Annotated in this window: 59 protein-coding genes and 1 tRNA gene (1 of these 60 cut by a window edge); 18 read left to right on the top strand and 42 right to left on the bottom strand. The window is 65.9% G+C overall.

Annotated features, from left to right (window positions below; translation table 11 throughout):
- Positions 1-51: 51 nt before the first annotated feature.
- The 3 genes from BLQ03_RS19005 to BLQ03_RS11305 all read right to left on the bottom strand — a co-directional run bounded on the left by BLQ03_RS19005 (position 52) and on the right by BLQ03_RS11305 (position 1,700).
- On the bottom strand, positions 52-177 hold the full coding sequence (locus BLQ03_RS19005) for a hypothetical protein (RefSeq protein WP_281201001.1): 126 nt from the start codon (positions 175-177) through the stop codon (positions 52-54).
- A 279-nt stretch (positions 178-456) separates the two neighbouring features.
- Positions 457-1,074: a hypothetical protein gene (locus tag BLQ03_RS11310; protein ID WP_090756096.1), complete on the bottom strand. Its 618-nt coding sequence runs from the start codon at positions 1,072-1,074 to the stop codon at positions 457-459.
- Complete coding sequence (locus BLQ03_RS11305; RefSeq protein WP_217629708.1) at positions 1,071-1,700, bottom strand: DNA-processing protein DprA; 630 nt, start codon at positions 1,698-1,700, stop codon at positions 1,071-1,073. The genes BLQ03_RS11310 and BLQ03_RS11305 overlap by 4 nt, the downstream gene beginning before the upstream one ends.
- Positions 1,701-2,335: 635 nt before the next feature.
- On the opposite strand from BLQ03_RS11305, the gene BLQ03_RS11300 reads away from it, so the two are divergent.
- Positions 2,336-2,977 carry a CAP domain-containing protein gene (locus tag BLQ03_RS11300; protein WP_342672015.1) on the top strand — a complete coding sequence of 214 codons (642 nt, stop codon included), beginning with the start codon at positions 2,336-2,338 and terminating at the stop codon, positions 2,975-2,977.
- A gap of 413 nt (positions 2,978-3,390) precedes the next feature.
- On the opposite strand, the gene BLQ03_RS18345 is transcribed toward BLQ03_RS11300, so the two are convergent.
- The 4 genes from BLQ03_RS18345 to BLQ03_RS11285 form a co-directional block, all read right to left on the bottom strand.
- Positions 3,391-3,546 (bottom strand): hypothetical protein, encoded by a 156-nt coding sequence (locus BLQ03_RS18345; protein WP_175558848.1) that lies wholly within the window; start codon positions 3,544-3,546, stop codon positions 3,391-3,393.
- Positions 3,533-4,360 carry a hypothetical protein gene (locus BLQ03_RS11295; RefSeq protein ID WP_090756090.1) on the bottom strand — a complete coding sequence of 276 codons (828 nt, stop codon included), beginning with the start codon at positions 4,358-4,360 and terminating at the stop codon, positions 3,533-3,535. Before BLQ03_RS11295 ends, BLQ03_RS18345 begins: the two co-directional genes overlap by 14 nt.
- Positions 4,361-4,433: 73 nt before the next feature.
- On the bottom strand, positions 4,434-4,997 hold the full coding sequence (locus BLQ03_RS11290; RefSeq protein WP_090756087.1) for a hypothetical protein: 564 nt from the start codon (positions 4,995-4,997) through the stop codon (positions 4,434-4,436).
- A 1-nt stretch (position 4,998) separates the two neighbouring features.
- The gene (locus BLQ03_RS11285) at positions 4,999-5,601 is read right to left on the bottom strand and encodes a peptidoglycan recognition protein family protein (RefSeq protein WP_139166718.1); all 603 of its coding nucleotides are present in this window, start codon (positions 5,599-5,601) and stop codon (positions 4,999-5,001) included.
- A gap of 622 nt (positions 5,602-6,223) precedes the next feature.
- Here BLQ03_RS11285 and BLQ03_RS19000 point away from each other — a divergent pair.
- Positions 6,224-6,352, top strand: a complete 129-nt coding sequence (locus BLQ03_RS19000) for a hypothetical protein (protein WP_090756084.1) — start codon at positions 6,224-6,226, stop codon at positions 6,350-6,352.
- A 74-nt stretch (positions 6,353-6,426) separates the two neighbouring features.
- On the opposite strand, the gene BLQ03_RS11275 is transcribed toward BLQ03_RS19000, so the two are convergent.
- The 8 genes from BLQ03_RS11275 to BLQ03_RS11240 form a co-directional block, all read right to left on the bottom strand.
- On the bottom strand, positions 6,427-6,915 hold the full coding sequence (locus tag BLQ03_RS11275; protein ID WP_090756081.1) for a hypothetical protein: 489 nt from the start codon (positions 6,913-6,915) through the stop codon (positions 6,427-6,429).
- Positions 6,912-7,211: a hypothetical protein gene (locus tag BLQ03_RS11270; RefSeq protein ID WP_090756078.1), complete on the bottom strand. Its 300-nt coding sequence runs from the start codon at positions 7,209-7,211 to the stop codon at positions 6,912-6,914. The genes BLQ03_RS11275 and BLQ03_RS11270 overlap by 4 nt, the downstream gene beginning before the upstream one ends.
- A 107-nt stretch (positions 7,212-7,318) precedes the next feature.
- Entirely contained in the window at positions 7,319-7,558 is a 240-nt protein-coding gene (locus BLQ03_RS11265; RefSeq protein ID WP_090756076.1) for a hypothetical protein, read from the bottom strand.
- 1 nt (position 7,559) lies between these two features.
- Positions 7,560-8,240 (bottom strand): hypothetical protein, encoded by a 681-nt coding sequence (locus BLQ03_RS11260; protein WP_090756074.1) that lies wholly within the window; start codon positions 8,238-8,240, stop codon positions 7,560-7,562.
- 3 nt (positions 8,241-8,243) lie between these two features.
- Positions 8,244-8,531, bottom strand: coding sequence for a hypothetical protein (locus BLQ03_RS11255; RefSeq protein ID WP_090756071.1), 288 nt, complete (start codon positions 8,529-8,531; stop codon positions 8,244-8,246).
- Positions 8,531-13,096 (bottom strand): hypothetical protein, encoded by a 4,566-nt coding sequence (locus tag BLQ03_RS11250; protein WP_139166716.1) that lies wholly within the window; start codon positions 13,094-13,096, stop codon positions 8,531-8,533. The genes BLQ03_RS11255 and BLQ03_RS11250 overlap by 1 nt, the downstream gene beginning before the upstream one ends.
- A 94-nt stretch (positions 13,097-13,190) precedes the next feature.
- Positions 13,191-13,595: a DUF6950 family protein gene (locus BLQ03_RS11245; RefSeq protein WP_090756066.1), complete on the bottom strand. Its 405-nt coding sequence runs from the start codon at positions 13,593-13,595 to the stop codon at positions 13,191-13,193.
- Positions 13,592-14,254: a hypothetical protein gene (locus tag BLQ03_RS11240; protein WP_090756063.1), complete on the bottom strand. Its 663-nt coding sequence runs from the start codon at positions 14,252-14,254 to the stop codon at positions 13,592-13,594. The genes BLQ03_RS11245 and BLQ03_RS11240 overlap by 4 nt, the downstream gene beginning before the upstream one ends.
- Before the next feature lie 87 nt (positions 14,255-14,341).
- Here BLQ03_RS11240 and BLQ03_RS11235 point away from each other — a divergent pair, with 87 nt between their 5' ends.
- The gene (locus BLQ03_RS11235) at positions 14,342-14,581 is read left to right on the top strand and encodes a hypothetical protein (protein WP_139166713.1); all 240 of its coding nucleotides are present in this window, start codon (positions 14,342-14,344) and stop codon (positions 14,579-14,581) included.
- A gap of 21 nt (positions 14,582-14,602) precedes the next feature.
- Here the strand turns inward: BLQ03_RS11235 and BLQ03_RS11230 are convergent, their stop codons facing one another.
- Positions 14,603-15,223: a hypothetical protein gene (locus BLQ03_RS11230; protein ID WP_090756057.1), complete on the bottom strand. Its 621-nt coding sequence runs from the start codon at positions 15,221-15,223 to the stop codon at positions 14,603-14,605.
- A 3-nt stretch (positions 15,224-15,226) separates the two neighbouring features.
- Positions 15,227-17,578 carry a lysozyme family protein gene (locus tag BLQ03_RS11225; protein ID WP_090756054.1) on the bottom strand — a complete coding sequence of 784 codons (2,352 nt, stop codon included), beginning with the start codon at positions 17,576-17,578 and terminating at the stop codon, positions 15,227-15,229.
- Positions 17,579-17,651: 73 nt separating this feature from the next.
- Here BLQ03_RS11225 and BLQ03_RS11220 point away from each other — a divergent pair, with 73 nt between their 5' ends.
- Positions 17,652-17,897, top strand: a complete 246-nt coding sequence (locus BLQ03_RS11220; protein WP_139166711.1) for a hypothetical protein — start codon at positions 17,652-17,654, stop codon at positions 17,895-17,897.
- Here BLQ03_RS11220 and BLQ03_RS17955 read toward each other — a convergent pair.
- From BLQ03_RS17955 to BLQ03_RS11150, 16 genes are all read right to left on the bottom strand, one after another.
- Positions 17,894-18,052: a DUF7697 family protein gene (locus BLQ03_RS17955; protein WP_175558841.1), complete on the bottom strand. Its 159-nt coding sequence runs from the start codon at positions 18,050-18,052 to the stop codon at positions 17,894-17,896. The two genes, BLQ03_RS11220 and BLQ03_RS17955, sit on opposite strands and share 4 nt — an antisense overlap.
- Positions 18,053-18,114: 62 nt before the next feature.
- Positions 18,115-18,552 carry a hypothetical protein gene (locus tag BLQ03_RS11215; protein WP_090756048.1) on the bottom strand — a complete coding sequence of 146 codons (438 nt, stop codon included), beginning with the start codon at positions 18,550-18,552 and terminating at the stop codon, positions 18,115-18,117.
- Positions 18,552-19,493, bottom strand: a complete 942-nt coding sequence (locus BLQ03_RS11210; protein WP_090756045.1) for a phage tail tube protein — start codon at positions 19,491-19,493, stop codon at positions 18,552-18,554. Before BLQ03_RS11210 ends, BLQ03_RS11215 begins: the two co-directional genes overlap by 1 nt.
- Before the next feature lie 16 nt (positions 19,494-19,509).
- Entirely contained in the window at positions 19,510-19,941 is a 432-nt protein-coding gene (locus BLQ03_RS11205) for an acyl-CoA transferase (RefSeq protein ID WP_090756042.1), read from the bottom strand.
- A 3-nt stretch (positions 19,942-19,944) separates the two neighbouring features.
- Entirely contained in the window at positions 19,945-20,601 is a 657-nt protein-coding gene (locus tag BLQ03_RS11200) for a DUF6441 family protein (protein ID WP_090756040.1), read from the bottom strand.
- Entirely contained in the window at positions 20,598-20,924 is a 327-nt protein-coding gene (locus tag BLQ03_RS11195) for a head-tail joining protein (RefSeq protein ID WP_090756037.1), read from the bottom strand. The genes BLQ03_RS11200 and BLQ03_RS11195 overlap by 4 nt, the downstream gene beginning before the upstream one ends.
- Positions 20,924-21,259: a DUF2190 family protein gene (locus BLQ03_RS11190; protein ID WP_090756035.1), complete on the bottom strand. Its 336-nt coding sequence runs from the start codon at positions 21,257-21,259 to the stop codon at positions 20,924-20,926. The genes BLQ03_RS11195 and BLQ03_RS11190 overlap by 1 nt, the downstream gene beginning before the upstream one ends.
- Positions 21,260-21,319: 60 nt before the next feature.
- Positions 21,320-23,404, bottom strand: a complete 2,085-nt coding sequence (locus BLQ03_RS11185) for a prohead protease/major capsid protein fusion protein (protein WP_090756032.1) — start codon at positions 23,402-23,404, stop codon at positions 21,320-21,322.
- A gap of 20 nt (positions 23,405-23,424) precedes the next feature.
- Positions 23,425-23,892, bottom strand: a complete 468-nt coding sequence (locus tag BLQ03_RS17950) for a MerR family transcriptional regulator (RefSeq protein ID WP_217629707.1) — start codon at positions 23,890-23,892, stop codon at positions 23,425-23,427.
- Positions 23,889-25,316 carry a phage portal protein gene (locus BLQ03_RS11180; protein ID WP_245688845.1) on the bottom strand — a complete coding sequence of 476 codons (1,428 nt, stop codon included), beginning with the start codon at positions 25,314-25,316 and terminating at the stop codon, positions 23,889-23,891. Before BLQ03_RS11180 ends, BLQ03_RS17950 begins: the two co-directional genes overlap by 4 nt.
- Positions 25,317-25,396: 80 nt before the next feature.
- Entirely contained in the window at positions 25,397-25,627 is a 231-nt protein-coding gene (locus BLQ03_RS11175; RefSeq protein ID WP_090756026.1) for a phage head-tail joining protein, read from the bottom strand.
- Entirely contained in the window at positions 25,627-27,669 is a 2,043-nt protein-coding gene (locus tag BLQ03_RS11170) for a phage terminase large subunit family protein (protein ID WP_090756023.1), read from the bottom strand. The genes BLQ03_RS11175 and BLQ03_RS11170 overlap by 1 nt, the downstream gene beginning before the upstream one ends.
- Positions 27,669-28,289: a hypothetical protein gene (locus BLQ03_RS11165; protein WP_090756020.1), complete on the bottom strand. Its 621-nt coding sequence runs from the start codon at positions 28,287-28,289 to the stop codon at positions 27,669-27,671. Before BLQ03_RS11165 ends, BLQ03_RS11170 begins: the two co-directional genes overlap by 1 nt.
- Positions 28,290-28,776: 487 nt before the next feature.
- Positions 28,777-29,517 carry a hypothetical protein gene (locus BLQ03_RS11160; RefSeq protein ID WP_090756017.1) on the bottom strand — a complete coding sequence of 247 codons (741 nt, stop codon included), beginning with the start codon at positions 29,515-29,517 and terminating at the stop codon, positions 28,777-28,779.
- Between the two features lie 386 nt (positions 29,518-29,903).
- The gene (locus tag BLQ03_RS11155; RefSeq protein WP_090756014.1) at positions 29,904-31,799 is read right to left on the bottom strand and encodes a DNA primase family protein; all 1,896 of its coding nucleotides are present in this window, start codon (positions 31,797-31,799) and stop codon (positions 29,904-29,906) included.
- Positions 31,796-32,932 (bottom strand): DUF7146 domain-containing protein, encoded by a 1,137-nt coding sequence (locus BLQ03_RS11150; RefSeq protein WP_090756011.1) that lies wholly within the window; start codon positions 32,930-32,932, stop codon positions 31,796-31,798. Before BLQ03_RS11150 ends, BLQ03_RS11155 begins: the two co-directional genes overlap by 4 nt.
- A 117-nt stretch (positions 32,933-33,049) precedes the next feature.
- On the opposite strand from BLQ03_RS11150, the gene BLQ03_RS11145 reads away from it, so the two are divergent.
- Positions 33,050-33,379 carry a hypothetical protein gene (locus tag BLQ03_RS11145; protein ID WP_090756008.1) on the top strand — a complete coding sequence of 110 codons (330 nt, stop codon included), beginning with the start codon at positions 33,050-33,052 and terminating at the stop codon, positions 33,377-33,379.
- Positions 33,380-33,560: 181 nt separating this feature from the next.
- On the opposite strand, the gene BLQ03_RS11140 is transcribed toward BLQ03_RS11145, so the two are convergent.
- From BLQ03_RS11140 to BLQ03_RS11120, 5 genes are all read right to left on the bottom strand, one after another.
- Entirely contained in the window at positions 33,561-34,586 is a 1,026-nt protein-coding gene (locus BLQ03_RS11140) for a GcrA family cell cycle regulator (RefSeq protein ID WP_090756006.1), read from the bottom strand.
- Positions 34,583-34,891, bottom strand: coding sequence for a hypothetical protein (locus BLQ03_RS11135; protein WP_090756004.1), 309 nt, complete (start codon positions 34,889-34,891; stop codon positions 34,583-34,585). Before BLQ03_RS11135 ends, BLQ03_RS11140 begins: the two co-directional genes overlap by 4 nt.
- A 159-nt stretch (positions 34,892-35,050) precedes the next feature.
- Positions 35,051-35,353, bottom strand: a complete 303-nt coding sequence (locus BLQ03_RS11130) for a hypothetical protein (RefSeq protein WP_217629706.1) — start codon at positions 35,351-35,353, stop codon at positions 35,051-35,053.
- A gap of 189 nt (positions 35,354-35,542) precedes the next feature.
- Complete coding sequence (locus tag BLQ03_RS11125) at positions 35,543-35,755, bottom strand: hypothetical protein (RefSeq protein WP_090756001.1); 213 nt, start codon at positions 35,753-35,755, stop codon at positions 35,543-35,545.
- Positions 35,756-35,979: 224 nt separating this feature from the next.
- Positions 35,980-36,186 (bottom strand): hypothetical protein, encoded by a 207-nt coding sequence (locus tag BLQ03_RS11120; RefSeq protein ID WP_217629705.1) that lies wholly within the window; start codon positions 36,184-36,186, stop codon positions 35,980-35,982.
- A gap of 603 nt (positions 36,187-36,789) precedes the next feature.
- On the opposite strand from BLQ03_RS11120, the gene BLQ03_RS11115 reads away from it, so the two are divergent.
- The 13 genes from BLQ03_RS11115 (at position 36,790) to BLQ03_RS11065 (ending at position 42,220) form a co-directional block, all read left to right on the top strand.
- Complete coding sequence (locus tag BLQ03_RS11115) at positions 36,790-37,005, top strand: hypothetical protein (protein WP_090755996.1); 216 nt, start codon at positions 36,790-36,792, stop codon at positions 37,003-37,005.
- A 109-nt stretch (positions 37,006-37,114) separates the two neighbouring features.
- Entirely contained in the window at positions 37,115-37,507 is a 393-nt protein-coding gene (locus tag BLQ03_RS17945; protein WP_139166707.1) for a hypothetical protein, read from the top strand.
- A 344-nt stretch (positions 37,508-37,851) separates the two neighbouring features.
- Entirely contained in the window at positions 37,852-38,271 is a 420-nt protein-coding gene (locus BLQ03_RS11110) for a hypothetical protein (RefSeq protein WP_090755994.1), read from the top strand.
- Positions 38,268-38,855 carry a hypothetical protein gene (locus tag BLQ03_RS17940; protein ID WP_139166705.1) on the top strand — a complete coding sequence of 196 codons (588 nt, stop codon included), beginning with the start codon at positions 38,268-38,270 and terminating at the stop codon, positions 38,853-38,855. The genes BLQ03_RS11110 and BLQ03_RS17940 overlap by 4 nt, the downstream gene beginning before the upstream one ends.
- Complete coding sequence (locus tag BLQ03_RS11100; protein WP_090755988.1) at positions 38,852-39,076, top strand: hypothetical protein; 225 nt, start codon at positions 38,852-38,854, stop codon at positions 39,074-39,076. Before BLQ03_RS17940 ends, BLQ03_RS11100 begins: the two co-directional genes overlap by 4 nt.
- Complete coding sequence (locus BLQ03_RS11095; protein WP_090755986.1) at positions 39,076-39,414, top strand: hypothetical protein; 339 nt, start codon at positions 39,076-39,078, stop codon at positions 39,412-39,414. Before BLQ03_RS11100 ends, BLQ03_RS11095 begins: the two co-directional genes overlap by 1 nt.
- Entirely contained in the window at positions 39,411-39,596 is a 186-nt protein-coding gene (locus tag BLQ03_RS11090; protein WP_090755983.1) for a hypothetical protein, read from the top strand. Before BLQ03_RS11095 ends, BLQ03_RS11090 begins: the two co-directional genes overlap by 4 nt.
- Positions 39,593-39,790 carry a hypothetical protein gene (locus BLQ03_RS11085; RefSeq protein ID WP_090755981.1) on the top strand — a complete coding sequence of 66 codons (198 nt, stop codon included), beginning with the start codon at positions 39,593-39,595 and terminating at the stop codon, positions 39,788-39,790. The genes BLQ03_RS11090 and BLQ03_RS11085 overlap by 4 nt, the downstream gene beginning before the upstream one ends.
- The gene (locus tag BLQ03_RS11080) at positions 39,787-40,038 is read left to right on the top strand and encodes a hypothetical protein (RefSeq protein ID WP_090755977.1); all 252 of its coding nucleotides are present in this window, start codon (positions 39,787-39,789) and stop codon (positions 40,036-40,038) included. Before BLQ03_RS11085 ends, BLQ03_RS11080 begins: the two co-directional genes overlap by 4 nt.
- Positions 40,035-40,397 carry a hypothetical protein gene (locus tag BLQ03_RS11075; RefSeq protein ID WP_090755974.1) on the top strand — a complete coding sequence of 121 codons (363 nt, stop codon included), beginning with the start codon at positions 40,035-40,037 and terminating at the stop codon, positions 40,395-40,397. Before BLQ03_RS11080 ends, BLQ03_RS11075 begins: the two co-directional genes overlap by 4 nt.
- Complete coding sequence (locus tag BLQ03_RS11070; protein WP_090755971.1) at positions 40,394-40,969, top strand: MT-A70 family methyltransferase; 576 nt, start codon at positions 40,394-40,396, stop codon at positions 40,967-40,969. Before BLQ03_RS11075 ends, BLQ03_RS11070 begins: the two co-directional genes overlap by 4 nt.
- Positions 40,969-41,157, top strand: a complete 189-nt coding sequence (locus BLQ03_RS17935) for a hypothetical protein (protein WP_139166703.1) — start codon at positions 40,969-40,971, stop codon at positions 41,155-41,157. The genes BLQ03_RS11070 and BLQ03_RS17935 overlap by 1 nt, the downstream gene beginning before the upstream one ends.
- A complete protein-coding gene (locus BLQ03_RS11065) occupies positions 41,144-42,220 on the top strand; it encodes a site-specific integrase (RefSeq protein ID WP_090755968.1) in 1,077 nt (358 codons plus the stop codon). Before BLQ03_RS17935 ends, BLQ03_RS11065 begins: the two co-directional genes overlap by 14 nt.
- On the opposite strand, the gene BLQ03_RS11060 is transcribed toward BLQ03_RS11065, so the two are convergent.
- From BLQ03_RS11060 to BLQ03_RS11045, 4 genes are all read right to left on the bottom strand, one after another.
- Positions 42,217-42,795 (bottom strand): PIN domain-containing protein, encoded by a 579-nt coding sequence (locus BLQ03_RS11060; protein WP_090755965.1) that lies wholly within the window; start codon positions 42,793-42,795, stop codon positions 42,217-42,219. The two genes, BLQ03_RS11065 and BLQ03_RS11060, sit on opposite strands and share 4 nt — an antisense overlap.
- Positions 42,792-43,244, bottom strand: coding sequence for a helix-turn-helix domain-containing protein (locus BLQ03_RS11055; protein WP_090755962.1), 453 nt, complete (start codon positions 43,242-43,244; stop codon positions 42,792-42,794). Before BLQ03_RS11055 ends, BLQ03_RS11060 begins: the two co-directional genes overlap by 4 nt.
- A 185-nt stretch (positions 43,245-43,429) precedes the next feature.
- Positions 43,430-43,506, bottom strand: a tRNA-Pro gene (locus BLQ03_RS11050).
- A 50-nt stretch (positions 43,507-43,556) separates the two neighbouring features.
- Positions 43,557-43,919 carry the 3' portion of a DUF192 domain-containing protein gene (locus BLQ03_RS11045; protein ID WP_090755959.1) on the bottom strand. The gene runs 132 nt beyond the window's last position, so only the last 363 of its 495 coding nucleotides appear in the window; the start codon falls outside the window, past its right edge; it ends in the stop codon at positions 43,557-43,559.

The raw sequence follows: 43,919 nt of genomic DNA, 5'->3' as shown, positions 1-43,919 counted from the left end.
GCTGGTCGGGGCGAGAGGATTCGAACCTCCGGCCTACGGTACCCAAAAGCGTTACGGATCGTTGATCTTCTTTGCATTTTTTGCAAACAGCCCGGCAATCTGCCGTAACCAGATCAATGGGTTACGAGCAATCTGCAAACCGGATTTCGGGCCATCCAGCGCTTCGACGGCGGCCATCAAGAGCCGGAACGGCGGCCAGCCCAGAGGGTGGCAGGATCGTTTGCCACGGTCATGCTCTTCGCCCCTCGCCGGCCGCAGGCAGTACAGCGGGCGCGGGGCAGCAGTTGGTCCCGATGCTGCCAGGGCTCATCCGACAGCTTCACCGTCGCATGATGCCCGCAGTAGCAATAGAAGGTTACCCATGGGTGAGGCTGCGAATTCATGCGCGCAGAAGATCAATGTGCAATGATTGGAGCGATCTGCCAGCAGCAGAAGCACCCATCCGGCGCTCGCAAACTAAAGATCGATTTCTTCGTGAATTGGGGCGAGAATGTCCGCTGGCCTCACCCCCATGGTGCGGGCAAAGCATATCGCACCGACAGGTGTGATGCCTCGAGCCCGGATAATACGCGCCGCTGCGCGGATGTGCCCTCCACTTGTCATCACATCATCTACCAGAATGGCCCTGTGGATGCCGGGTGGAGGAAGGAACCGCAGCTTTGGTTGAAGAACGGCAGAGTTTCTCGGTCCGCCGCCACCAGCCGCCTTGGGCATCAACTCTGACCAGTGGAACGGCATGGCGACCGGGATCTTGCACCCTGCGTCTACAATCGCTTGGACGAAACGCGCAGCCTTGGGATCCTGACCGAAATCGATGCAGCCAGAACTTGGCAACACGAAGATCGCAGTTCCGGCGGGCTGCACTTCAAGGCACTTGACGATCTTCCACCCAAAGAAGTCGAGGATCGGCTTCGTATTCTGCCCTGATATGCGATGCAGTTTGCCCCGGATCCTGATGTCGGCATAGCCATTAAAATCAGCACCTTTCAGCGCCATTGTGGCGTTGTAGGCTTTCCAGTCGGCCTTGTCGCGACCCGGGTAGCTGGGGTAGCCAATAAAGCTCAGAAACTTCATACGGCTCCGCCATAGACCGCAGAGATCAGGCCGCCGGTAGACTCCAGAATGTGGGTCCGGTCGTGGCCGGCGAACTTCCGCGGCCAGTCGACCTGCGGATCGTCCAACATGTTCTTGGCAATCCCCAACCATCGGCCCAAGCGCTGGCACTCGGCCGCCTGGTGCAGGCTGCCAGAAGTGTTCGACGCCTCGATAATGACGCTCGCGTCCGAGACAGCCGCCATCGTGCGATTGCGTGCGGGGAAGTTGGCCGGGAACACTCGCGACCCCGGCGCAAACTGAGAAACGAGGAGGTGCTCGCGATAGATCGACTCTTGAAGGCGCTTGTTGGCCGCCGGGTATGCCTGCTCCAAAGGCGTACCGATGACGGCCGCTACTTGCCCTCCGGCTTCGATCGCACCCATCAGCGCACATGTGTCGATGCCAGCAGCAAGGCCACTTACAACCGTTACCCCTTGCCGCGCCAGCTCGCGGCCCAATCGTGCAGCACGGCGGCATCCCTCAGCCGAGGCGTTACGAGCGCCGATTACGGCTATGGCTCGCCTCTCGAGAACCGACACATCTCCGGCCATATAGAGCCGCACGCCCTGAAGTTCAGACTCTCGATCCTCGTCGATCTTGAGCAAGCTGAATTGCTTCGGCTCGCTAGGCGCGCGGCCGATCCGCCGCAGCAGGTCACCTAAGGTGGTAGCCTGTATGTCCGACGGCGGCAAATATCCTGCGCCCCGCGCCCGAGGGCGCGTTGCCTCAGTTTCTGCTCTGTGGACCGCATGTGCCATGACGCATTTTAGTCATGGCAGTTACGAACTGGCCAGAGATTCTGCCCGTGATGCTGCGACATTAGTGATCCTATGGCATCACTTCGGGGGCGCTTCCCGCACCGGGATCCTGATCCGCACCTTCAAGTCCAGGCGGGGAAAATGCCTCGCCCGTCAGGGCAGGACTCTTGCGGACCGGCTCTGGGACCAACCAGACGGGGGCGACCGAAGTCACCCCCTCACACTGGTAAAACGCCAAGGTGGCGAACTGGTTAACGAAGGCTCGTCTACCGCACATGCGAGTCAGCCGACAGTTGTAGAAAAAGGCAGGCCGGAAAGATGGAACCAAATGCGGGCCGCGAAAAGTAGATCAGCGCGGGCGGGCTGACGAGAAAGGCCCCACGCAAGCGCGCCGGGGCCTAGTGCTCGAGAGGCTAGTTTTTGGTTATCGCTCTCCCGTACACGCATAAGGCGAGCTTGGCGAGCGAATTGTGCAGATCAAGATGTCCGCTCTGCCGAGCATTCATGTTGCGCGTGATGCAACCTTAACTTGTGTGAAGGCATCCGTTATACGGCCGGAGATCTCATCGCAGGAGACTTTCACGATGATTCCCGTGACAGGCGCACGACTCTATCCGGTTCTCGTGATCCTGCTTGGAACCGCTGCGTGCACTGCCCCGCCCGCCGGCGAGAATGCCAGTGCCCATGATGTGCAAGCGTCTGCTCCTGGTGCCGCCCAGTGCGCCAGCCCCGGTCCTGCTGAGCAGGCGGCTGGCGTTCGGGCAACAAACGCGGCTCGCGCCTCCGCCGGGCTGGCGCCGGTCCGGGCCAACTCCACGCTGGCACGCGCAGCCGCAGCCCATGCCTGTGACATGGCCCAACGCGGACGCATGACGCACACAGGCACTTCCACCTCAGGCCCGGCGCAACGCATCAAGAGCCTAGGCTATGCGCCAAGTGTCACCGCAGAGAATATCGCGGCTGGACCTTATAACGCTGAGCAGGCCCTGGCAGCCTGGACTGCATCGAGCGGGCATCTGAGCAACATTCTTGTTCCTCAGCTGCGAGATGTCGGCATCGGTCACGCAATCGGATCGGACGGCCGGACAGTCTACTGGGCCGCAGTCTACGCTGCTCCACGCTGAAGGCAGAGCGGCTTATGATCGGCGATCCGCCTCATAGCTTTCGCCTGAACAAAAGGACATATTCACCGAGAGCGAGCGCGGGACTACCCTGAAGGCATGTAAGAGGTAGTTCCAATGTTCCGATTTCCCCTGTGTGCCGTTGTTTCCGCAATTTTCCTCTCCGCCTGCGCTCATGATCCGAATCCGTGCGCCTACGGTTGCATCAGCACTATGGTTGAGTGGGAAGAGGGTTACGGACCTGCATCTGCAAAGTAGGGCTAGGGGGCATTCCCGCTGCAGTTAAGAAGGCCAGCCAAAGTGCGTAACCAAATTGGCTGGCCTGACCACAGCGAATCACGTGTGAAAACCCGCTGCAGCTGAGAAAACGCTACTCGCCTACAAGGCGAGTCGTCAAGCGATGAGCAGCAGGGCTGTCAAGAAGGCGAGACCTCCCGCAGCGCCAGCCCGATCCGCACCATCAGATCCAGCATCTGCTCGCGGGGGACCATCAGCACTGTCTTGCCGTCCAGCGTCACGGTCAGCGCCTCGGCCGTGATCCCGATGCAGGCGACCGGATCACGCTGGCACATGGCAGCGCCATCCATTCGGCCAGACCGGCCCCGGCTCGAAGGCCATGTCGAGCCAGGGCATCCAGGTCGCGCAGGCGAGCGGCACGCCCGAGGCGTCGATCTCCTCCAGGACGTGATTCCACCATTCGGCACGGGACCGGATATGTGGAAACCGCGCTTCGCAGCCCGCGTGCCCATCGTGCCAGGACGTTTCGGTCAGGCCGATCCGGTGATCCGGGTAGCGGTCGGCAGCGCAGCGCAGGATGTCGCGCAGAGGGGCGGCTGCGGCGACGGCGTGGTAGTTGCAGCCCACCACCTCGATCGCAGGCCCGAAGGCGCGCACCAGCTCGTCGGTCGTGCGCCAGACCTCGGGCCCGCAGTGATGCGCCGGGTCACAGGTCCACCACTGAGCATAGGGGTTTGCCGATCCGGCAGCATCCATCATCTCGATCGCCATGCGCAGCGCATGGTCGGCCGTCCAGCCGCTGACCGCCTGCCCCACCGACGGCTCGTTGACCGCGATGAAGCGGTCGAACGGCCCTGCCCCTTCGACGGCCGCGGCGGCATGGCGCACCGGGTCGCGCGGATGGTCCCAGTGGGTCAGGGACCAGCAGATGACCGCGCCCGGCGCAGCCCGCCGCGCAGCAGATCTCCGCGCCGCCACATCGAACCGCTCGGGCAGCACGTCGCGGAAGCCTGCCGCGCCCTGATCGAGCGCGGCGCGGTAGTGGGCAGCCATGTCGGTCTCGGGCGTGTGACGGGTCTGGGTGACGGTGCAGTGCCCGTTCCAGTGCAGCCACGCGCCCTCGAAGCCGGCGAACAGCGGCGCCCTCATAGCGGCCACAGCCCCCAAGCCGCACCTGCCTTGATGCCGGCAGCCCACCAGGCGCAGGCGATCACAACCGGGTTCACGACGGCACCTGCGGAGCGCGCCAGCTGTCCTTTGCAGGTTCGGCCTCGACGACTTCGCTGATCAGGACGCCGCCTTGCAGCTGCAGGCCAAAGCGCGCGGCCAGGGCTTTCAGCACGGCATCACCCTGAGCCGTGGCACGTTCAAGGCCATAGTGCGCCATCGCCTCGGGAACGGACTTCCGCCCGTGCTCGCGCAGCTCGTCCACGAGATCGCGCCCGATCGCCGCCGCATCCCCGACCGTGGGCCAACGACCTGCGGCGATCAGCTCGGCCACCTTGGACATGATGGCGGAATGCAGGTCGCGCTGACGCTTGCTGTCGATCCAGGCGCGGATGAACTCCGGCAGCAGGGCGACGACGCTGCGGATGGCGAAGGAGAGGAAGATGCCGACACCCGCCAGCACGGTCGCGATCAGCTGGGGCAGGAACTGCGCCCAGGCCTCAGCCGCGGTCTCCGGCGGCGGCAGTGGCTCCTGAGCCACCGCGACCGTCAGCATGAGGGCGAAGAACAGCATGGTCAGCATCACCAGAACGGCGATGGATTGGAAACGAAGGGTCATCTTATGCCTCCTTGGGGGCTTCGAGGGCGGCCACGCGGGCCTTGAGCGCGGCCACATCGGCCACGAGGTCTTCGAGGGTGGTTCCCTCATCGGGGGCGGTCGGCACCTGCGGCACCGGTGCCAGCTCGGCCAGCACGCGCGCGCGGAGCATGTCGCCGACCGCCACCGGCGCGCCCGGTCCGGACATGCCCGGCAACCAGGTCACGTCCCATTTTCCGCGCTGGGTGATCCCGAGCGTCGGCTGCACCTCGGCATGGGTCAGGACCGTCTTGCGAGAGACCGGGATGTTGTACTGGCGGCACAGCTCGGCGCAGAGCGCGGCCATGGCGTCCACCTGCGCGGGGGTGATGGGATAGCGACCGGCGCTGAAGGGGCGCTCGACGGCCCCGGCCATCGCGGCGAAGGCCACGCCGATCGAGCCGGTGTTGCAGTTCAGCGTGTGCGCGGCATAGCGGCCGCTGACCAGCGGGCCGCGGTTGGCCTCGGGCGGGTGGATCCCGGCGTGCACGTCGCCGTCGTCATCGACGATGTAGTGGTAGTGCTGGCGATCGAGCGCGCTGACGGTGTGCCCGCCCGCCGACCAGTGGATGATGATCCGCTTCATGGGTTCCTCGCATGAAAAAGCCCGCCGGCAGAACAGCGGGCGGGCGGGTTGGCATGGGTGAAGTGTCGCTTGGGTCAGCGGAGGGCGGCAGTCCGAGCCGCTGCGTCAGCGGCAGGAACGTCTCGGCCCCACTTCAACTGGCAATTGATTTTCCGTAGGCACCGTCTGCTTGCTTGAAGGAGACTACCGTGCCGCTAGACCGCCCCCTCAAACCCGGGGAACGTATCGTTATTAACGCCTTGCCAGAAGGTTACATTTACCACGTCGAGACTTGCGACGGCCGAATCCTGACCAAGGATCTGAAACCGCGGAGCTTCGAAGAGACCGTCGCTCTGATCCAGGCTGGCAGCTGCCTAGTCTGAAGATCACCCCTCTGCCGGGTCGAACAACTCGCTGCAGTAGGGCCCGAACGAGCCGCGGCTCCCCCATTCGGTCAGCACGACGAAGCGGGTGCAGGCGCGCCAGGATCGGACGGGCGAAAAGTTGATTGATGATCCGTAACAAGAACTGTTGCATATCCGTACCACAACAGACCCAGCGGTGAGGAGGTGTGGAACTTTTCCCGAGAACCCCTACAAGTAAAGGGCGAGTTCGAGACAAACGATATACGGCAGGGTTGAAGATGATCCGGACGATTACGGTAGGCAGTTGCATTTCTATCCAGGGCAAGTTCGAGCGCGATCTGGATGATGGCCGGATTATCGTCCGGGTTGGCGAGAAGACCTACGCTGGGACGCCCGTCACGCCCTGACCTCAGCGCAGTACCCGCCCCAAGCGATACTTCGGCGCAAGGCTCTGCATCGCTCGACCTCACCGAGCAGCTGGTCAGCGGCGGTGGTCGGTGCCGATCTTCGGGTCGAACAGCGCGCTGCAGTAGGGCCCGAACGAGCCGCGGCTGCCCCAAGCGGTGAGCACGACAAAGCGGGTGCAGGCGCGCCAGGGCGTCTCGGGGATGGGGCAGGCGTGATCGAAGAACGCCGCGGCCGACCAGGTGCGGACGGACCTCCCCTCCCAGCCGTCCTCGCGGTGCGATCCGCAGAGTCGAGCGCCCTCCTGATCCTCGATCCAGATCAGCCGCTCACCCGACACGGGCGAGTGCGCCTCGACGATGTCACGGATCAGAAGCGTGGGGCCCTCATAGGCCGGCTGCTCGATCGCCAGGGCCGCGCTGATCCACGGCCGTTCGCGGATGTGCCGGTCCCACACGCCCGGCCCCCAGAAGGCCACGGCAAGCGCCAAAAGCAGCCAAAAGCTGTCCCGGTCGGTCCATCGCCGCAGCGTGGCACGCAGGTGGATCAGGTCATCGCGCATCATTTGCCCCCTCCTCCGCCACCCAGGCGGCGCAAGATGATCTCGCGGATGACCGCACGGTCAGCCACGATCGAAGTCAGGACGTCGAGCCCGAGGTAGCCCAAGGCCGTCAGCAGGACGGCCGCCATCGCCTCGCTGCCGCCGGCCCACTGGGCGGCTGCCGGCGCGAGCGAAAAGCCCAGGCCGCCCGAGATGCCGGCCTCGGCCATGCGCATCCAGAGGTGCTTGCTCTCGCTCTTGCGAAACACGTAGAGGGCGGCCGCAACCAGCCCGACCCAGAACTCGGGCGGTCGATCCATGAAATGGCTCCGTTCAATTCGAGGCACGCCCCGATCCTGGTTGGCCAGCACGATCGAACTCGTCGGCCAGCAGCGGAAGCGGCAAGGGTGCGCCGATGCCCCTGGAACTATCCCAAGGATGCCGAGGCGCTGATCTGGATGCGCGTTGCCGCATGCATGGTGGGGGCACAGGCGGGACAGAAGCAAAGGGGCGTCTGCCGCTGCTCGGCGAGGGAAATGTCGAGCCACAGCTGGCCGGTCATCCAACCCTCGACCACAACCCCATTCGCAGTGTCCGTGGCATTAGTGAGGCCACAGCGGTCGCAGACGCAGATGGTCTGGCCGCCCGGCTTGTCGAGGTAGATCATGTCAGGCTCCGTCGAAGAAAAGGATCGATTGCGGCGACACCGTCCAGGAGGCGGTCGGAGTCGAGCCGCCCACGTCCTCCCGGCTGATGGCGGCATGGATGAAGGACACCTGCGTCGCGCTGTCGCGCCGCAGGCCCCCGACATAACGATAGGCATAAGACGCGGTCGGGCTGCGCGGCTGGCGTTCCGCGCCGTAGCTCACCGGACTGAGGATCATCCAGCGTTCGCGGGCGGTCACGGCCGCGGTGCCGATCGTGCGCTCGTCGCCCATGGTCGACCCGCCATTTGCGCCCGCAAAGGACAGGATGCGGCTGACCGGCGCAAGGGAGCGGGCGGTCGAGTAGCACAGCTCCCTGGCGGCATTGAACACCTCGAAGCCATAGCCACTCGAGGGCGGGGCATTCCGCGCGAAGGTCGTGATCTCGCGGAAGGTGAGCGTCTGCCGGTTCGAGTAGAACATCAGCGGCCCGCCGAAGATCTTGTCCCCATCGTCCAGCCGCACCGCCAGCAGGCTCGTGGGATCGTTCCGAGGCGGGATAAATCTGTAGTAGCTGGGCTTGTTCGCCGCGCTCGTCTGGAACGTCTGGCTCGCATTGAACTCGCGCAGGACGTAGAGGCCCGAATAATCGGCGTCGATCACCACCTCGTTCTTCCCGTTTCGGATCATGATGCCGAAGGCCATGGCTCACCCGATCCGAAACACAGTGAGGTCGAAGTCCGAGGACGCCACGTCGCTGAAATAGGACGGGGCAGACCATTGGACCGCGCCGTCCACGACGCTGACCGTGATCTGCGGGGGCATCTTTCCATCGTTGGGGATGCCCACCACGATCGCGTTTGCGAGGAAGCCCGCGCCGAAGCTGGTGCTGCCCGCCGCCACGGTCCTGCGAGATCGATGAACCATGCGGAGGACCGACAGGCTGGTCACGTCCATCGTCCCGTTGATGGTGGGCACCTGCAGACCATAGGCCATCAGAGCTCCCCGATCCTGACCCGGAGGGTGTTGCTGGCGTCGTAGACCAAGATCATGTTGGAGCGGATCTCGAGCCGCTCGCCCGAGGTGGCGGTTCGCATCGTGCCGAGGGTTGCGGTGATCGCCGACAGAGAGTCGACGTTGATCTTCTTGGCCGTGACGGAGCCGTCCACCAGAAGCTTGCCAGCGTTCATCTTCCTGACGACCGGGGCGGAGAGGTAGACGTTCGCGTTCGTCACCGCCGGGTCGTTGTGGACGTAGAAGCGGAAGCGCGCCTTATTCGCCGCCGCATGGGTGACGGTCACTTCCCCCTCGACTGGCGTGTAGGACGACTCGTCGATCACATCCGCGAAGGACAGCGTCTGGACCGCATTGTCGTCCTTGTCATAGACAAGCACCTGCCCCAGCGCGCGGAACTTCTCGCCACCACCTCGCAGGAACTGCGCGGAGCACTTGAGCCTGTCGCCCGTCTCGACCGGGAAAAAGTCGCGGGGATAGGCAACGCTGCTGGTCCCGACCGTGTCGAGCATTTGGGATCGTGTGAACACGACCCGCCCGAGCGACCGATAGGCGGTCGAGTTCGACGGCGCGATGCTGACGCCCACGGACGTCGCCCAAGCCGCCGGGTCAACTATCTGGTTGTCAGGAACAAGGTTCGACCAGTCGGAGATCAGAAGGTGCCGGGTCGATACCGAGCCATCCAGCAGGATATGGCTCGCCTCCATCTTCGCCACCGACACGGATCCCGCGGAGCCATCGGCGGCGATCAGCTCCAACAGCGACACCTGACCGCCGGCCTTGGCCTTGATCAGGTAGCCCGCTGACGCGGCGTTCTGGAGCCCGACCAGGGCTGTCCCCTGCGCCGCGACCGTCGCCTCGGTCCCGCCCATGCGCGCCACCAGTGTGTCGCGCATCGAGGCAATCGCCTCGGTGGTCGAGGCACTGGTCATGTAGTCCCGGCTCAGCTTGGCCTCGACCTCGGCCATGACCTCGCCGCGGCCCATTTCCTCTTCGGAGGCGAGGCGGACGTTTACCCGGTGAAACTTGATGTCCTTGTTTCGCGCAGGACCGATGGTTTCATGGTCGTAGTTGGCGAAAACATAGAGATCCATGTAGTTCAGGTTCAGCGCGTTGAAGGCCGGCCGCTTGAACACGGCGCGCGCGACCATCGGGCGACCGGCGATCACGGTGCCCGTCGTCATGTCGATGAGCTTCTTGCGAACCGTGAAGTTGTCGGTGTTGGGGGTGCAATTCCACGACAACCAGACGCCCGACCCGGAGACACCCCCGGAGAGCAGGGTATATTCGACTTCGATCACATAGCCGAGCGCGCCCGTCTGGCCCTTCCAGAGATCGGGCGCATCGCTGCTGACCAGCCGTATCCCGTCCGACTCCGTGCCGGTGGTGGTGAACTGCCACGTCATCCCGGTCGGATATTGTTCGTTCGGCAGCGTGTTGAGGGTGGCCGCTCCTCCCCAGCGCGTCCAGCCGGGGTGGCTCAGCAGGCTGTCCGACAGGACAGAGAAGCCGCGCGAGCTGATCCGCGCCGACAGTTCCGAATAGGACTGCGCCCCGGCGCGCGCCGTCTCGGCATCCTGCTTCGCCACGACAGCATCGCCCCGCGCCACTTCCGCCGCAGCCTTGGCGGTGTTGGCGTCGACCTTGGAGCGATCGGCTGCGGCCGCGCTCTGCCCCGCCGCATCCGCGCTTGCCGCCGCCTCGCTCGCCTTTGTGACCGCCGCTCCCGCGCTCAGTCCGGCCGCCTCCGCCTCGCGCCGGGCCGCGTCCGCTTGGGTCAGGTCATCGACACGGATCACGTAGACGCGGAAGTTCGAGCCTGCGACACCCGCCACGTTCACGACGCCGAAGCGGATGCTGGCGGCCTCGGTCCAGTTGGCAACCGATCCCACGACATGCGTGACAAGGCCGCCAGCGGTGCTGCCGACCACCGCCGTCAGCGTCCTGGTCTCACCTGCCGCGAAGGCGATCGGCAGGAACGTGGTGCCATTGACCTCTGTCCCGTCTGCCCGGAGCCAGTGGCCGACAAGCTGCAAGGTCATCGCGTGGGAGGCTTTGACCCGCACCGTCACCCGGTAGACATTCCCGAGCACCGAGGGGACCGTCTGGCGAAGCCGGACGCCGTTGGAGGCGTCCGGGCTTTCGCGCTGGAGGTAGGGCCCGCCGCTGTCAGACCCGTAGGCCGCATCGGCGAAGGGAGTAACCGCACCCGGCAAGCCCGAGCCGCTGGCGGTGAACGCCCGCGTCGCAGGGCTCGGCACGACCGAGAGCAGCGCAGTGGTGTTCACAAGCGCCTGCTGAACGCCACTCAGGGCCGTCGCGCTGACCGTCGCCGAGGATGCCGCCGCACTGGCCGAGCCGGCCGCACTCGTCTCGGATGCCGCTGCCTGCGTGGCGCTGGTGCTGGCCTTGCCCGCCTGCGTCTCAGCCGCCGTGGCCGAAGCCGCGGCCGCCGCCGACTTCTGGCCCGCCTCATCCGCCTTGGCCGAGGCCGTCTCGGCCGAGCCCGCCGCCGCTCGGGCGGCGCCATCCGCCACGTCCCGCGCGGCCAGGGCCGCATCCCGCGCCCCCTCGGCGGCACCGCGCGCCACCTGCGCCTGCCCGGAGGCCTCGATCGCGGTCTCAAAGTCCACCGCCAGATCCTGCCGGACCTGCCGGCCAACCTCGTCGGCATGCGCGGACGCCGCGGCGGCGGCTTCCTCAGCCGCAATCGCCTGCTCCTTCGCCACCCGGACGCCCTCGAGGGCCGCCTCCACCTGTTCCTTCACGCTCGGAACAAGATCATTCCAGCCGAAGCGGATATCGAGCGTCGTAACAAAGGTGGTGACGGATTCGGTCATCCGCCCAGGGAGCACGAGATCAGCCGTCACGCTGTAGGTCGTCGCGGGTTTCAGACCGGCCGATTGCGTGACCTCGCCAACCGCCAGGTTGGAGGTCGTGCCGCTGTTGACGATCGTGCCCGCCTCTTCCGAGCCATCGGCCAGCCGGATAGTCCACGACAAGGCGCGCGCATTGAGCTCCGGGTTCCAGACCATGCGGATGCCCGGCCTGCCGCCCGCGTCGACCGGCTGGACGGCCCAGCCCGAGATGCCGTGGATGACCGGCGCGACCAGCCGGCTGCTGGGGATCGTGGGCAGCACGCCATCCCGTGCCGCGTCGTCGTCGTAGTCACTCGGATCGCGCTCGATCTTGGTGACGGCAACACACAGCGACAGCGGATCCACACGGAGAGCCGAAATCTTGAACAGCTTGGCCGTGTAGAAGTTTTCCCCGCTTGCCCACGCGATGTGGTCGCACAGCCGCAGACCTAGCGCATCAGGCGGCAGCGGGTTGACGTGGGTTCGCATCCGGCGGTGGTCGGCCAGCATCTCGCCCATAAGGGCGCGGACCTGCTGGGGATACGGGACCGCCGGGAAGTCTACCTCCGCGATCAGGCGGCGCCCGCCGTCGGCAGCCTCATATTGCGCGTTGTAGATCGGGACCGCTTCCTTGGCTTCCCATTGCTGGGCCGGGTCGGGGTAGCTGGCGTGGATGGCGTTGATCGTCTCGTCCAGACCTGGATACGGCTTCAGGCTGCGGCTGTCCGTGACAATGATGTCGTCGTCGGTGATCGACAGGACCGGCCCGCCCGGCTCGCCCGCCGCCAGAAGCCACGTGCCGCCCATGTCGGCCACGTCGCCGCCCATGGCCTTGACGAACTCCATCAGCGCCTGATGCGGCTCGTCCGAGACGCTGACCTCAAGCCCCGCCTGATAGCGCGGGCGCATCGTCCCGTCCGATCGCGGCACCTGCTGATCGCAGAGGTTCATGGCCGCGATAACAGACGGCAGGTGGAACTTGCGCGTCCCGACGCCCCACGTCCCGCCGCCCGGCATGTCGACGCCACGAAGGACGTTGTAGGCCATCACCGCCGCGGTGCGTGTGAACTTCCAGGTGGCCTCGTTGGCCGGGTCCTGCGTGGCATCGCGCGGGTCATAGAGCGGGTGGCCGTCCACCTCGAACTTGATGGCCGGGAAGCCGTTGTAATCCCCGTCCTGCGCCTTCCCCTTGAACGTGACGACGGCATAGGCAACGCCCGTACCGATCATGTCGGCTGTCCACGGGCGCTCGGGATAGGTGCCGAACACACGGCGCAGGTAGGCGTCGGCCTCTGTCTGCCCGCCATGATGCAAGCGGATATATATCTTGTTGCGAAGGCTCTCCTGCCCGCTGTCGAGAACTGTGGCGCCCATCGTGTCGCCATGCAGCGAAGCAGCCGGGCTGCCATCGATGGTCAGCGCCTTGCCGTCCACGAAGATGCGGCCCAAGCCAGTGATTGGCTTGTCGGCCAAGCTGATGACATAGACCAGCCACTCGTTCGGGTTGCCGTCCGACTGATAGACCATCATCGGCGCGACCATTTGACCCGCCGTGGCATAGCGGCCGAAGATCAGCCGCTGCGGGATCGTCCCGCCGGCCGTGGTCGTCTGCGTCGTGATGCCGGGTGTGCTGACTTCGGGCTTGCCCCGGATGGCCGTCGCCAGCGCCGACAGGGCGATGCTGGACACGGTGTTGACGAGGAACGACGCAACTGCGCTGGAGGCCGCAAAGGTGCTGACCGCCGAGAACGTGGCGGTTATGGCAGCTGGAACAAAAGGCATCTTACACCCGGAAAGCGCGCACGGCGTCCGTCAGCGGCACCACGCCCCGGCCACCCGGCGCGCGCACCTCGATATGCGCCCCCACCACTACGCCGAGCGCAGGGCCTTCGGGGCTGTCCACCACGGCGATATCGCCAAACGTGGCATAGAGCGGTTCAATCTCGGTCAGGAGCGAGGCGGTATAGGCGACGTGATCGTCATGCCCGAGCCGCTTGAGGGTACGCAGGGCGCCCGCCATCGTCTTGTATTTGCCCGCGACGGCGGTATGCGGGTTCTCGCCGGTCATGGCCTCGATGGCGCCCCCTGCCAGAGCGCCGCAGTCCTGCTGACCGAACTGGAACTGCTTGTCGCCCTGCTCGGCCAGGAACTGGCGGAGGCGTGGCTTCCAGTCATCCAGCCGCTTCATCGCGCCGCCCTCACTGCCCCGGCAATGCCGCTGCCATTCCGAATGTTGTTCTTCTCGCGGGCGCGGTGCGGGTTGTCCGTGTCGCCCATCCAGACCACCTTCACCTCGCCAGCCACATCCGCGTATTGCCGGAAGCGGTCGTTCGGGTTCCGCAGCCGCTGGCTTGCGTCCGATTGCTTGAGCGACAGCGCGCGGGTCAGGTGCCGCGCATCGCTGACCATTTCCACGTCGCACGTCACGGTGCTGTTGCCCGCGTCGTCCAGCGGACCTTCGTTGATCTCCAGCCGGTCCAGCACGCCGACGAAGGCTTCCTCGACCGTGGCTGGCTGGCCGTTGTCGCCCAGCATCACCAGATGGATTTGCGCCTTGGCCTGCCGCGTCTCGTAGCCCCGCAGCGTTGTGCGGACCTCGGGCGTCAGCGGCCCCAGAGACGCCCGCTGGACCTGCACCACGGCCCCCAGCTGGTAGGTCAGCGGCTCGATGCTCAGTGCGGCCCCAGCGCCGTAGTAGGTGCGCGTCTGGCCGTCCACGACGATGCTCACCGCGTCGTCGCCCGTCCAGAAACCCGCCGGAGCCGGTGCGCCGGTCGCATAGTCGCGGGCCTCGATCCAGATAGCCCAAGCGTGCCGCAGATCGCGGCGGGTCTTGGCTGTGAGCATGGGGGAACCTCATGGAAAAGGCCGGGGATGGACTCGCACCCCCGGCCGCTCTCACCATCGCGTTTGCACAACCGACGGGAGAATCATGTGAGCAACATTCTCGAAGATGAGCGTCCGCCCACTCATCAGTATATGGCCGAAGACGTGACGCTCGGGCTGCACTCCGGTGAGAGCGGAACCTTCGTCACTTTCCGGTTCAAGGCAGGGGGTGCCGAGCCTGAGTTTATTTGCGAGATCCCGTCACAGGACCACGAAGGACTCCTCGCCATACAGGCGCTGCTGGAACGCCTGCTGCAGACGATGGGACAGTCGACACCCTCACACTGACTGAGCCGCTCCACGAATACATCAGGGGTTCTCCCGCAGCATTTGGATCCACTCGAAGCTGATGCCCTCGTGCCAGATGCCCCGCGATTGCCCCATGTTGAGGGTGCCGGGCACCATCACGGCGCGACACCGGACGCTGCCAATCTGGACTGGAGTGTTCGCGGTCCAGCCAGCGCGGATCGGCGGCACGACCTCGACGCCGTTGCGGGCACCCGTGCCGCTCAGCGCCCCGCCTACAACGATCCGATGCAGGGCAATGCGGTTGGCATAGCCGAAAGCGATGTAGTCGCCATCGTTCAGCGTGCCGTTTGCAGGCCCGCCGCTGATGTTGACCGTTCCATTCGCCTGCACGGTTGCCAGCGTGGCGCTGATGGCCCCCGCACGGCGATAGTCGCGGATCGTGAAGTAAGCTCCCTTGCCCCGCAGGACATGAAGCCGTGCCTCAAGTGCCCCGACCTGATCGTTGCGCACGCGACCCAGCACCAGCTTGCCGTGCCATAGACGCGAGGCCCCGCCCGCACGGATCACCTCGCCACCCGCCGTACGGTTCTGCACCTGCAGGCCTTCCTCAAGGTCGAAGGTCTGCTCAACCACGCGGAACGGCGTCAGCCACGCCTCAAGGTCCACCGGAAAGGTCGACATCCGTCAGCCTCGCTTCAGCGGATCGCGGTTGATGGTCGTCAGGCGCGAAGGCATGGCGCGGTCAGCCTGCCGCAGCCCCGCCGCAACCCGCTGGTCGGTGAATGCCATGAGGTTGCCGTTGCGGGGGTCCACGCCGACGTTGACCTGCACGGCCTGCTGCGTGACGGCGCTGGCAGCTCGCGTGATCCAGTTCTGCGGGCGAACATCCGTGAGGCCAGCTCCAGTCAGCGCATTGGCGAGCGGGTCTCCGCCGCCAAACGCAGCGCCCAGCAAACCGTCAATCAGGCCATCGAAGCCCAGCATCGCCCGCTGCATCAGCATGTCCGCGATCATGTTGCGGAAGGCATCCGCCACAGACTCGGTGCCGTCGATCACCGACTGGAAGGCCGACCTGAAGCCCTGCTTCAGATCGTCCTGGAACTTGCGCATGGTATCGGCGGCCCTCTTGGCCGCGTCCTCGGCAGCCTTGAAGCGGCCTTCCTGAGCCGCCTGCTCTTGGGCGCTAGCAGCCAGCGAGGCGGCGGTTTCCTTGATCGCCTGCCCGTAGGTCTTTTCAGACCCCGCGATCTGCTCGGTAAGGTCAATGCCCTTGGCGCGCGCCTGCTGGGTCAGCGTCATCTCAGTCCGCAGCCGCACCTGCTCATAGACGGACTGGCCGGTGACTTGGGCTTCAAGCGCAGCCGCGTTCGCCTGATCCTGAAGCGCCACCATGAAGTCGGCGCGCAGGTCCAAGCCCCGCTGGAGTTCGTCGTTTTCCTTCTTGCGCGCGGCTTCAACAGCGGGGTCAACGCCGACGCTCTTGACGCCGAGCGCGCCCGTGATTGCGGCGAGGCTAACGTTCTTCGTCTTGAAACTCTGCCACTGGTTATCCCACGCAGACTTGGTGCCGATCTGTGCGGTCTGACGCACCAGTTCCATCGCCATGCGATCCTGCATCTGCTCGTCGAACAGTTCGTCGCCGGTGAGGCCCATTGTTTTCATAAGGCCGCGCATCGTCTTGCCGACGATCTGGTAACGACCCAGGGCGCTAGACCCGCCCCCGGGATAAAGAGCGCGGTTCTCTGGTGTCCGCATACGTTCACCAAGCGCCAATACATCATCCAGCGTCATGTTGACGAGATTGACAGGACCGCCTGTCCAGCGACCGTAATCCAACGTCTCGTTGTAGCCCCGCCCCTTGTCAGTGCCCTCAGCCCAGCCGATCAGGTCGAGGATGCCCTTGCTGGCCGATCCGAACTCGCCGGATGCCTTGTCGCGGAAGCCCTGGAACCAGCCGCCGACCTGATCCAGCACCCCACCGGCGCCGGGCAGCATCGAGTCCAGCGTCCCGCGCAGCCGCTCCAGCGTCGTGATGCCGGTTTCAAAGCTCAGGGTCATCTCGCGCGTGGCGGTCGTGACCGCCTCGACGTTCTGCCGCGCCAGATCAGCCGCCTTGCTGGCCGCATCCCACAGTCCGTCCTCGCCGCCGAATTTCTCGGCCGCCTTGTCGGCTGATCCGGCTACTTCCAGCATGACTTCCTGCAGGTTAGCAGCCGCACTCAGGGCTTCCTCGCCCTCACTCGCAGTCGCCACCTGCCGAAGTGCCTGCGCCAGCGCACGGGCCTGCTCAGCCGACAGGCGGTATTGCACCTGAAGCCGCGTCAGGGTCGCCTGATACTCGCTCTGCTTGGTCGCCGACCGGCCATCGGTCAGCCAGTCGAACATGCCCGGCTGCTGTGGCCCCTGAACGCCGCCCTCGAAGGAGCCTTGGGAAAGGCCAAGCGCCTTCATGGCGTCGGCCATCTTCCGAGCCACATCCGCGCGGGAGAAGGCGAGTTGCGCGCGGTTCAGGCGCTCAACCTCATCAGCGCTGTTGCCGTATGCCTTCTGCATGTCGGCCAGCGACATTTGCGAAGCCTTCGCGCTGTGCGCCAACGCCTGGATGGCTTGGTCGGCCGCGCTCAGCTTGTCCTTCATGATCTCCGCATCGCGACCCGCCCCGAGGAATGCCGGGGCAAGCATCAGCAGCGCACCCGAGACAGCACCCGCTGCGATGCCGACAGGGCCAAACCCCAGCGCGAGGTCGGGAAGCTGGATGGCGAATGCCTGCATCCACTGGCCGGTAGCAGCGCCTTGCTGCGCCACCTGCGACAGCTGCATGGTGGTCATGCGCATACCGTCAACGGCACCGGCCATCTTCCCGCCAGCGTCGTTGGCCGCGTCACCCACGCCCTTCAGACGACGGCTGGCGCTGTCCGCAGAAACGCCAACGCCCGTGAATGCCGCCTGCCCCGTCTTGCCGATCTCGGACAACTCGGCGCGGACTTGCCCCCCACCGGTTGCAACAAGGCGGACATTGACGTTCTTCTCGGCCATGACGTCTCGCTTTCTCTTGCCGCGACAATCAGCGCGGAATGCGGAACGAAGGATTCCACAGGTGGAGGTTCAGATGCGCGGATTGGTCTTGGTGGTGGCGCTGGCAGGGTGCGGGGCAAGTTCGCAGGTGATCGAAAACACCGGGCGCACCGTCGTCCTGACAGGCGGGCCGGGTGGCGTCTCGACCATCGCGCAGGCGGGCGAATACCTGTTTCCGGAGGCCGAACGCATCTGCCGCCAGAACGGATATTCGGGCGCGGAAATGGCCGGCACGGGGCCGTCCTACGTCGTCAGCTACACCTTCCGATGCACTGACTAATCTTCCCGCTGCCGCTCGCTCAGCGCCTTCACAAGCTGGGCCTCGATAGGCGGAACCCACTCAGCCACGACCAAGGGATTAATCCCCAAGGCGTCCGCCATTGCCAAGGCTGCGCCCATGTCGAGGCCCGTCACGGCGCCGGGTGACACGCGCATCTGCCCGTGCATCCGGTTAACCAGATCCCAGACCTGCACGCCTTCGACGGTCTGGGGTTCGTTCAGGCGGCCGGGGCAGTCGTCGCAGACGCCTTCGCAGGCTCCGCAGTATTCCCCGCCCCCGCCCAACTCCCACTCGGCAAGGGCACAGAGACGTTTTTTTCCGCACTCATCACGACAAAGGTGGACAGCACCTTGGCCGACCACGCGATCCAGACTTCCCACACGTCCAGCAGAAGTCCGACGTTCTCGGGCGTGACCGGCGCGGGCTTGTCGTCCGCATCCACCACGCCTTCCCATTCCAGGATCGCGACCTGAGCCAGCGCCTTGCCGATGGCGACCTCGATCTCACCGTCGTTGCTGGTCAGGACCGCTTCACGAACGGCGGCATCCTTGCGGGCGGCCAGCATCAGCGCCGAGGTGACAGGCGCCACCTTGACGCGGACGCCCGGCAACAGATCGAACCACGCAGGTTCACGGTGGGGATTGAGTCGGATCATCAGTAGGTTGCCCGCTGGTTCTTGAGGACGATGGTCGCCATGTTGCCCGTGCCCGAGGACGGCAGGGACGCCTGCCAGTCAAACGTGGCCTGCACGCCTCCGGGGCCATCGATGCTGATCCGGGGACGCGGCAGCCAGACGGCGTGAGCCGTCAGCGTCAGCGACTTGTTGGTGTTGATCGTATAGCTGAACTCCAGCGTGGACGACGTGCCGCTGATGGCCTGATCCAGCAGTGCCGTATCCGAAAAACGGGCGGTAATGGAGCCGGTCAGGCTGGCAATGCCGGGGTCGATGCCGTCGATCAGGCCGTCTGCGCGGATCGTCTCCACGCGATCCAGCCCGTTGGCATAGCGGATGTCGGCCGAGACAATGTTCGCCAGCGCGTTGCCGCCCTGCTTGACCGCCCCCTGGAAAGCGCCGAAGCGCTCCAGCGTGACCGCAGACGGGGTGCCCGCCGCCGTGGCATTGGCTTTCGCCTCAGCCTGTGCGACCAGCCCGACCTCTGCCGTCACCAGCCCCGACCGGGCCATGCTCCAGCCGAGCGTGTCAACCATGCAGCCCTTGTACATGGCAAAATGCGGAACCTCGGGAAGCCCGACCTCGATGGACATACTGGGCAGCGACGAGGCGCCCGTCTTGAAGGTATGGGTGAAGTTGGTCGTGCCCGAAGTCGTCGGCGCCCCGAAAGCGCCCTTGAGCCAGATGCCGAATGCCTCCAGGTCGATGGGGACCGTTACCGATCCGTCCGCCGTCACGGCGTCCAGCACGGGCGCCAGCGGATCACGGCCGTAGCCCAGAAGCTCGCTGCTCAGCAGGGGCTGTTCCGACCCCAGAGCCGCACGGGCGAAAGGCATCTTGGTATAGCTCGACGCAGGCGCGGTGCCATAGGTGGTCTCGAAAGCGGCGGCAAGCTGCGCCCGCGCCCCGGTAGCTCGTGCCATTGCGGCCTCCGTAAGATCAGGCCAGCGGCCCAGTGGTGATGTAGTTCAGCTCGACCGGCACGATGGCGGCGATAATCCCCGCCGTGCCCTCAAGGGCCAGATCGCTCGTGATGGGCGCTTCCGGCTCGACCCACAGGCATGTCCCGCCCAAGGTCCGATCAGCCTCCAGCGCCTCGCCCAGAGCCAGCAGCACGCTGTCCAGCGCGTCGGTCGGCTCGACACTCAACGGCGGCTGCAAGATCACCTCGATCTCGGCCCGGTGCCGGTATTCATAGATCAGCGGCGACATGGTGACTTCCGGCTCGCCCGGCTCCCCGTCCCGCAGCGTCAGCAGGCCGCCCACAGGAACCCGTGTTGGCAGGTCCCCGCCCCGGCGCACCTCAGGCCCCGCGACCGCCTGCAATGTCGCCAGCAAGGCGTCCAGCACCTGTTCACGCTTGCTCGGCATGGATCACCTCGGCCAATGGCGGACGATGGCCTCCGGCAGCCTTTGCGCCAGCCGGTCGGCCTTGTTCATCAGGTCCAGCCGCTTGCGCAGCTTGGCTTGCGGAACCAGGAAGAAGATCACGCTGGTGAAGGTGCCCTTGCTGTAGGCACCTTTCTTGGTTAGCCGGCCCCGGTTCAGTCTGCCGGTCTTGCCCATGCGAACATCGGCCACGAGCAGCCTGCCCCCGTTCGGCCGGACGACTACCTGAAGCTGAATGCCAGTCCGCTGCTGCCATAGCGCAGGGGTCAGCTTCTGCCGTCCAAGCCGGACAGCGCGGGCCTCCTCGGTGGGGATCGCCAGCCACCCACGGCCACCCGAACGGATCACGGACCCAGTCTCGTGCCCCGCAACAATCGTTGCCGCCCCCGCGCCGGGGCTCCTGCCGGGCCGGGCATAGATAAGCGCGGCCGCTCCCAGCGAGGGCTCGCCTTCAGGGTACACATTCGCCCGGATGGCATTGGACAGCCGCTGCCCCAGCGCTCGGCGCACGTCGTCACGCCAAGCCGTCTTGATCTTGCTCGAGGTGGCCCGAATGCCGCGCGTGACGGCGAGCTCGGCCAGCACCACCTGATGCGCCATTTCCTCGGACAGCGGCGTGTCCGTCGTGACCTCGATCTTCACGGCTGCGGCGGAACTTGCCGCAGGTCCAGCGTCCAGACCAGCCGTTCGCGGTCGCGCATCGGCTCGGACTGGACCACGAACCATTCGGCCCCGATGATCAAGAGATCGCCGGGCGCAATAGTTGGGGCATCGGCAACCATCACGTCCACGACGGTCTGATCCGAGACCAGCGATGCGTCGCCGAAGCCCGACAATGCATCCGGCGATTTCCGGATCGCGCGCAGGGCCACGTCGTGAGACACTCCCCGCGCGCGCCAGGTCGCCGGCACGGTCATGTTCCGATCACGAAACATAGTGCGCACCGCGCCGGCGAACGCGCTCATCAGAACGAACCGTTGAGCCGGACGCGCCCGGTGGTTTCTCCCGCAGTGCCGCCGACCGGGATGGTGGCCACGCCGATCAGGGTGTTTGTGCCGACCACGTTGGTGGCGACCTTGGCCGTGCTGTCCCAGTAGACCCTCTGGCCCACCGTCCAGGCCTGCGACGCTGCCTTGGGCAGGTCGAACACGCCCGTCAGGTTCAGTTCGACCTCTGCGCCACTCGCGGCATCCCGCGCAGCCACCCCGAACATGGACCCGACCAGCATGCCCTGGCCGGAGGTGACGGCAGCCGGTGCAACGACAGTGATGACGTTGCCGACGGCGATGAAGTTCTTCATGGCGTATCCTTTCGCGCCCGAAATGAGGAGAAGGCCGGACCTGTCAGCCCGGCCGGTTCATCACGCCGGCGCCGCGCCGGTGTTCTTGTAGAGGCCGCGCCAGTCCATCGCGCCGGCGCCGAAGTCGTGGCGGGCCTTCGTCTCCACACCATCCACCTCGAACCCGGCACGGGTCTCGGTGAAGACGCCCTCCTGACCTTCCAGGAAGGCGTAGTCGATGGTGTCCACGCGCGCCGGATCGGCCGCCAGAAACCACGGATGCTGGCCGGAAGCCGGGATCAGACGCGGCTCGACCACGATCTCCAGCCCCGAGTCGGCGTAGATGTTCACGTCCGCCGCGCGGCCCGGGGTGACAGCGGTCAGCAGGCGCCGGGCTTCCATCTCGCGCGGCCCGGGCGGCACGATGATGTATTTCGGCCGGAAGCCGATGCTGCGCCCCTGGCTGTTCTTGCCGGTGGCAAAGGCCTGCATCGCAGCGGTGATGGACGCATCGCTGATGATGGCGGCGCTGCCGATGTTGCCGTGGTCGGCGTGGAACAGCGCCTTGCCGTCCGACATAACGGGGTTGGCCAGCAGGACGCCATAGACGATGTCCGACTCCAGGTCGGCCGCCGCCACGCCAAAGCGCTCCGGCATCCGCCCCAGGGCGTCCATGTCATCGTTCACCAGCAGCTGGCGGGTGAAGGCGATGATCCGGCCATAGGTTGCCAGCGCCATCGTCTCGCCCGCGCCGCTGATGGTGCCATACTGGAACTCGGCCGCCTCGTTGACCTTCAGGAGGTCCGGCGCTTCCCAGCCGCGCAGGCGGGTGACAGCGCGGAAGTCCCGCATGGTGGTGCGGCGCGCCCAGGCGGTGAAGGTCCGCGGGGTTTCCTCGTAGGCCTGCCGCAGCGTGCGGTTCATCACGTTGCCCACGATCAGCGCAAAGTCCGAGGTGGTGTGATAGCCCACGCCCGACCGCGCACTCAGCGCCTGGGTGATGATCTCGTGCGGGTAAAGACCCCGCGCGTCGATGCCCGACCGCTCCAGGCACAGCTTGGCGATCTCCGCCATGCGCATCCCGCGGAACTCGCGGGCGGCATCGTTCAGCTGAGTGCGCGGGTTGATGCGGTGCATGATCGCTTCGCCCACGGCTCCGCGGAACTGCTCGGCCCGCTCGCCAGTGCCGCGGGCCATCGCCGGCGCCTGCTCCTGCTTGCGACCATAGCCATCCGACCGCTCGGTCAGGGCGTCAAACAGCTCGGCGCGGACCTGATCCAGCGTGGCGCCGCGCTCGATGTAGCTTTCCGCCTTGTCGGCCATGCCCGCACGGGCGCACAGGCCCATGATGCCGGCCGAACGCTGCCGTTCGGCGGCCAGCAGCTCCGCACGCTGCTTGTCGGTCAGAGGCGGGGCGCCCTCGGGCGTGCCGGCCGGACGCTCGCGTCCCTTGTCGTCGGTCACGGGCGTTTCCTTCTTGTCGTCGTTGCCGGCCGCGCGGGTGTCGTGCTCCGCGACGGCCTTCGGGTCGTCTTTCATGGTGGTCTCCAGACCTCGGGCCGCGGGGGCGGCGGGAACGTCGTGCCGGGTCACGACGCAGGGAAATGTCTGCGGGGCCGATCCTTTCTCAGACCGGATCACCGCGCCGGCATCGGCGGGCATGGGCACAGCCGAAATCTCGTAGGGCTCCCAGTCGACGGCGCGCCAGATTTCACGCTGGCCGTCGCGCTTCTCGATGTCGTAGCGGTGGACGCGATAGCCCACGCTGACGAACCGGATGCTCTTGTCGAGGATCTTGCGAACCTGCGAAGCCACGTCCTCGGCATCCGTCAGGCGGACGGTCGCATGGCCCTGCCCCCCCACGATACGCACCGATCCCGGCACGACCGAGCCCAGGACACTGCGCAGCGAGTACCCATCGTGGCTGTCGAGGAATGGGCCCCCGGCGTTCAGCCGGTCCAGCCGAACCGCGTTGCCAGAGACGATCAGTTCCTCGTCATATTCGACGCGATCATCCCACCCGTCCCACCGGGCGCGCTGCACCGTGGCGCCCGTGGTCCAGACCACATCAATGGTGCGCTCCTCGGCGTTCGTGGCCTCGATCTGCACCTCGGCGGCACGCGCCATCATCGGCACGGCGATCTGCCGACCGTTCTTGTCTGCCATGTCGGACTCCTGTCAGGTGGTCAGTGCAAGCCTGCCGCGCTTGCGGAATCGCTTTGCGCAACACTTCTTGTCGCCAAGAGATGTTCGGTCCTGCGAAGGCAAACCCGCGCAATCTCTGTCGCATTGACGGCAATCAGTAATGAGGGCTTTTTGGGAAACCCCGCGACAGGACCGGAGAAGGGATAATATTCGTTCTCTTCGCCTTCAGCCGGATACCCGATTATACCAGCCATGACGTCTTCCACTGGGCCTTCAAGCGCCTCGAAATCCACTGCCGTAGTCGCCGCTAGATCCCGAGCTGCCAGCACCCGAACCCCCGCACTCAAAAAAGCCTGCATAAGCCGAAGCCGAAAAGCATCCTCTAGTGTGAATTGCTGCCAGCTACGGCCATTCTTCCGATCAAACGGCAGTTGCCCCCGCCGACGCAGGACGTTGAAGCGTTCGGCGTCCATTCCGACAATTTGCAAAAGCTCGTTTCTCCGCATCATTGCTGACCCGCTCCAGCTGCCGCGGGGCCGGGCGCGTCCGTCTGCTGCGCCTGCCCGCCCTTCGACACCTTCGCAGGGTCGGAATCGTAGATCAGCCCGAGCGCCGCGGCCTTCGCCAGGAACTCGGCCTGCTCGGTCGCTACCGCATCCGGTGAATAGCCCCGCTTGGCGATCATCTGCGGCAGCGAGGCAAAGCCCGCCCGTACCTCCAGCAGGTCAGCCTGCGCATCCTGCAGCGGGTTGACCGACGGGAAGGCGGGCGGATCCCACTCGACCGGCACATGGGGCGTCGGGATGATGCCCACGATGTAGGCCGCCTCGCAGAACCACGACCAGACGCGCTCGCAGGCCATGGGGATGATCGTCTGCCAGCGCAGCACCTCGATCATGCTGCGGAACTCGTTCATGCCGACGCGCGAGCTGCTGAAGTTCACCTGCTTCAGGTCGCCCGTGAGCAGCTCGTACGGCACCCGGTAGCCCGCCGCGATGGCGTGACCCTGCACCGAGTTCCACTCGTAGACGCCAGCGGTCGCTGCCGGCTGGTTGAACTTCACGTCCCGGGCGCCGCTGGCATAGGCCAGCATTCCGGGTTCAAAGCCCTCGACTGGCCGACCATCGACACCCAGCATCCCGGGCTTTGCGCTGGTGGTTTCGGTGTCCTCGCCGATAAGGACGCCCACCATGCAGGCTTCGGTTTTCTTCCGCACCCGCTCGGCCAGCATCCAGTCGTCCAGGTCGCGGATTGCGATCATCGCCGGCGCACCCCACGGCACGCCGCGGCTTTGCGTCCGCTGTCGCTCGAACAGATGCGCCACCTCGCTGGCCGGGATGCGCTTCGACCCCCAGCCGACCATCACCGAGCGGTGGGTGTCGCCGGGGTGCTCCTGGTGCATCCAGTAGGCCACCCGCCGTCCGCCGGCGTCGTACTCGATGCCCTGGTTGATGCGGTCTTGTGGCCCGTAGGAAACCCGCGCCTCGTCCAGGTGCTCGGCCTCGCGGACCTCGAGCTGAAACGGAAGCGGCAGACCCGCAGACGCCGGCCGCCAGCGCCGGATCAGGAACCCGTCACCGCCCTCGAACATCTGCCGGACGACAAGCCCCAGCACCCCATCGAAGTTCGTATGACCGTCGGCATCGCAGACGGCCGCCCACTGCTCCCAGAGGACATTCAGTCGATCGGCCACCCGCTTGTTCTGCCCCTTGGCACGGGGCCGGATCCCGTAGCCGACGCTCGCGTTCACCAGCACCTGCAGCGCCTTTGCCGCATAAGGGTTGTTGCGGGCCAGATCGCGCGACCGTTCCCGCAGCGTCGCCCCGTCCGACGCGATGATCGCATCCGAGGACGCGGCCGTGGTGCGCCAGCCTGCCGTCGCCCGGCTGCCTGACGCGCCTTCATAGGCTCGGGACAGGTTGGCCAGCGACACCCGCGCGGCATATCGCTTCGCCGCGACGCGCGGGGCAACCGCCGCAAGTGCGCGGTCAAAAAGGTTGAGCCGGACCTCCATCAGAGCCCGCGCGAGAAGCGTGTGGTGGCAAAGGATGGCCGGCGCGACACCGCGTCAGGCCCCGCAAGCGTGTCCTCGGCGAACCGCAGGGCCGCGCGCATCTCGCTGATTGAACGGTATTCGACGGTCTTGCCATCATAGGTCACGCGCGTCGTGCCGCTGACGATGGCCAGGCGCAGGGCCGGAATGGCGGCCCGCAGTTCCACTTCCTCATCATAGGTCATGGCCATCAGATCCACTTCTTTTTACGGTCGCCGAGCCAGCCGCCCTTGACCAGCTTTCCCGGGTCGGGATCGGCTCTTCCCTGGTCGGGGGCGGTCGAAGGTTCCTGCGGGGCAGCCCGCACGGATAGCGGGACTGCGGGCAACACCGCATCGAACAGGTCTCCCTGATCTTCAGGCGGCGCCACGCCGCGCTCGGCCTCGAGCTGGTCCCACTGCTCCCAGGTCATCGCGCTCCAGCCCTTCTTGCGAGCGGCTGCCTCGGCATAGTTCATCGTGTCCAGGCACTCGTTGCGCCGGCTCGGTTCGACCAGCTCCCACCGTGACACCATCACCCCGGAACTGGCGCGCTTCAGAACCCGGACCTCTGCAGTTATCTGCCGGTAGTACTCGTCCCCAAGGCCGATGGCGAAGGCGACATAGCCACGCTCGGCAGGATCGTCCTTCAGCAACCAGCCGTAGAAGTCGGCCTTGATCTGGCTGACGTTCAGCATCCAGCTGCGCTTCTGGCGCCTGATCTGCTGGCCGTTGGTCTTGCGCTCCGACTGCGGCCGGAGGATCGGGCCGTTGGCGGAGGATGAGCCCTTGATCAGGATGACCCGTGTCCACGGGTGCCGCTTGGCCCAGGAGCGCACATCCTCGGTATAGGAGCCTTCGTCCACCGCCATCATGTCGAGCGGCAGACGCAGGCCGAGTGACGTCCGCCAGGTTGCCTTCAGCAGCGCATCCAGCGCCTGCCGTCCATCATCGTCGCTGATGTGGTGCGGAATCACGATATGATCCACGACCCAACGGCGGTAGTCGCGCCCGAATGCCACCACGCTGACCTCGATGCGGTCGAGCTGACAGTCGACCCCGGCCGTCAGCAGGACGCCGCATGCGGGAACGACGCCGCGTGACAGGAACTGCCCCGGCTCGGCGTTTTCGACGCGGTCGCGCAGCGCTTCCCAGTCCGGCCCTTTCGACGCCATCTCGAAGGGCAGGCCCAGGACGTCGTTCCAGAAGGTCTGCTCGGTCGCCTGCTCGACCTGGCTCCGGATCGCCTCCTCCGTGGCCTGCTGGACCGTCAGGCCGGTCCAGCCCATTACCTGGGCGTATTCGACGGCGATCGAGGCCCAGTCCCGCTGCGGCACGTAGGCCCGCCACAGGTGGAACCCCGGGTGGTCCCCACGCGGGTTGCTGGGAACCCATTTCCCCGCTGCCACCATCGCAGCCTTGTGGCTGTGGGTGATGAGGCAGCCGCAGGCCTCGCAGGTGAAATGCGCCGCATGCAGCCGCTCCGGCTCGATGTTGCGCCGGAAGTTCTCCCAGGTCAGCGGCGCCATGTTGCCGCAGTGCGGGCATGGCACGTGGTAGAACCTCTGGTCGCTGCGCGCGAACGCCCGGGTGATCCGGCAGGTGCCGACGATCTGGGGCGTCGAGATGCGGACGATCTTGGCATCCTCGAAACCGGAGGCCCGGCTCGCCGCAAGCTGCTCGGGATCTCCCTTCGGCGTCATCTCGAACTTTGCCGCATCGTCCATGATCACCAGCCGGCGGGTGGTCCCCGCCAGGTCATCGGGCGAGCCCGCGCTGACCACCTTGAGTGAGCCGTCCCGCCGGATGGTCTCCTGGTTGAAGAGCGTGTCGGTCTGCTCCCCACGCCCCTCGCCGAAGATGTCCCGCAGGCTCGCGGCCTGCCGGCGCATCGGCATCCACTTGTTGCGCACCCATTCGGTCGCCGACGAGGTGGTCGGGTGCACCACCAGGCTGTCGAGCGGCCCGTATTCGTGCCAGGCGGCCACGGTTGGGTTCAGCAGAGACACCGTCTTGCCCCACTGGGCGCTGCCGCGGACCGTGACCTCGCGGGCCGGATGCTCTGGGCTCAGCACCTCGTGGATCTCCCGCAGGAACGGGAAGCGCTCGATGCGGAACGGCCCCGGTATCGGCGACCGCTCGTCGAAGACGATGTTCTCCTCACACCAGCGCGTGATGTCCGGCGGCGGCGGTGGCACCATGGCCGACGCAAGGCCCCGCAGAATGGCGGCCTCGGCCGATGCCAGGAAACCCATCAGACGTTCGCCCCCTCCTCGTCTGGCGTCATGGGCGTCGCGCCCGCTTGGGCGGTCACCTCGGCCGATCGTTGCGCGCGATAGACCCGCCACTGGTCCATCAGGACCTTGCGAACTGCCCGGGCATCCACGCCGAAGGCGTCGGCGACGGACCGGGCGCCATCACGTAGCATTGTCTCGAACTGGGCGATCTCCTGCGCCATGGCGCGGGCGGTGCGGCGCTCGACCTCCTCGGCCAGCACCCAGGTCCCCTCTTCCGCCCTGTTCTGGCGGTGCAGGCGGCGCGCCTCTTCCTCGGCCTTGAGCGTGCGCGCCAGCTCATAGCGATCAGAGTCGCTCGCCGGCAGCTGTCCGTCGAACTTGGATCGCGGCGCGGCGGCAGGGGGTTCATCGCTGCTGATCTGGCGCAGTGCCTCGCGTGTGGCTGAACCGTTCCCCAGCATCTGCCCCGGATGCAGGTTGCGCCCCAGGGCATGCGCCACCTTGTCAAGATCGAAGCGGCGCGCGCGGCCTTCGCCGACGTAGCAGCCGTCCAGCTTGCCCTCGCTGACATACTGGCTGACCCGCGCCTTCGACACGGCCAGCCGTGCCGCAAGCTCCGTGGTGTTCAGACCAGCCATCTCCTTACCAACTCCAGGGCAACTCCGTTAAGGCTTTTTCAATCGTTAACCGAGACGAAACCATCGCGCCTCGCGGCCCCGTATAGCTCCGGGGGCTCGGAAGGACCCAAATGCCCCCGGCCTGTGGCAGTGGGGCTCGACCCCGGCGCCGCCGCGCGGCCTGACCGATCTCAGCCGCCCTCCAGTCGCGCTCGCTCGCGAGTGCGGGTCTCCCAACCCGCTGGTCACCGGGCAACCCTGCGCCGCGGCACCGGACCGCAGTTCAACACATCGCGGCACGATGGCTTCCGCTGGTATGTGGGCCGTGGCAGGCGGGCCGGTCGCCCTTGCCGATCAAAAGGCTGCCACGGGATAGCTGCCCCCGCATCAGCGAAGGGACTGCCGGCTACACACCTGATCCTGAAACGCAGTGCGCCCGGGGGACATGATCCCGCCGGGCGCACCGATAGATATTAGTGATTCTCCTCTCACGGACGGACCTAAGCGGTCAAGAGGTTTTTTCTCCCCGATGTCCGATCATGCGGTCCAGCGCCGCGCTCAGCGCCTCTCGCAGCGCATCGCGGGTCTGGCCCTTGGCCGCCCACCCATGCGCCCGCAGGACATCGGACAGGGAGCGGTCGCCCAGGCAGACCATGTCCACCAGCGCGCGATCGAGGATCGTGGCCCGGGCGGCCTCGCCCCGGGCCGAGGGACGGATGCGCCGGACTACCATGGCAGCACCCGTGCCGATGCGGCGCCGGATGGCGTCGATCTCGCGCCCTTCCGACAGGTAGGCGTCCATGAAGTCCCGGCCGGTGCCGCCCGACGTCCGCCCGTCCAGCGCCGAGCACTTGATGCCTCCGGCGTCATGCCGCTCGACCAGGGCGCGGTAGTGCCGGGCGACAGCGACCTGCGCCGGCGTGAAGGGCACATCCTCATCCCGCCGGCGCGCCGACGCTTCCATCAGGTCGAACACGTCCATCTGACGGACGGGGTTCCAGCCGGCGAAGCCGCCTTCCTTCTCGGCCCACTTGTCCTGCCCGCGCGCGTCCGTACCGTTCGGCACCATCTCGGCCTGCGGCTCGACCCGGAAGGGGCCGCGCCCCGGCGCGGGGATGATCCGGCCGCCGCACTGGGCAGGAACCGTCGCGCCCGAGACCAGACGGGCAGCAGCGGCGACCCGGGCCATCCGCTGCCGTTCGGCTTCCAGGAACTCGGCGTGGCGCGGCCGCTGATCCTCAACCCTCATGCTCAAGATATTGCGTTCCTGCTTCACGAGTACACCACCTGTTGTCTTTTCGCTGTTCTTTTCAGGGAGGAAGGGAGGAAAGGGGGGAAGGTTAGGGAGGTAACAGGGAGGGCTGTAAGAGGTGGATTGTTGAGGCATATCAATGAGGAAGGTGAAGGCGGGGAGTACAGGGAGGCAAAACGTCCCCTTACGCATAAGAGAACCCGTCAGCCCCAAGCCCCTTCATATCGCGCGTATGCGAAGGGGCGGATTTGACTCCCTGCACTCCCTGCGGCCCCGCGCCCCTTGTTTTTGTGGCAGAAAGCGGGGGAAGTTCAGGCTCCCTGTTCTCCCCGGAGGGAGGCAGGATCATCCCTGATCGCAGATCAGAGACAGGGGTGCGGGGTTCAGTAACCACCGAAGCCACCTCCCTCGCTCGTCTTGCCGGCGATCGGACGTCCCTGGCTGTCGCGCGGCGCAGCGCGGAAGCGCGGTCCGAAGACGTCGGTGAAGCGGATGCCGTCGTAGCGCATGACGCCATTCGACTTGCGCTCGGTGAACTTCTTGCCCGTCGTCGGGCTCACCCAGCGGCGCATCTTGTCCTTCAACTGCCGCTGGACAGTCCCAGGCTGCCAGACAGCCCCGCCCTGCTCGTCCTGCCAGAACTGGAAGGCCTGAACCAGATCCCGCACGAACTCGCTGTCCTCGGGCTGTCCGCTGACGACGCAGGCACTCTCGAGGAAGTGGCCGAGGGGGTCACTCTCCTCGCGGTACTCCTGCGTGGCCGACATCACGGCCGCCGGCTCGCGCAAGCCCCCTTCCAGGTAGGCCAGAAGCCCGTCGACCAGCCAGTTCAGGATGCCGGAGCGCTCCTCGAAGAGCTTGGCACCCAGATCGGGATCTCGCTCGGACGCAGGAATCGTCACGTCGAAGGGCACCAGCAGGAAACGCCGCCAGATGCCGTCGTCTCGCCCCCGGATCTCGGGCTTGTGGTTGCCCTGGATCGTCAGCTTGAAGACCGGCAGCACCGCGATGAACTCGCCGTAGTTCGGCCGCACGTTGATCGGCTCGCCCCCGGTCAATTCCTTGATCAACGCCTCGCGGAAGCGCTCGCCTTCTTCGGGCTCGGACGCCCGCACCAGGCGGGCTCGCATCAGCGGGATCAGGTCCGGCGTGGGCGCCGCGCCATCGCGCTTGCCCTGCCCTGTCAGGGTCTCGATCTTGGCAGTGGCCGAGTAGTCGCCGAGGATCTTGGCGATCAGGTCCACCAGGACGGACTTGCCGTTGGCACCAAGGCCGTAAAGGAAGACCAGCTTCTGCTCGCCCGTCAGGCCCGTCATGGACAGGCCGAACCAGCGTTGGATGAAGCCGCGGATCTCGGGATCAGGCAGGATGCGCCTCAGGAAGGCCTCGAACTTCGGCGCACGGGCATCCGGGTCATAGACCACCGGCATCTGCTTGGTCATCAGCTGGCCGCGATCATGCGCCACCAGCTCCACCGACGCGCCGGCGCCGAAGTCGCCTTCGGCCGGATTGCCCTTGTCGACCCCGAACCGCAGGACGCCGTTCTGACAGCATATGTCGAGGGGTGAGGCATCCAGCGCGTCGTGCTTGATCGCAAGGCTGACGGTCGCTTCCTTCAGAGCCGCGTCGATCCGGCCGGAGTTGCCGCTGGTCTTGGCCCAGCCATGGTGATCCTTCCGGACCGAGTTCAGGATCTTTTCCACCCCGCGCAGCCGGCTCAGCGGACCATCGATCCGCGCCAGCTCATCTCGGGCCGCATCGGCCGCGGGGCCGCCCGCCTCCAGGGCGCGTTCCAACTCGCGGGCGCGGCGCTTGAGCGCCTGACCGTCCGCGAGGGTCTTCATCTGCCAGTCCTCGAGCACGACATGCGGGATCTCGCGCTCGATCAGCCCTCCGAGTTCCTGGGCACGTCGCCTGACTTCGATCTCGTCGGGGTCATGCTGCCAGATCGCGCCGTTCCACACGTGCCATCCGATCCGCGGAACAAGCTTCACGTCCTCGCCGAAGTGGCAGACGTAGCGCTTGCCATTGCCCATATCGTTCAGCGGATAGGCCGCGCAGTCCCTCGCAGGATCGTCAGGCTCACCCTCTGCAGGGGGTGCAGGGGGTGGAAGATCGTCCCCGGGGAAAGCATCATCGCCGCCCCATGCCGATTTTTCGTCTGCATCCTGAGGCGCGGTTGGCTCGGCCGGAGCAAGGCCCTCCGGCAGATCGACCGGCTCGCCTTGCGCCATGATTTCGCTGGCGCGGTTCGGACCAAGGTCTTCGTATTCGCTCATCGGCCGCCCCGCAGCACGTCGTTCAGGTCGCGGCCGCTGCCGGCATAGACGATCTCGCTGGTCAGGCCGGGGCGCTTGATCATGGCCCGGCGCAGCCCGGCCTCGAGCTTGGCGCGGGTCAGCTTCGGATCGCTGTCCCCGTCCTGGATGAAGATCAGCCGGGTGATCTGCACCGGGGGCACGAAGGCCTCGTCATCGTCGAGATCAGGGATGCCGGCGTATTTCAGGCCCTCGCCGAGCTTCCGCCGGCCGGCCATGTTGCCGAGGTCCACCCCTGCCCAGAAGGCCGAGACGGACCGGTGATGCTCGGAGATCCGCCCCGACAGCGTCGTCTCGATCCCCTCGCCCATTACCAGCGTGGTGGCGTTCATCGGGCTGCTCAGGCGGATCGCGCCGCCCTTCTTTGACCCAAGCACCTTCTTCGCGGGCAGGTCGGCGCGCCGCCCCAGCGGGTCCACGATCACCGCCTTGCCGGACGGCTGGCCGAGATCGATCCACGTGCGATGGACCGCCGTCAGGTCGCCCTGAGGTCCCTGCACGGCCGCGATCATCGCAGGACCGCGATGGACGATGCGCCAGCGGCCGCGCTGGTCTTCATCGGGCACCGTATAGGGGCAGTCGGCCATGAACCGCAGGCAGCGGGGCATCGCGGGTAGCAGCTGCCCGGTGATGGCCCGGTGCGCCAGGTAGTCGCGCACCAGCGAGCCCTCGGCATCGGTCGAGCGTGACCAGATGTCCCGGGCGGCCGCGATCGACTCGCGGCGCATGCGGGCCTCGGCCTCGGCACGGGCGCGGCGGTTCGCCTCGGCCTTGCGCTCGATCTCGCGGCGCTCGGCCGAGGACAGTTCCTCCCGCGGGCCGACCAGCCATTCCAGCGCCTCTGGGAAGCTCTTGTTCAGGACGAACTGAACCAGGGCGATCTGGTCGCCCTTGCAGTTCGCGCCGCAGTCCTTGCGGCACTGGAACACGCCGCGCTGCAGGTTGACGCCGAAGCGGTCTGTGCCGCCGCACTGGGGGCACGGGCCGACCAGCTCGCCGCCGGTACGGTTCAGGCCCTGCAGCCCGAGGCGGTCTACCACCTCGGCGATGGGAAGCGCATGGGCCTCGGCAACACGGGCGTCTTCGCGCATCATGGCCGGCCGCCCGTTCCACGGCTGCCTACCGCTGTTCTGAAGAAACCGTTTAATGCTGGGCACCGGGATTGCGCCCCGGTGCCCATAACCACCCCACGACGAAAAGGACCAAGCGGGATGGAAACCAAACCAAGCGAAGACGCGACGAGCGAAATAGCCGACGATATCGAAAATATGTACGGACTGCACCAAGACCACAGGCGCGTCACCGCCGCACTGCAGGTAGCCCTTCTCGCCGTTCTGGACACAATCGACGACAAGTTCCCGGGCATGCGCCAAATCGTCATCGCAGACATGCGCGAAGCCGCAGAGAAGGAACGAGCTTTCATGCGCATGCGGCGCGAGGCGGATCCCGCGGCCAACATCACCGACGACGACATAGAAGACGAAATGGAACCGCTGGAAGATCTTATCTTCAAGCTTGAGAGGCGGATGATCACCGACTGATCCCCTCTGCTTGCGACAGATCTTCGAGCCGCTTTCTCACCCGGTGCAACGAACGGGCGAGCAATCGGACGTCGGCATCGAGAATATCAAGGCGACGGCGCAGCATCGCATTTTCACGACTAAGATGGTTTTCGAGAGGAGTGCGCCCTTCATCCTCACATCTGGTGCTTGATGCCACGGCTCAGCCCCCCACCGCGTCTGCGGCGCGGCGGGTGACCGCGGCGCGCAGGTCGGCCCAGCCTTTCTGGGTCAGGATGCCGCCCTTGTTCTGCACGCGGCACTTGAGGATCGCGCGCCAGCGGGCCTTGGCCGTTTCTTCGTCACATCCCAGTTCTTCGGCGATCCCGGGGAACCCAGCACCGACATAGCGCTGCTCGACCAGCAGCTTGTCATCGTCGGCCTCGAAGCTGTCGTCCAGCTCGGCCAAGGCTTCCAGGATCGCGTCCACTCCGGAGACCGGCTTCGCTGCCTTCGGGCGCGCCGTGGGCATTGCCGACGTCAGGGCAACCGGCTCTTTAACCATGGGCGCGGCAGGCAAGGTGGCTGCCGGGGAGGCTGCAGCCGGTGCGGCCACGGTGGCGGCAGGCGCCGCCTCCTCCGACATCTCATGCGAGGCGGCTTCCGGCGGCAAAAGCGCGTCGGCGGCCGGAGCAGCTGCCGCCTCTCGCCGCGCCACCGCCGACGTTGCGCGCGCGGGCAGGCCGATCTTCCGGCGCTTTTCTCCGACGCTGCGCACAGTGCGGCCCGGCAGCGCGGACGATATCTCGGCAAGCGAGGCGCCCTCGGTCCACATGCGCTCGAGCAGCTGCTTTTCGTCGTCGGTCCATTCCGTGACGTCACCCGGAAGATGGCGAGCGCGGGGCGCGCTGCCTTCTTCCGCCTTCGAACGCTCGGACGACAGACGAGCCCCCTCAGCTGCTGGCGACGGTGCCTCTGCATCAGCTAGCGGGGCAGCGTCTTCGGCGAGCATGGCCGGTCTGCCCGCCGGACCATGGACCGCGCGCTCGGTCAGCCATGCCAGATGCTCGGCCAGCTTGCTGTCGTCCATCTCGGACGAGAGGGTGACAGCTACGGGCCCTTCGGACACCGCAGGCCGCATCTCGACGCCCCAGCGGGCGATATCGGCCACCGTGCGCGGCGGCGTGGCGTCGGGCAGCAGGCCTGCCAGCGCGTCCAGCTGGTCCAGGCGGATGGTCAGGTCGGTCATCGGCCTTCTCCGTTGATGTTCGCCCAAGCGGCGGCCAGCCGCAGGCGGTTGAACTGGTGGCAGGCCGCGCGGCACTCGTGCTGCAGTGACACGATCGGCCCGCGGGTACGCAGGATGCGGTCGGCCTGATCGGCCAGCGGCGCCAGCAGCGGGTTGCGCCGGTCCGCGCCGTCCAGGACGTCGCGCAGGATCGACCGCACCATCTGCTGTTCGCCCTCGGCCATGTCCCACGGCGCCAGCGCCAGGACGTGCAGCGCGTGGATCAGCGCGTGGTCGTGCAGGGACAGCTTGGCGGGGGTCGTCATGGGCGAAAACCTTCTGGCCTGTGCCGCGGGGGCGATCCGGGGGAGGGAGGAGGAGACGGCACCGCCCCCGCGGCTGGACCCGCACCGGCGAACCGGGACGGATGGGGGTGGAAGATGCGCGGCGGGGCGGCAGCTGCCCCGCGCCCGGCGCAGGCAGGATCAGTCTTCGGCGGCGGCCAGCGCGGACTCGCCCCACCAGCACTCGGTCTGGCGGCCGTCGCCGGCGCGGTAGCGGACGAAATAGTGGTTCTCGCTGGCCTGATACTCAGCCCTGCCGACGACGGTGCCGACCTCGGTGCTCTCCGCCATCTGTACACGGTCGCCCATGCTGAACATGAATTTTGCAGTGCCTTCGTCCATCGTGCTCTCCTTGATTAGGCGGGCAAGAATGCCCTCGGTATCCGGCTCGAACCGGCGAACGCATCGCACCCCGAGCAGCGGAATCAGTTCACGGGTGGCCATCAGCGCGGTCCTCCGTTGGATTGCAGGGGTGCCCCGCCGCCGAAAGGCAGCTCTCGGCCGGGCCAGCCGCAGGTTCCACGGTCTCGGCTTCGCTTCGACCCACCTCGGGGCGCTCCGAAACCGTGGCGGGGTTTCGGCCAGGGACTGCGCCCCCACCCTTCCCGCGCCCCGAGGCGACCTGATCTCGCATCACCCTTCCCCGATGATCCGGGCGAAGTCGGGCAACGTCAGCGCGGCCTGAGCCACGATGTCGCCACAGGGACGGTGAAAGCCTTCAAGCCAGTTGCGAACGCAGGGCTCACTGACGCCCGCCCATTCGGCGCACTCACTCACCGATCCGAAGCTGGCGATCATCAACCGCGACCAGCTGGTCAGGAACTCGTCGCGGCGGCGGGCGGGCATGCCCACCCAGGCATGGGCCCGGCGGGCCGCAGCACGGGAACGGCCACGGCCGCCAGAGGGAGGAAAGGACATTTGCGGACGCGCGGGGCTAACCCGGTCACGCGGGGTCAGAGGAAGCGGGGTCATGTTGGGGCTCAGAGGTTGGTGGTTGAAGGAAAAGAGAGGCTGAGGTGACGGAAGGACATCAACGCAAGTCGCACTGGTCGACGCAGCCGCAATCATCGCTACGATCCTTCCGACCGGGCGGGCCAATTCTCATCGAACCAGGCCATGGCTGCGTTGAAGCGGCGAACAGTTATGTCCGCGCCTTGACGCAAAGCTGCCAGCTTCTTGGTGTCGGAGAACACGCGATAAGAGACCGTCGTGTCGTCAGCGATCCCAGCTGCAGCCTTGTAGGCGTCGGCGCGTTCAAGAAGTGCATGAATGTCCATGCGCCCTATATGCGGTTACATTACCGCATTGTCAACGGTTCGTTTACCGCTGCCCCGCCAGTCTCTTGTGCGGTATTTTCCCCGCTATGAAACTTGCTGATGTAGTTGAACGGATCGATGCTGTGATAGCTGCGGACAATGCCGCGGGTGGGAAGCTGTCAGATCGTAGCGTCTCCATGACGGCTACCGGGTCAACCGACACTATCCGAAACTGGCGGCGGGCGGTCGAGGCAGGAAAGAATGGGGGCGCGACCACCCCAAAGATATATGCTGTCGCTAACGCCTTAGGGGTTAGCCCGAGTTGGCTCCTTACAGGTGAGGGCGACCAGGCAGACAGCCTACCTCCTCAGTATCACCTTCTTTCGCCGGCGCATAAGGCCGCCGTTCAGGCGCTGATCCAAGGGTTGCTGGACAGCCAGCGAGACGCAGAACAATGAAGCGGACGGCCGCCTTCCCGTTGCAGTCCAGCATGGCAAATGCGGCAGCCGTTTCATCATCTGTCATCTCGAATCCTCCCTCGCGCAATACGAGAACAAGACCAGAACCTTCAACCGCATGTCTACCTGACCGGAAAGACAGGTTGCTGTACAACGTCGATCACACATGACCTCCACCATCCGAGACCCCGATCAGTTGGAGGCGGCGCTGGACGAGGTGTTCGCCGTGCTGTGCGTGGCAGCGGAGAACCCGGGCAAGATCAGCGTGAGCGAGCTAGGACAGTGGCTGCGCAAGACTGCGGCGGAGCGTGAGCAGAAGGGCGACGTAGTCGCGGCGCAGATGCTGGACGCGCTGGCGGTGCAGGCTGAGGACAATGAGTGAATGGTGGACTGAAGCGCGTTTGGCGCTAGTTGTGTCCGCAGCCAGTGCTATTGGTGCCGCGGTAAGCGCGGCGTTTACGTGGCGCCTAGCGCAGAACGACAGCAAGCGCATGAAGCGCAAGGACCTCGTTGTTGAACTCTCGCATTACCGGATAGGAGAAGGGCCCGCAGGGTGGGACGCCCAAACTTTCATCTTTCGCAACCTTGAGCCAGTCGCGGCCAGGGTGACCGGCGCCCGCGTCAGCAAGAAACATCGGGCCGTCCTCGTATTAGAAGACGCTTATGAGGAAAGTAGTGCTTGGGGAGAATCCAAGTTGAAAGCACACCTTCCTGAAGCCCGCGAAACCAACTTTCTCCGGGCACTCGGGCCAGCAGGATCTCAAAGGAGTGCGCATGGCTTTACTCCTGGCGACAGCAACATGGTTACCCTGCTGACGAAGGGCGTGACGCGCGTGTCTGACGTGGAGTTCATCTGGGAATGGGCCGACGGTCAGAAGCACTGACCCCAGATCGACCGCATCGCCAGCGCTAGGGAGGTCACAGCCAGAACCAATGAGAGGCCGCTGAAGAACAACGCAAGCTTCAGATCACGCTGACGAGTATCCACGGCTTCATCCCTTCGCCCGCCCTCACTGGCGGGCTTTTTGCTGTCGCCCGCCCTGCCCTTGTAGCACGTCCGAATCAGCGGGCAACAGCTTTCGCGGTAATTAAACCGCTTCTCTATTGACTACGGTATATTTACCGCAGATAGTCCTTCTTACTCCGGAGCGACATGCCGCCTCCGGTAGTATCCCGGAGGCGCAGCCCTCGCTGACTCTCCGGCCCCTGCAACTCGATGGAGGTCCAGATGGACACCCCCACGACGACCCCGCCCCGGGCGCCTGCCGTTCACCCCGCCCCGCGCCACATCGCCATGATCCTGCGTCCGCTGTACTCCCGCATCGTTCGGGTGCGCAGCCTCCTTGATCTTCCCCCGGATGTGCTGGCGAGCGAACCCACTCAGCCGTCGGCCAACGCCGGCGTCTTCCAGATCGAACCGCAACCGGAGCTGTATGACGTCCTCTACCCGGCAGCGCTGGTGGCCGAAGCGGACCGCACCGCCAAGGCCGAACCCGCCACAGTCGCCGAAGCACGCGACCTGATCCGCGACCCGCGCGCCGCGCTGGACGCGCCCGAGCTGCACCGCCACGTCGCCTGGCTTGTCGCCGGCGCCGACCTGCGCCACCGCCGCGCCAGTGCGGCCACGGGCGGGAGGACGGTGGCATGATCATGACCGCCCTTCAGGAGCTAAGCTCCAAGTCGCCTCAAATGCGCCCGCTGGCTGCCGGACAGGTCAGCGACGGGGCAGCGTCAGTGGACGCGACCTGCGTCTCGATTGAAGATCCGCATCATGATCTCGTCCAGTTCTGCGAAGCTGCGGGCAAGCTCGTCAGATCCCTGCCCCCCTTCAGGATGACAATGGCTCGCCTGCAATGCGTCCTGAAAGCTCAGCATCAAACGCGAAAGAGCGTCAGCAAGCCTGACGGCGTCATGCCGGCTCGGCTCAGCAAGGGGCGTGGTGCGAAGCATCTTTTCGAGGCAATCGAGCCGCCGCTCAATCTGCTGCAGCCTCTCTTCCACCGCACCCGTCACCTCGCCCATACTCTTAACCCCTTCTACTATCTGCCTTTATGGGCAGCTCCGCATTTCGCTTACTCCACGCGCCTCGACGCAGACAAACTGGATCATAATTTCGATCGGTTGAAGGCTGCGGAATGTGGCATCTGTGCCGATGAGCCAGCCGCACCGCCTACAGCCCGGTTCGAGGGCTCGGAACGCCGGGGCGCTTGGTCGGAAAGGATCGCGGCATGACCTACCGTCACGATCACCCCCGCCAACCTGACGACCCGGGCATTCCGGTCCATGCCGTGGGCGACAACGAGGCGCGGGACGACTTCGACCGCCACGCGCTGCGTAGGCCGATATACGGGATGCACGACGACGACGATGCCTATGTGGTGATCGCCTATGTGCTGGGCGCTATCGTCGGGCTGGCGATCGTTGTCGCAGCCGCCTTGGCATGGGGGCTGTGATGACGCGCCAGAAAAGGATTTCACCCCCGCCCGCCGCCGACGTCCTGCGCGCCGCGATCGACGAGATTGCCGCCCGCTTGGCCAAGCTGCCGCCCGCCACCGCCCCGACCAGCGGGCATGGCTGGTACGCCCGGCACCAGGCGCGCCAGACCGCGGCCGAGGAGCTGGTCGGCTACCTGCGCCGCGAACATGGGGCACGCGTCACCCTGGGCGCCACGCCCGAACGGATGCGGCTGCACGGGATCTCGGTCAGCTGCACCAGCGGCGTGGCCAACATGATCTCGGCCTGGCTGCACAAGGCCCGCACGGCGCTGAGCCAGATGGAGGATGCGCCATGACGGTCGTGCCCGATCTCGGGGTGCCTTTCGTCTATGCGCAGGTCGCGCGGCTGACGGCGGATCACCTGACCCTGCTGTCCCGCGTGGACCAAGTCGCCGAAAGCCTGAAGGCGGGCCTTGCCATCGAGGACGCAGTGACCGAACTGCGCCGCATGGCCGCAACGGCACGGGGGGCATCATGACCAGCCCAGCCCCCGACGCACCCGCGACCGAGGTTCAGGCTTGGGCCGTGCTCGGCGCCGACGGCAAGATCGCCGAGTTCTCGGCCTACCTGATGGCCTTCGCTGACCAGCAGGATGCGGTGGACCACGCCTTGCCCGAGGAAGGCGAGCGTGTCGCGCCCGTAACGATCCGGATCGGAGAGGCCACGCCATGACCAGCCTTACCTATGAACAGCAGGTTGCCATCGCACGGCGCCTTCAGAAGATTGCCCGTCTGATCGACAAGGAACTGACGGCGGCGGCGGGCCAGCGGGTGCCGTTCTCCCTCTACACTTGGGGCGGGAACCGCTCACAGTACATCAGCAACACTGCCCGCGCCGAGGTGAAGGTCGCTATGCAGGAAACGCTCGATCGCTGGAACGAGCCGCAGGACCCGCCGCCTGGGCAAGGGGGCTGGCAATGACCCCTGCCGCTCAGGTCGACCTTCACGCCCTTGCCAACCTACCCGGCTTCGGACGTGCGGCCGAGGCGCTGGCGGCCGCAGGGCTGCGCCTGCCGCTGGACGTGCCCGAGGACTACAAGCTGTTCCGCGTGACGGTCGATGTCACTGTTACGCGCAGTGGCACCGCCACCCTGATCATCGCCGCCGAGGATGAGGCTGCGGCGATCGACCATGCGGCCGACATCAAGGCGCAGGACCTGATCAGCGACTGGGATGACGAGGATGTCGAGATCGGCAGCCGCCGTGCTTTCGCCGTAACCCCGACCAGCGCGCTGCAGATGATGCGGACCGAACGCCTACCGCTTGAGGTGGACGGATGACCATCCTGCAGCAGTTCTTCGACCTGCGCCCGGCCGGCGGCTTCGGGCTGATCATGGCGGACCCGCCCTGGTCCTTTGCGGTCCGCAGCGACAAGGGCGTCACGGCCAAGGGCGCCGGCGGGCAGTACAGCTGCCAGCCGCTCGGCTGGGTGGCGTCGCTGCCGGTCAGCGTGCTGGCAGCCGACGACTGCCTGCTGTGGCTCTGGGCCACGAACCCGATGCTGCCGCAGGCCTTCGCCGTGCTGGACGCCTGGGGCTTCACCTTCAAGACGGCTGGCCATTGGGCCAAGCGCACCCGCAAGGGCAAGCTCGCCTTCGGCACCGGCTACATCCTGCGCTGCGCGGGCGAGCCCTTCCTGATCGGCGCGCGCGGCAATCCCCGCACCACCCGCAGCGTCCGGTCGGTGATCGAGGGCAAGGTCCGCGAACACAGCCGCAAGCCGGACGAGGCCTTCGCCGCGGCCGAGCAGCTGATGCCCGAGGCGCGGCGGCTGGAGCTGTTCAGCCGCAAGCAGCGCGCAGGCTGGTCCACCTGGGGCGACCAGACCGGGAAGTTTGAGGAGGCAGCCTGATGGGTTCTCACCCCCGCATGACCGAGGCCCGCATCAAGCGCGTCATCTCGGCTGCGCGGGCCGTGGATCCGGCTGCCGTGATCGAGGTGACAGCCGAGGGCACGATCCGCATACTTCCGGCCAAGGCGGTTCCGGACGAAAAGGCCCGGTCAGCGGTAGACAGGTGGTTCGACGATGACGCGGGTTAACCTTCAGGGCATCCACAAAGTGCGGAGTCGGCTGGCCGACGGCAGCATCCGCGAATACCACTATGTCGGACGCGGCAAGGGCGCAGTCAGGTTCTGGAGCAGCGACAGCGGCATTCGCATCGGCTCGCCGGATTACATCGCGGCCTTCTCGGCCGCGAGCCCGCGCGGCACAGCTGCGCAGGGCAAGTTCCGAGCCGTGATCTTGGCTTTCCTGGACAGCAGCGACTTCCAAGGGCTGGCGCCCCGCACCCAGGCAGACCTGCGCACCTCGATCTATCACCCCACCAACGGGATCGACGCCAAGTTCGGCGGCGCCCCGGTGGCAGCTTTCGACGACCCGCGCATCCGCAAGCAGGCGCTGGACTGGCGCGACAAGATCGGGGGCAAGGTTGGCGATGACCGCATCCGCCATCTGCAGCGAATCGTCGGCTACGGCCTCGACCGCGCCATGCTGCGCCAGCACCACCTGCGCCAGGTGAAGGCCACCTACAAATCGAATCGCGCCGAGGTCTTCTGGCTGCCGGGAGAGATCGAGGCATTCGAAAAGGGTGCACCGCCCCACGTCTCCCGCATTCTCGTTGCCGCCTGCGAAACAGGCCTGCGTCCCGGCGACCTGGTCGAGCTCGGGCCCGCACACCTTCATCCGACACCGGGCGGCCAGCGCCTCGTGGTCTGGACCAGAAAGCGACGGCGGCTTGCGTCCATCCCTGTGACCCCCCGCATGGCGCGATTGATCGCCGACACGCCGGCAGGTCAGGCCACGTTTCTGGTCAACAAGGGCGGTCACGCCTACCAGCACGAGAACTATCTGGGCGATGCCGTCAGCAGCTGGCGGGATACCTTGAAGCTGAGGCCCGAGCTGCGCCTTTACGACGCGCGGGGCACCGCGGCCACTCGCCTGCTGGAGGCAGGGGCCGAACTCAAGGAGATCGCGACTCACATGGGCTGGTCGCTGAAACATGCCGCCGAGGTGATCGAGCGCTACGTCGCATTGTCACCGGCGATGACAGACGGATTGGCCAAGAAACTAACACGAGGCCAAACTCACCCAAAGCCTGGCTAGATGAACTCGATATGGTCACGGAGCGTGGCAGCGAGCTTTGGCATTCCCTTGGCGGTGAGATCAGTGATGAACGCGCTCGCGGAGTACGACGGGTTTTTGTAACGAAGCCGAACAGTCCGAAGCGACCGCAGAGCGGCAAAGGGGAACAGTTCGAAGGTGGAATGCAAGAAGTCGTCAGCTGACACCGGCTCGACGTCGTACTGCTCTAGAACATCCGCAGGAAAGTCACGTAAGTTCTCAGTGACAATATGCTGCGCGCCACACTTGATCGCTGCTGCCAGCACGTGCCGGTCGTCAGCGTCAGGGAGTTCAAGCGCCCCAATCAGAGGCTCATAACCTATGACGAACGATTCAGGGAAGCGGGAGTGCAGGATTTCGAGCTGCTGCCTTACGCTTGCCTCAAACTCCGGGCGATTGTTGATGAGGGTGCGTTGCCACTCCTCGAGAATGGTATCAGTCCAGCGGGCCCGGAAAAGGCCATCCATAGCAAACTGGAGCAGAATGTCCCTTACCCTGAAGGGATAAAGGACGTTCGCATCGAGAACTACGCAGAATGGGTTAGCGTGGAAGCTCAAGCCCGATCGCACTCCTGACCGAGACGCGCCAGCTCAGACAATGCCGCATCCTGCTCCCTCTCGCGCTCGGCGCGATAAGCCAGCAGCTTTTCCAGAGGTACCCGACGATGGGTTCCAACCTGAACAAAGCCGATCTTTCCTTCCTTGAGAAGGCGGCTGAGGAAAGGACGAGACACATTCAACATATCTGCCGCTTGTTGAGTCGACAGCATCGTTGAGGTCGGCACGATCGTGACCATCTCCCCACGAGAGACATGCCCTAGCAGGTCGCTGATCAGTTCGCCGATAGCAGGAGCGATCTTGACGGAACCATGGTCACCGATCTTTAGGCAACCATCCACTTCGATCGCGTTGGCCAGCGCGACAGCTGCCTCAGCCGCGCTTTGAATCTCGTCAGTGGTCGGCAGGCGCTGAGACAGGCCCAGATGCTCCATCAGGTCATCAGTCATTGATGCGCTCCTAAATATAGGTCGGGTTGGCCCGACTCGCTCTTGTGAGGCTAGGGATGCCATAACTGCAGCATCTGTAACAAGAGAAATAAGTGAAACTAGTTAAAGTTCCCCTTATCGGGCCGACTGCGCATCAAAGTGTAAAATGACCTGTAAAACGGACCACCCCGGAAGGGCCTAAGTGCTGGTCGGGGCGAGAGGATTCGAACCTCCGGCCTACGGTACCCAAAACCGTCGCGCTACCAGGCTGCGCCACGCCCCGGACCGAGGTCCTTCTAGACCGGCCGCGCGGCCGGGGAAAGCCGAAAGCGTTCAGTCGCAGGGCCGGGCGGCATCGTCCTGCGGAACGGCCGGATGGCCCAGCGCTGTACCGGGGACCAGGCCCTTGCGCGCGGCCTCTCCTCCGGCGAGTTCCAGGACGAACATGCGGTTCGGGTCGGGATCGCCGGGCAAGGCGCCGGGCAGCGAGGTCAGGTCCAGCGGCCGGGCCTGGGAATGGACATGGCGCAGCACGCCGCGCGCGTCGAAGAACAGGATGTCCAGAGGGATCAGCGTGTTCTTCATCCAGAAGCTCGTGGGCTGCGGGCTTTGATAAACGAACAGCATCCCGTGGTCCGGGGGCAGCGACTTGCGATACATCAGCCCCTGGGCGCGTTCCGCCGCGTCGTCGGCGAT

The organism is Paracoccus chinensis (genome assembly GCF_900102885.1).
GTDB lineage: Bacteria > Pseudomonadota > Alphaproteobacteria > Rhodobacterales > Rhodobacteraceae > Paracoccus > Paracoccus chinensis.
This window is presented reverse-complemented; position numbering and strand designations above follow the sequence as displayed.

Excerpts from the sequence above, each read along its gene's own strand:
- BLQ03_RS19005 (WP_281201001.1), bottom strand. The coding sequence starts at position 177 with ATGGCCGCCGTCGAAGCGCTGGATGGCCCGAAATCCGGTTTGCAGATT.
- BLQ03_RS11310 (WP_090756096.1), bottom strand. The coding sequence starts at position 1,074 with ATGAAGTTTCTGAGCTTTATTGGCTACCCCAGCTACCCGGGTCGCGAC.
- BLQ03_RS11300 (WP_342672015.1), top strand. The coding sequence starts at position 2,336 with ATGTCCGCTCTGCCGAGCATTCATGTTGCGCGTGATGCAACCTTAACT.
- BLQ03_RS18345 (WP_175558848.1), bottom strand. The coding sequence starts at position 3,546 with ATGTGCCAGCGTGATCCGGTCGCCTGCATCGGGATCACGGCCGAGGCG.
- BLQ03_RS11295 (WP_090756090.1), bottom strand. The coding sequence starts at position 4,360 with ATGAGGGCGCCGCTGTTCGCCGGCTTCGAGGGCGCGTGGCTGCACTGG.
- BLQ03_RS11290 (WP_090756087.1), bottom strand. The coding sequence starts at position 4,997 with ATGACCCTTCGTTTCCAATCCATCGCCGTTCTGGTGATGCTGACCATG.
- BLQ03_RS11285 (WP_139166718.1), bottom strand. The coding sequence starts at position 5,601 with ATGAAGCGGATCATCATCCACTGGTCGGCGGGCGGGCACACCGTCAGC.
- BLQ03_RS19000 (WP_090756084.1), top strand. The coding sequence starts at position 6,224 with ATGATCCGGACGATTACGGTAGGCAGTTGCATTTCTATCCAGGGCAAG.
- BLQ03_RS11275 (WP_090756081.1), bottom strand. The coding sequence starts at position 6,915 with ATGATGCGCGATGACCTGATCCACCTGCGTGCCACGCTGCGGCGATGG.
- BLQ03_RS11270 (WP_090756078.1), bottom strand. The coding sequence starts at position 7,211 with ATGGATCGACCGCCCGAGTTCTGGGTCGGGCTGGTTGCGGCCGCCCTC.
- BLQ03_RS11265 (WP_090756076.1), bottom strand. The coding sequence starts at position 7,558 with ATGATCTACCTCGACAAGCCGGGCGGCCAGACCATCTGCGTCTGCGAC.
- BLQ03_RS11260 (WP_090756074.1), bottom strand. The coding sequence starts at position 8,240 with ATGGCCTTCGGCATCATGATCCGAAACGGGAAGAACGAGGTGGTGATC.
- BLQ03_RS11255 (WP_090756071.1), bottom strand. The coding sequence starts at position 8,531 with ATGGCCTATGGTCTGCAGGTGCCCACCATCAACGGGACGATGGACGTG.
- BLQ03_RS11245 (WP_090756066.1), bottom strand. The coding sequence starts at position 13,595 with ATGAAGCGGCTGGATGACTGGAAGCCACGCCTCCGCCAGTTCCTGGCC.
- BLQ03_RS11240 (WP_090756063.1), bottom strand. The coding sequence starts at position 14,254 with ATGCTCACAGCCAAGACCCGCCGCGATCTGCGGCACGCTTGGGCTATC.
- BLQ03_RS11230 (WP_090756057.1), bottom strand. The coding sequence starts at position 15,223 with ATGTCGACCTTTCCGGTGGACCTTGAGGCGTGGCTGACGCCGTTCCGC.
- BLQ03_RS11225 (WP_090756054.1), bottom strand. The coding sequence starts at position 17,578 with ATGGCCGAGAAGAACGTCAATGTCCGCCTTGTTGCAACCGGTGGGGGG.
- BLQ03_RS11220 (WP_139166711.1), top strand. The coding sequence starts at position 17,652 with ATGCGCGGATTGGTCTTGGTGGTGGCGCTGGCAGGGTGCGGGGCAAGT.
- BLQ03_RS17955 (WP_175558841.1), bottom strand. The coding sequence starts at position 18,052 with ATGCGCGTGTCACCCGGCGCCGTGACGGGCCTCGACATGGGCGCAGCC.
- BLQ03_RS11215 (WP_090756048.1), bottom strand. The coding sequence starts at position 18,552 with ATGATCCGACTCAATCCCCACCGTGAACCTGCGTGGTTCGATCTGTTG.
- BLQ03_RS11210 (WP_090756045.1), bottom strand. The coding sequence starts at position 19,493 with ATGGCACGAGCTACCGGGGCGCGGGCGCAGCTTGCCGCCGCTTTCGAG.
- BLQ03_RS11205 (WP_090756042.1), bottom strand. The coding sequence starts at position 19,941 with ATGCCGAGCAAGCGTGAACAGGTGCTGGACGCCTTGCTGGCGACATTG.
- BLQ03_RS11195 (WP_090756037.1), bottom strand. The coding sequence starts at position 20,924 with ATGAGCGCGTTCGCCGGCGCGGTGCGCACTATGTTTCGTGATCGGAAC.
- BLQ03_RS11190 (WP_090756035.1), bottom strand. The coding sequence starts at position 21,259 with ATGAAGAACTTCATCGCCGTCGGCAACGTCATCACTGTCGTTGCACCG.
- BLQ03_RS11185 (WP_090756032.1), bottom strand. The coding sequence starts at position 23,404 with ATGGCAGACAAGAACGGTCGGCAGATCGCCGTGCCGATGATGGCGCGT.
- BLQ03_RS17950 (WP_217629707.1), bottom strand. The coding sequence starts at position 23,892 with ATGATGCGGAGAAACGAGCTTTTGCAAATTGTCGGAATGGACGCCGAA.
- BLQ03_RS11175 (WP_090756026.1), bottom strand. The coding sequence starts at position 25,627 with ATGGCCATGACCTATGATGAGGAAGTGGAACTGCGGGCCGCCATTCCG.
- BLQ03_RS11170 (WP_090756023.1), bottom strand. The coding sequence starts at position 27,669 with ATGGGTTTCCTGGCATCGGCCGAGGCCGCCATTCTGCGGGGCCTTGCG.
- BLQ03_RS11165 (WP_090756020.1), bottom strand. The coding sequence starts at position 28,289 with ATGGCTGGTCTGAACACCACGGAGCTTGCGGCACGGCTGGCCGTGTCG.
- BLQ03_RS11160 (WP_090756017.1), bottom strand. The coding sequence starts at position 29,517 with ATGAGGGTTGAGGATCAGCGGCCGCGCCACGCCGAGTTCCTGGAAGCC.
- BLQ03_RS11155 (WP_090756014.1), bottom strand. The coding sequence starts at position 31,799 with ATGAGCGAATACGAAGACCTTGGTCCGAACCGCGCCAGCGAAATCATG.
- BLQ03_RS11150 (WP_090756011.1), bottom strand. The coding sequence starts at position 32,932 with ATGATGCGCGAAGACGCCCGTGTTGCCGAGGCCCATGCGCTTCCCATC.
- BLQ03_RS11145 (WP_090756008.1), top strand. The coding sequence starts at position 33,050 with ATGGAAACCAAACCAAGCGAAGACGCGACGAGCGAAATAGCCGACGAT.
- BLQ03_RS11140 (WP_090756006.1), bottom strand. The coding sequence starts at position 34,586 with ATGACCGACCTGACCATCCGCCTGGACCAGCTGGACGCGCTGGCAGGC.
- BLQ03_RS11135 (WP_090756004.1), bottom strand. The coding sequence starts at position 34,891 with ATGACGACCCCCGCCAAGCTGTCCCTGCACGACCACGCGCTGATCCAC.
- BLQ03_RS11130 (WP_217629706.1), bottom strand. The coding sequence starts at position 35,353 with ATGGCCACCCGTGAACTGATTCCGCTGCTCGGGGTGCGATGCGTTCGC.
- BLQ03_RS11125 (WP_090756001.1), bottom strand. The coding sequence starts at position 35,755 with ATGCCCGCCCGCCGCCGCGACGAGTTCCTGACCAGCTGGTCGCGGTTG.
- BLQ03_RS11120 (WP_217629705.1), bottom strand. The coding sequence starts at position 36,186 with ATGGACATTCATGCACTTCTTGAACGCGCCGACGCCTACAAGGCTGCA.
- BLQ03_RS11115 (WP_090755996.1), top strand. The coding sequence starts at position 36,790 with ATGACCTCCACCATCCGAGACCCCGATCAGTTGGAGGCGGCGCTGGAC.
- BLQ03_RS17945 (WP_139166707.1), top strand. The coding sequence starts at position 37,115 with ATGAAGCGCAAGGACCTCGTTGTTGAACTCTCGCATTACCGGATAGGA.
- BLQ03_RS11110 (WP_090755994.1), top strand. The coding sequence starts at position 37,852 with ATGGACACCCCCACGACGACCCCGCCCCGGGCGCCTGCCGTTCACCCC.
- BLQ03_RS17940 (WP_139166705.1), top strand. The coding sequence starts at position 38,268 with ATGATCATGACCGCCCTTCAGGAGCTAAGCTCCAAGTCGCCTCAAATG.
- BLQ03_RS11100 (WP_090755988.1), top strand. The coding sequence starts at position 38,852 with ATGACCTACCGTCACGATCACCCCCGCCAACCTGACGACCCGGGCATT.
- BLQ03_RS11095 (WP_090755986.1), top strand. The coding sequence starts at position 39,076 with ATGACGCGCCAGAAAAGGATTTCACCCCCGCCCGCCGCCGACGTCCTG.
- BLQ03_RS11090 (WP_090755983.1), top strand. The coding sequence starts at position 39,411 with ATGACGGTCGTGCCCGATCTCGGGGTGCCTTTCGTCTATGCGCAGGTC.
- BLQ03_RS11085 (WP_090755981.1), top strand. The coding sequence starts at position 39,593 with ATGACCAGCCCAGCCCCCGACGCACCCGCGACCGAGGTTCAGGCTTGG.
- BLQ03_RS11080 (WP_090755977.1), top strand. The coding sequence starts at position 39,787 with ATGACCAGCCTTACCTATGAACAGCAGGTTGCCATCGCACGGCGCCTT.
- BLQ03_RS11075 (WP_090755974.1), top strand. The coding sequence starts at position 40,035 with ATGACCCCTGCCGCTCAGGTCGACCTTCACGCCCTTGCCAACCTACCC.
- BLQ03_RS11070 (WP_090755971.1), top strand. The coding sequence starts at position 40,394 with ATGACCATCCTGCAGCAGTTCTTCGACCTGCGCCCGGCCGGCGGCTTC.
- BLQ03_RS17935 (WP_139166703.1), top strand. The coding sequence starts at position 40,969 with ATGGGTTCTCACCCCCGCATGACCGAGGCCCGCATCAAGCGCGTCATC.
- BLQ03_RS11065 (WP_090755968.1), top strand. The coding sequence starts at position 41,144 with ATGACGCGGGTTAACCTTCAGGGCATCCACAAAGTGCGGAGTCGGCTG.
- BLQ03_RS11055 (WP_090755962.1), bottom strand. The coding sequence starts at position 43,244 with ATGACTGATGACCTGATGGAGCATCTGGGCCTGTCTCAGCGCCTGCCG.